The organism is Delftia sp. WSY_16 (assembly GCF_043104415.1).
Classification (GTDB): domain Bacteria; phylum Pseudomonadota; class Gammaproteobacteria; order Burkholderiales; family Burkholderiaceae_C; genus Comamonas; species Comamonas tsuruhatensis.
In genome coordinates, this window is record NZ_JBICKS010000002.1 from 1 (window position 1) to 56,863 (window position 56,863).

At 66.7% G+C, this 56,863-nt stretch carries 49 protein-coding genes and 1 riboswitch (1 of these 50 cut by a window edge); of the genes, 23 read left to right on the forward strand and 26 right to left on the reverse strand.

Annotated features, from left to right (window positions below):
* The 6 genes from ACF8O7_RS00195 to ACF8O7_RS00220 all read right to left on the reverse strand — a co-directional run.
* Positions 1-221, reverse strand: a 221-nt coding sequence (locus ACF8O7_RS00195) for a contractile injection system protein, VgrG/Pvc8 family (RefSeq protein WP_392441923.1), incomplete at its 3' end; no start/stop codon positions are given.
* A gap of 235 nt (positions 222-456) precedes the next feature.
* Positions 457-1,170: an ABC transporter ATP-binding protein gene (locus ACF8O7_RS00200; protein WP_280048324.1), complete on the reverse strand. Its 714-nt coding sequence runs from the start codon at positions 1,168-1,170 to the stop codon at positions 457-459.
* Positions 1,170-1,964, reverse strand: a complete 795-nt coding sequence (locus tag ACF8O7_RS00205) for an ABC transporter ATP-binding protein (protein WP_392441927.1) — start codon at positions 1,962-1,964, stop codon at positions 1,170-1,172. The genes ACF8O7_RS00200 and ACF8O7_RS00205 overlap by 1 nt, the downstream gene beginning before the upstream one ends.
* Positions 1,961-2,923, reverse strand: a complete 963-nt coding sequence (locus ACF8O7_RS00210; RefSeq protein WP_012206285.1) for a branched-chain amino acid ABC transporter permease — start codon at positions 2,921-2,923, stop codon at positions 1,961-1,963. The genes ACF8O7_RS00205 and ACF8O7_RS00210 overlap by 4 nt, the downstream gene beginning before the upstream one ends.
* A gap of 2 nt (positions 2,924-2,925) precedes the next feature.
* A complete protein-coding gene (locus ACF8O7_RS00215) occupies positions 2,926-3,846 on the reverse strand; it encodes a branched-chain amino acid ABC transporter permease (protein WP_016450647.1) in 921 nt (306 codons plus the stop codon).
* Positions 3,847-3,956: 110 nt separating this feature from the next.
* Positions 3,957-5,132 carry an ABC transporter substrate-binding protein gene (locus tag ACF8O7_RS00220; protein ID WP_392441930.1) on the reverse strand — a complete coding sequence of 392 codons (1,176 nt, stop codon included), beginning with the start codon at positions 5,130-5,132 and terminating at the stop codon, positions 3,957-3,959.
* 197 nt (positions 5,133-5,329) lie between these two features.
* Between ACF8O7_RS00220 and ACF8O7_RS00225 the strand changes: the two genes are divergently transcribed.
* Entirely contained in the window at positions 5,330-6,235 is a 906-nt protein-coding gene (locus ACF8O7_RS00225) for an alpha/beta hydrolase (protein WP_016453223.1), read from the forward strand.
* Complete coding sequence (locus ACF8O7_RS00230) at positions 6,232-6,720, forward strand: MarR family winged helix-turn-helix transcriptional regulator (protein ID WP_012206289.1); 489 nt, start codon at positions 6,232-6,234, stop codon at positions 6,718-6,720. The genes ACF8O7_RS00225 and ACF8O7_RS00230 overlap by 4 nt, the downstream gene beginning before the upstream one ends.
* Positions 6,721-6,742: 22 nt before the next feature.
* Here ACF8O7_RS00230 and ACF8O7_RS00235 read toward each other — a convergent pair whose 3' ends face one another.
* From ACF8O7_RS00235 to ACF8O7_RS00245, 3 genes are all read right to left on the reverse strand, one after another.
* The gene (locus ACF8O7_RS00235) at positions 6,743-8,368 is read right to left on the reverse strand and encodes a diguanylate cyclase (RefSeq protein WP_392441934.1); all 1,626 of its coding nucleotides are present in this window, start codon (positions 8,366-8,368) and stop codon (positions 6,743-6,745) included.
* A 250-nt stretch (positions 8,369-8,618) separates the two neighbouring features.
* Positions 8,619-9,515: an oxidoreductase gene (locus ACF8O7_RS00240; RefSeq protein WP_046986576.1), complete on the reverse strand. Its 897-nt coding sequence runs from the start codon at positions 9,513-9,515 to the stop codon at positions 8,619-8,621.
* A 161-nt stretch (positions 9,516-9,676) separates the two neighbouring features.
* A complete protein-coding gene (locus tag ACF8O7_RS00245) occupies positions 9,677-10,756 on the reverse strand; it encodes an SDR family oxidoreductase (protein WP_392441936.1) in 1,080 nt (359 codons plus the stop codon).
* A 72-nt stretch (positions 10,757-10,828) separates the two neighbouring features.
* Here ACF8O7_RS00245 and ACF8O7_RS00250 point away from each other — a divergent pair, with 72 nt between their 5' ends.
* The 3 genes from ACF8O7_RS00250 to ACF8O7_RS00260 all read left to right on the forward strand — a co-directional run bounded on the left by ACF8O7_RS00250 (position 10,829) and on the right by ACF8O7_RS00260 (position 13,795).
* On the forward strand, positions 10,829-11,218 hold the full coding sequence (locus ACF8O7_RS00250; protein ID WP_043790259.1) for a MerR family transcriptional regulator: 390 nt from the start codon (positions 10,829-10,831) through the stop codon (positions 11,216-11,218).
* A 202-nt stretch (positions 11,219-11,420) separates the two neighbouring features.
* On the forward strand, positions 11,421-12,104 hold the full coding sequence (locus ACF8O7_RS00255; protein WP_160854489.1) for an energy-coupling factor ABC transporter permease: 684 nt from the start codon (positions 11,421-11,423) through the stop codon (positions 12,102-12,104).
* Positions 12,105-12,628: 524 nt separating this feature from the next.
* On the forward strand, positions 12,629-13,795 hold the full coding sequence (locus ACF8O7_RS00260; protein WP_392441939.1) for a GGDEF domain-containing protein: 1,167 nt from the start codon (positions 12,629-12,631) through the stop codon (positions 13,793-13,795).
* A 96-nt stretch (positions 13,796-13,891) separates the two neighbouring features.
* Here the strand turns inward: ACF8O7_RS00260 and ACF8O7_RS00265 are convergent, their stop codons facing one another.
* Entirely contained in the window at positions 13,892-14,608 is a 717-nt protein-coding gene (locus ACF8O7_RS00265) for an aspartate/glutamate racemase family protein (RefSeq protein WP_034367640.1), read from the reverse strand.
* 72 nt (positions 14,609-14,680) lie between these two features.
* Here ACF8O7_RS00265 and ACF8O7_RS00270 point away from each other — a divergent pair, with 72 nt between their 5' ends.
* From ACF8O7_RS00270 to ACF8O7_RS00290, 5 genes are all read left to right on the forward strand, one after another.
* A complete protein-coding gene (locus ACF8O7_RS00270; RefSeq protein WP_034367637.1) occupies positions 14,681-15,496 on the forward strand; it encodes a helix-turn-helix domain-containing protein in 816 nt (271 codons plus the stop codon).
* Between the two features lie 369 nt (positions 15,497-15,865).
* Positions 15,866-17,098, forward strand: a complete 1,233-nt coding sequence (locus ACF8O7_RS00275) for an EAL domain-containing protein (RefSeq protein WP_392441942.1) — start codon at positions 15,866-15,868, stop codon at positions 17,096-17,098.
* Between the two features lie 327 nt (positions 17,099-17,425).
* Positions 17,426-18,535 carry an acyl-CoA dehydrogenase family protein gene (locus ACF8O7_RS00280; protein WP_392441944.1) on the forward strand — a complete coding sequence of 370 codons (1,110 nt, stop codon included), beginning with the start codon at positions 17,426-17,428 and terminating at the stop codon, positions 18,533-18,535.
* Positions 18,536-18,599: 64 nt separating this feature from the next.
* Positions 18,600-19,466, forward strand: a complete 867-nt coding sequence (locus tag ACF8O7_RS00285; protein ID WP_016450660.1) for a phosphate/phosphite/phosphonate ABC transporter substrate-binding protein — start codon at positions 18,600-18,602, stop codon at positions 19,464-19,466.
* Between the two features lie 8 nt (positions 19,467-19,474).
* Complete coding sequence (locus ACF8O7_RS00290) at positions 19,475-20,728, forward strand: ferritin-like domain-containing protein (protein ID WP_034367628.1); 1,254 nt, start codon at positions 19,475-19,477, stop codon at positions 20,726-20,728.
* Between the two features lie 54 nt (positions 20,729-20,782).
* Here the strand turns inward: ACF8O7_RS00290 and ACF8O7_RS00295 are convergent, their stop codons facing one another.
* A complete protein-coding gene (locus tag ACF8O7_RS00295; protein WP_392441947.1) occupies positions 20,783-23,641 on the reverse strand; it encodes a midcut-by-XrtH protein in 2,859 nt (952 codons plus the stop codon).
* A 300-nt stretch (positions 23,642-23,941) separates the two neighbouring features.
* Between ACF8O7_RS00295 and ACF8O7_RS00300 the strand changes: the two genes are divergently transcribed.
* The 3 genes from ACF8O7_RS00300 (at position 23,942) to ACF8O7_RS00310 (ending at position 27,560) form a co-directional block, all read left to right on the forward strand.
* Positions 23,942-24,292 (forward strand): hypothetical protein, encoded by a 351-nt coding sequence (locus ACF8O7_RS00300; RefSeq protein WP_126312084.1) that lies wholly within the window; start codon positions 23,942-23,944, stop codon positions 24,290-24,292.
* Positions 24,293-24,473: 181 nt separating this feature from the next.
* Entirely contained in the window at positions 24,474-25,667 is a 1,194-nt protein-coding gene (locus ACF8O7_RS00305; protein ID WP_034367625.1) for a helix-turn-helix domain-containing protein, read from the forward strand.
* A gap of 93 nt (positions 25,668-25,760) precedes the next feature.
* Positions 25,761-27,560: a methyl-accepting chemotaxis protein gene (locus ACF8O7_RS00310; protein WP_392441950.1), complete on the forward strand. Its 1,800-nt coding sequence runs from the start codon at positions 25,761-25,763 to the stop codon at positions 27,558-27,560.
* 7 nt (positions 27,561-27,567) lie between these two features.
* Here ACF8O7_RS00310 and ACF8O7_RS00315 read toward each other — a convergent pair whose 3' ends face one another.
* The 9 genes from ACF8O7_RS00315 to ACF8O7_RS00355 all read right to left on the reverse strand — a co-directional run bounded on the left by ACF8O7_RS00315 (position 27,568) and on the right by ACF8O7_RS00355 (position 37,357).
* Positions 27,568-28,365: an SDR family oxidoreductase gene (locus tag ACF8O7_RS00315; RefSeq protein WP_392441953.1), complete on the reverse strand. Its 798-nt coding sequence runs from the start codon at positions 28,363-28,365 to the stop codon at positions 27,568-27,570.
* A 1-nt stretch (position 28,366) separates the two neighbouring features.
* A complete protein-coding gene (locus tag ACF8O7_RS00320) occupies positions 28,367-29,389 on the reverse strand; it encodes an ABC transporter substrate-binding protein (RefSeq protein WP_047326898.1) in 1,023 nt (340 codons plus the stop codon).
* A gap of 38 nt (positions 29,390-29,427) precedes the next feature.
* Positions 29,428-30,189: an ABC transporter permease gene (locus ACF8O7_RS00325; RefSeq protein ID WP_016450562.1), complete on the reverse strand. Its 762-nt coding sequence runs from the start codon at positions 30,187-30,189 to the stop codon at positions 29,428-29,430.
* Complete coding sequence (locus ACF8O7_RS00330; protein WP_016450563.1) at positions 30,186-30,971, reverse strand: ABC transporter ATP-binding protein; 786 nt, start codon at positions 30,969-30,971, stop codon at positions 30,186-30,188. The genes ACF8O7_RS00325 and ACF8O7_RS00330 overlap by 4 nt, the downstream gene beginning before the upstream one ends.
* A 1-nt stretch (position 30,972) precedes the next feature.
* Positions 30,973-32,469, reverse strand: a complete 1,497-nt coding sequence (locus ACF8O7_RS00335) for an acyl-CoA reductase (protein WP_392441956.1) — start codon at positions 32,467-32,469, stop codon at positions 30,973-30,975.
* Entirely contained in the window at positions 32,466-33,584 is a 1,119-nt protein-coding gene (locus tag ACF8O7_RS00340; RefSeq protein ID WP_016453240.1) for a hypothetical protein, read from the reverse strand. The genes ACF8O7_RS00335 and ACF8O7_RS00340 overlap by 4 nt, the downstream gene beginning before the upstream one ends.
* Positions 33,585-33,651: 67 nt before the next feature.
* A riboswitch (TPP riboswitch) is annotated at positions 33,652-33,743 on the reverse strand.
* 60 nt (positions 33,744-33,803) lie between these two features.
* Positions 33,804-34,853 carry a DUF418 domain-containing protein gene (locus tag ACF8O7_RS00345; protein ID WP_279495022.1) on the reverse strand — a complete coding sequence of 350 codons (1,050 nt, stop codon included), beginning with the start codon at positions 34,851-34,853 and terminating at the stop codon, positions 33,804-33,806.
* A complete protein-coding gene (locus ACF8O7_RS00350) occupies positions 34,850-35,476 on the reverse strand; it encodes a TetR/AcrR family transcriptional regulator (protein ID WP_279495021.1) in 627 nt (208 codons plus the stop codon). The genes ACF8O7_RS00345 and ACF8O7_RS00350 overlap by 4 nt, the downstream gene beginning before the upstream one ends.
* A 51-nt stretch (positions 35,477-35,527) precedes the next feature.
* Complete coding sequence (locus ACF8O7_RS00355) at positions 35,528-37,357, reverse strand: CocE/NonD family hydrolase (RefSeq protein WP_074924050.1); 1,830 nt, start codon at positions 37,355-37,357, stop codon at positions 35,528-35,530.
* A gap of 216 nt (positions 37,358-37,573) precedes the next feature.
* Between ACF8O7_RS00355 and ACF8O7_RS00360 the strand changes: the two genes are divergently transcribed.
* Positions 37,574-38,074 carry a MarR family winged helix-turn-helix transcriptional regulator gene (locus ACF8O7_RS00360; protein WP_016450569.1) on the forward strand — a complete coding sequence of 167 codons (501 nt, stop codon included), beginning with the start codon at positions 37,574-37,576 and terminating at the stop codon, positions 38,072-38,074.
* A gap of 6 nt (positions 38,075-38,080) precedes the next feature.
* Here ACF8O7_RS00360 and ACF8O7_RS00365 read toward each other — a convergent pair whose 3' ends face one another.
* Positions 38,081-38,968 carry a 4-hydroxyphenyl-beta-ketoacyl-CoA hydrolase gene (locus ACF8O7_RS00365; protein ID WP_016450570.1) on the reverse strand — a complete coding sequence of 296 codons (888 nt, stop codon included), beginning with the start codon at positions 38,966-38,968 and terminating at the stop codon, positions 38,081-38,083.
* A 195-nt stretch (positions 38,969-39,163) separates the two neighbouring features.
* Here ACF8O7_RS00365 and ACF8O7_RS00370 point away from each other — a divergent pair, with 195 nt between their 5' ends.
* The 5 genes from ACF8O7_RS00370 to ACF8O7_RS00390 all read left to right on the forward strand — a co-directional run bounded on the left by ACF8O7_RS00370 (position 39,164) and on the right by ACF8O7_RS00390 (position 44,675).
* Positions 39,164-40,873, forward strand: a complete 1,710-nt coding sequence (locus ACF8O7_RS00370; protein WP_160854530.1) for a tannase/feruloyl esterase family alpha/beta hydrolase — start codon at positions 39,164-39,166, stop codon at positions 40,871-40,873.
* A 170-nt stretch (positions 40,874-41,043) separates the two neighbouring features.
* Entirely contained in the window at positions 41,044-42,192 is a 1,149-nt protein-coding gene (locus ACF8O7_RS00375; protein WP_016450572.1) for a porin, read from the forward strand.
* Positions 42,193-42,239: 47 nt separating this feature from the next.
* Positions 42,240-43,232 (forward strand): tripartite tricarboxylate transporter substrate-binding protein, encoded by a 993-nt coding sequence (locus ACF8O7_RS00380; RefSeq protein ID WP_074924056.1) that lies wholly within the window; start codon positions 42,240-42,242, stop codon positions 43,230-43,232.
* Between the two features lie 71 nt (positions 43,233-43,303).
* Positions 43,304-43,789 carry an Rrf2 family transcriptional regulator gene (locus ACF8O7_RS00385; protein WP_016453247.1) on the forward strand — a complete coding sequence of 162 codons (486 nt, stop codon included), beginning with the start codon at positions 43,304-43,306 and terminating at the stop codon, positions 43,787-43,789.
* Positions 43,776-44,675: an NAD(P)/FAD-dependent oxidoreductase gene (locus ACF8O7_RS00390; RefSeq protein ID WP_392441960.1), complete on the forward strand. Its 900-nt coding sequence runs from the start codon at positions 43,776-43,778 to the stop codon at positions 44,673-44,675. The genes ACF8O7_RS00385 and ACF8O7_RS00390 overlap by 14 nt, the downstream gene beginning before the upstream one ends.
* Positions 44,676-44,762: 87 nt before the next feature.
* Here the strand turns inward: ACF8O7_RS00390 and ACF8O7_RS00395 are convergent, their stop codons facing one another.
* From ACF8O7_RS00395 to ACF8O7_RS00405, 3 genes are all read right to left on the reverse strand, one after another.
* A complete protein-coding gene (locus ACF8O7_RS00395; protein ID WP_012206342.1) occupies positions 44,763-44,981 on the reverse strand; it encodes a hypothetical protein in 219 nt (72 codons plus the stop codon).
* Positions 44,982-45,042: 61 nt separating this feature from the next.
* Positions 45,043-45,855, reverse strand: a complete 813-nt coding sequence (blaOXA, locus tag ACF8O7_RS00400; RefSeq protein ID WP_392441963.1) for a class D beta-lactamase — start codon at positions 45,853-45,855, stop codon at positions 45,043-45,045.
* A gap of 143 nt (positions 45,856-45,998) precedes the next feature.
* Positions 45,999-47,690 carry a long-chain fatty acid--CoA ligase gene (locus ACF8O7_RS00405; RefSeq protein ID WP_016450578.1) on the reverse strand — a complete coding sequence of 564 codons (1,692 nt, stop codon included), beginning with the start codon at positions 47,688-47,690 and terminating at the stop codon, positions 45,999-46,001.
* Between the two features lie 227 nt (positions 47,691-47,917).
* Here ACF8O7_RS00405 and ACF8O7_RS00410 point away from each other — a divergent pair, with 227 nt between their 5' ends.
* Positions 47,918-48,457: a pyridoxamine 5'-phosphate oxidase family protein gene (locus tag ACF8O7_RS00410; RefSeq protein WP_074924061.1), complete on the forward strand. Its 540-nt coding sequence runs from the start codon at positions 47,918-47,920 to the stop codon at positions 48,455-48,457.
* A gap of 1 nt (position 48,458) precedes the next feature.
* Here the strand turns inward: ACF8O7_RS00410 and ACF8O7_RS00415 are convergent, their stop codons facing one another.
* Positions 48,459-48,962 carry a hypothetical protein gene (locus ACF8O7_RS00415; protein ID WP_016450580.1) on the reverse strand — a complete coding sequence of 168 codons (504 nt, stop codon included), beginning with the start codon at positions 48,960-48,962 and terminating at the stop codon, positions 48,459-48,461.
* Between the two features lie 2 nt (positions 48,963-48,964).
* Entirely contained in the window at positions 48,965-49,867 is a 903-nt protein-coding gene (locus ACF8O7_RS00420; RefSeq protein ID WP_338500415.1) for a LysR family transcriptional regulator, read from the reverse strand.
* 257 nt (positions 49,868-50,124) lie between these two features.
* Between ACF8O7_RS00420 and ACF8O7_RS00425 the strand changes: the two genes are divergently transcribed.
* The 3 genes from ACF8O7_RS00425 to ACF8O7_RS00435 form a co-directional block, all read left to right on the forward strand.
* Positions 50,125-55,164 carry a DUF6765 family protein gene (locus ACF8O7_RS00425; RefSeq protein WP_392441967.1) on the forward strand — a complete coding sequence of 1,680 codons (5,040 nt, stop codon included), beginning with the start codon at positions 50,125-50,127 and terminating at the stop codon, positions 55,162-55,164.
* Positions 55,149-56,195 carry a right-handed parallel beta-helix repeat-containing protein gene (locus ACF8O7_RS00430; protein ID WP_392441970.1) on the forward strand — a complete coding sequence of 349 codons (1,047 nt, stop codon included), beginning with the start codon at positions 55,149-55,151 and terminating at the stop codon, positions 56,193-56,195. The genes ACF8O7_RS00425 and ACF8O7_RS00430 overlap by 16 nt, the downstream gene beginning before the upstream one ends.
* 76 nt (positions 56,196-56,271) lie before the next feature.
* Positions 56,272-56,863 carry the 5' portion of a hypothetical protein gene (locus ACF8O7_RS00435; protein ID WP_392441973.1) on the forward strand. The gene runs 242 nt beyond the window's last position, so only the first 592 of its 834 coding nucleotides appear in the window; its start codon is at positions 56,272-56,274; the stop codon falls past the right edge of the window.

Sequence of the window (56,863 nt, forward strand, 5' to 3'; positions counted from 1 at the left end):
AAGCGGGTGACGATGCCGTCGATGAAGCGCCTGCCGCCGCCCTGGGTTTCTATTTCGATGGTGGCATTGCGGCCCAGCAGGGCCTTGGGGTCGATGCTTTCGTTTTCGCTGAGCATTTCCACATCGAGGCTGAAGAGCTGGCTGATGTTTTCCTGGCCGCGCAATTCACGGAAATGCAGTTCATCGCCCAATGGCGTATGGATGGTGACTCGGCGTGTCATTGTATGAACCGCCCTGGGGGCGGCCTCCCGTCTCTTGGTGAGCGGGGATCATAGACAAGCCGATGGCTATAGGGCAATCAAATGCAGGGTCAGATACATCCTGTAAATGTAAGCAATTTCCCATCTTGGATACAGGCATGTATTTGAATGGCATGCCACCCATTGATCTTCAATGCCATTCAACCCTCCATCGCGTCTTGAATTTCGCCTTGAACTGCGAATGCATTGCGCGTGCTCACACTCCCAAATACCGTTCCCACAGCGCTCTGTCCCCATCCAGCGCGGCCGAGTCTCCGCTCCATACGACCTTGCCGCGCTCCAGGATGAGGTGGCGGTCGGCCAGGCCCAGCAGGCGCTCCACGTATTTGTCGATGACCAGGATGGTCTGGCCAGCGGCGCGCAGCTGGGCCAGACAGGACCAGATCTCTTCGCGGATGCGGGGGGCCAGGCCCTCGGTGGCTTCGTCCAGGATGAGCAGGCGCGGGTTGGTGACCAGGGCGCGGCCTATGGCCAGCATTTGCTGTTCACCGCCCGACAGTTGGTTGCCCATGTTGGAGGCGCGCTCGCCCAGGCGGGGGAACAGGGCGAACACGCGCTCGGGCGTCCAGGGCTCGGCCGCGCCGGGACGGCCCGAATTGCGATGGGCCACAAAGGCCGTCAGGTGCTCGCGCACCGTGAGGTTGGGAAAACACTGGCGGCCTTCGGGCACGATGGCCACGCCGGCGCGGGCGATGCGGTCGGTGGCCCAGCCGGCGATGTCCTGCCCGGCAAACACCATGCAGCCAGCGCGCAGGGGCAGCTGGCCCAGCAGCGTGCGAAGCAGCGTGGTCTTGCCCATGCCGTTGCGGCCCAGCAGGGTGACGACCTGGCCTGCCTCGATGCGCAGGTCCACGCCGAACAGCACCTGGCTGGGTCCGTAGCCGCTTTGCACGGCCTGCATTTCGAGCATCACGCGCCCTCCTTCACTTCTTCGTCTCCCAGGTAGGCCTGGCGCACATCGGCGTTGCCACGTATCTCGTCGGGCGTGCCGGTGGCGATGATGCGGCCGTAGACCAGCACGGAGATGCGGTCGGCTAGGCGGAACACGGCCTGCATGTCGTGCTCCACCAGCAGCATGGCGGCGCGGCCGCGCAGGGATTCGATCAGCTCGGTCAGGCGCAGTGTTTCATCAGGCCCCATGCCGGCCATGGGTTCGTCCAGCAGCAGCACGCCGGGCCGCGCGGCAAGGGCCAGCGCGAACTCCAGCTTGCGCTGCTCGCCATGCGGCAGCGTGCCTGCGGGGCGCTGCAGCAGGCTGGCGTCGATGGCGCATTCGCGCGCCAGCTCGCGGGCCTGCTCGTAGAGCGCAGCCTCGGCCGCGCGCGGGCGCCAGAAGCGGAAACTGCTGCCGGCATGCGCCTGCACGGCCAGCACCAGGTTGTCCAGCACGCTGGACTGCTTGAAGATGTTGGTGATCTGGAACGACCGCGACAGCCCCGCCGCCACGCGCTGGTGGGCGTTGAGCGCGCTCACATCGCGCCCCGCCAGTACCAGCGTGCCCGCATCGGCCTCCAGCGTGCCGGACAGCAGATGGATGAGCGTGGACTTGCCCGCGCCATTGGGGCCGATCAGCGCATGGATCTCGCCAGGCGCCAGCGACAACGAGACATGGTCGGTGGCCAGCAGCGCGCCAAAGCGGCGCACCAGGCCCTTGGCTTCCAGGGCCGGAGTGGGAATGGAGATAGGGGTGGCCGCGCCGCTCATGCCTGCCTCCCGCGTGCGGGCCACAGGCCCATCAGGCCGCGCGGCGCACCGAACACCACGCACAGCAGCAGCAGGCCCAGCGGCAGGTGCCAGTACTCGGTCCACATGCGAAGCACTTCCTCCAGCGTCAGCATGACGACGGCGCCGGCCACGCCGCCCCAGCGCAGGCCCACGCCCCCCACCAGCACCATGATCAGCAGGTTGGCCGACTGGGTCCAGTGCATGAGGCTGGGGGAGATGAACAGGTTGTGGTTGGCCAGCAGCGCGCCTGCCAGCCCGGCCACGGCGCCGCTGAGCACAAAGGCTGCCAGCTTGATGCGGTAGACCGGGTAGCCCAGCGACTCCATGCGCGACTCGTTCTCGCGCACGCCCTGCAGCGCCTTGCCGAAGCGCGAATCCACCAGCCGCCCGAACACGGCCATCAGCACCGCGAACAGCGCCAGCACCACGTAGTAGAAGGACACATCGTGGCCCAGGTCCAGCCCGGGCAGAACGGAATGGCCGGGCAGGTTCAGCCCGTCCTCGCCGCCGTACTGGCGCAGCGAGATGAAGATATAGAACAGCATCTGCGCAAAGGCCAGCGTGATCATGATGAAGTACACGCCGCGCGTGCGCAGCGACACGGCGCCCGTGGCGGCGGCCAGCAGCCCGGCCAGCAGCGCGGCGGCCGGCCAGGCCACCAGGGCCGAGGTCACGCCGTTCATCGCCAGGATGCCCACCGCATAGGCCCCCGCACCGAAGAAGGCCGCATGCCCCAGCGCCACCATGCCGCCATAGCCCAGGATGAGGTTCAGGCTGGTGGCGGCCAGCGCGTAGATCAGCACCCGGCGCACGAAGGAGATGTAGAAGTCCAGCCCCAGCGCCGGAGCCACCAGCGGGAACACCGCCAGCGCCAGCAGCGCGAGTACGGTCCAGAAGAACCGGGCCTGGAACCTGCCTTGCAATGTGCTGTGTTCCATGCTCAGCCTCGCGCAGGGAAAAGGCCGGAAGGACGGTACACCAGCACCACCGCCATCAGCACGTAGATGGAAATCGCCGCCAGCGTGGGCCCCACGCTGGACGCCACGGCCGGGGAGAACACCTGGCGCAGCAGCATGGGCAGGAAGGCCCGCCCCGCCGTATCCACCATGCCCACCAGCAAGGCGCCCACCAGGGCCCCGCGTATGGAGCCTATGCCGCCGATGACGATGCACACCAGCACCAGGATCAGGATGTCCTCGCCCATGCCCACCTGCACCGAAGTGATGGGCCCCAGCAGCGCCCCCGCCACCGCCGCCAGCATGGCGCCCAGCGTGAACACGCCCAGGAACAGCAGCGGCACGCGCACGCCCATCAGCGTGGCCATCTGGCGGTTGGAGGCGCCTGCCCGCACCAGCACGCCGGCGCGCGTGCGCGTCACGAACCAATACAGGCCCAACGCGGCGGCCAGGCCGAAGACGATGATCATCAGCCGGTAGGCCGGGTACATGAGATCGGGCAGCAGCTGCACGGGCCCGGACAGCGCAGCCGGCATGTTGAGCATCACCGGCGCCGGGCCCCAGACCATCTTGACCAGGTCATTGGCGATGAGGATGACCGCATAGCTGCCCAGCACCTGGGCCAGGTGGTCGCGCACGGCAAGGCGCCGTATCAGCACCAGCTCCAGCACCATGCCCGCCACGCCCGTGGCCACGGCCGCCACCAGCACCGCCGCCGTGAACGAGCCCGTGCGCTGCAGGGTCTCTGCCGCCACATAGGCGCCCGCCATGTACAGCGAGCCATGGGCCAGGTTCATGATGTCCATGATGCCGAACACCAGGGTCAGCCCGGCCGCGATCAGAAACAGCATCAGCCCGAACTGCAGGCCATTGAGCAATTGCTCCAAGAGCAGCGTCCACGTCATCCACACGCCCCCTGCCGCGGGCGCATCGGCCCGCGCGCGGTCAACAAATCATCCGGCTTTGAAAATCAAGATCAAGGCACGCCGCGCCCGACGGGGGCGCGGCGGCGGGGTCACATCTTGCAGTCGTTGACGTAGACGTCCTGGTACTTGTCGAACACCTTGCCCACCAGCTTGTTGGTGATGCGGCCGCTGCCATCCTTCTCGATCACGCGCTGGTAGTAGGCCTGGATGGGGTAGTGGTTCTTGCCGTACGTGAAGGGGCCGCGCACCGAGGCGTAGTCGGCCTTCTCCAGCGCCTTGACGATGGCCTGGCGGTCCGAGGCCTTGCCGCCGGCCTGCTTGACGGCCGCATCCATGGCCATGATCACGTCATACGCCTGGGCCGCGTAGACCGAGGGGTTGCGGCCCTTGTACTCCTTGCGGAAGGCCTCGACGAAGGCCTTGTTCTGCGGCACGTCCAGGTCATGCGCCCACTGCGCGGTGTTGACCATGCCCAGCATGGGCTCGCCCACGGCCTGGATCACGTCCTCGTCGGCCGAGAAGCCCGGGCCGATCAGCTTGACGCTTTGCGACAGCCCCGTGGACACGAACTGCTTGACGAAGTTGATGCCCATGCCGCCCGGCAGGAAGATGTAGACCGCATCGGGCTTGGCCGCGCGGATCTGGGCCAGCTCGGCCGCGTAGTCGATCTGGCCCAGCTTGGTGTAGACCTCTTCGCCGGGCGCGGTCTTGTAGCCGCGCTTGAAGCCGACCAGCGCATCCTTGCCGGCCGGATAGTCGGGCGCCATGATGAACATCTTCTTGAAGCCACGGTCGGCCGCCAGCTTGCCGGCTGCCTCGTGGAAGGCATCGTTCTGGTAGGACGTGCCGAACCAGAACGCATTGCACTGCGCGCCCGCGAACTGGCTGGGGCCGGGATTGTTGGACAGGTAGGGCACCTTGGCGCCGAACAGCGCCGGGCCCACGGCCAGGGCCACGTTGGAGCCGATGGGGCCGGTGAAGAAATCCACCTTGTCGCGCTGTATGTAGCGCGTGACCAGCTGGCGCGCCTGGTCGGGGTTGCCGCCCATGTCGGTCTGCAGGAACTCGGCCGGCTGGCCGCCCAGCTTGCCGCCCAGCTGCTTGATGGCGAGGTTGAAGCCGTCACGCGCCTCGGCGCCCAGCGCGGCAAACGGCCCGGAAATATCGTTGGCGATAGCGACCTTGATGGTGTCCGCCTGCGCGAGCGCGGGAACAAAGGCAGGGGCCAGGGCCGCTGCGGCCAGGAAGGGGGTGAGGAAACGCATGCTGCTGTGCTCCTTGCGCGGGCCGCGCGGATGACAATCGGTGGTGAGGCAGTCTTCCGTCACGCTGGACGGGAAACTCTGTAAGGGCTGGAACGGTTGGCGCGGGTCTTAGTTTAGGTTTAAAGTATTTTGCAGAACAAGTCTGGGACTTGTACCAATACCTGCCATACAAACCATTTCGCGCCATCTCCGTTCCAATGCCCGCACTCTACCGTCACTACGACCGCGCCGGACTCGATGTCCAGTACAACGCCCGCGCGACGGTACCCGACATCACCCCCATCATCAAGGCCTATGCCGACGACAGCCGGGCTGCGCGCCAGAGCCTGCCCTGCGCGCTGAACGTGGCCTATGGCGAGCATGCCGACGAGCTGCTGGACATTTTCCCGGCAGCAACCGGGGCGGCAGGCGCCCCTGTTCTCTTCTTCATCCATGGCGGGTACTGGCGGCTGCTGTCCAAGGACGACTCCAGCAGCATGGCGCCCACCTTCACGCGCGCCGGCGCCGTGGTGGTGGCCCTGAACTATTCGCTGGCGCCCGCCGTCACGCTGGACCGCATCGTGGACCAGACACGCCGCGCCCTGGCCTGGGTGCATGCGCACATCGCCCGCTACGGCGGCGACCCGGGCCGCATCCATGTCTGCGGCAGCTCGGCCGGCGGCCACCTGGCGGGCATGCTGCTGGCCGGCGGCTGGCATGCGGACTACGGCGTGCCCGAGGACGTGGTGCGCGGCGCCGCACCGCTGTCGGGCCTGTTCGACCTGCGCCCGCTGGTGCACACCCACATCAACGAATGGATGCGCCTGAGCGAGCAGGACGCCATTCGCAACAGCCCCGCCCTCCTGCCGCACGGCGCGGCCTGCCCGCTCATCGTCAGCTACGGCGAGAGCGAGACCGATGAATTCAAGCGCCAGAGCGACGACTACCTGGCCGCCTGGAACCAGCGCTGTGGCCCCGGTCCATCGTCAGGCCAGTACGTGGCCATGCCCGGCACCAACCATTTCGACATCGTGCTCACCCTGAACGACCCGGCCAGCCCGCTGACGCGCGCCATCCTCGCGCAGATGGGCTTGAGCGCCCCCACACCGCAGAACCAGCCATGACCCACGCTCCCGACCTGGAGTCGCGCGCCGCGCCCGACGACCACCATGCGCTGCGCCTGTGGCTGCGCATGCTCACCTGCTGCAACCTCATCGAAGGCGAGATCCGCAACCGCCTGCGCAGCGAATTCGACACCACCCTGCCCCGCTTCGACCTCATGGCCCAGCTGCAGCGCGCGCCCGAGGGTATGAAGATGGGCGAGCTGTCGCGCCACATGATGGTGACCAACGGCAACATCACCGGCATCACCGACCAGTTGGAGAAGGAGGGCCTGGTGGTGCGCACCAAGGTGGAGTCCGACCGGCGCAGCTCCGTGCTGCACCTCACCCCGCTGGGCCGCAAGACCTTTGCGCGCATGGCCAAGGCGCATGAGTCCTGGGTCATGGGCATGTTCGGCGACATGCCGCAGGCCAGCCGCAACGACCTGTACCAGGCGCTGGGCGACCTCAAGCAGCAGGTGGTGGCCCACCGCTCGCCCACGGACTGAGCGCGCGCAGACCCACCCCCATTCAGCCCTGCACGCAGTTGCGCCCTGCGGCCTTGGCGCGGTACAGCGCACGGTCGGCCGCTTCCACCAGCGCCACGGCGGCACCTTGGGTGGAGCCGTGGGTAGTGCCTTGTGTAGCGCTTTGTGTAGCGCCTTGAGTCGCGCCAGCCTCACCGCACTGCGCCGTCGCCACGCCGATGCTGGCCGTCACATGGCCGAAGCGGCTGCTGCGGTGCTCCAGGCCCAGGCCCTCGATGCGCGCACGCAGCCGCTCGGCCACCTGCAGCCCGCCGGCCTGGTCCGTATTGGGAAGCACCACGGCCAGCTCCTCCCCGCCGTAGCGCGCTGCCATGTCGCCGGGCCGCTGCACGGCCTGGGCCAGGGCGCGACACACTGTCTGCAGGCAGGCATCGCCCGCCACATGGCCGTAGGCGTCGTTGTAGCCCTTGAAATGGTCCAGATCGATCAGCAGCAGCGACAGCGGCGTGCCCTCGCGCACGGCGCGCCGTGCCTCGCGCTCCAGCACCTCGTCGAAGCGGCGCCGGTTGGCCAGGCCCGTGAGCTGGTCCTGGGTGGCCAGCACCTCCAGCCGGCGGTTGGCCTGCAGCAATTCCTCGCGCGCGCTGACCAGGGAGCATTCGGCACGCGAGCGCAGCCGCATCGCCGCCGTCAGCCGCCAGCCGATCAGCGCAATCGCCAGAAACAGCCCCAGCACCACGGCCAGCGTCAGCTGCGCCTGGCGCTGCCAGGAACTGAGCGCCTCGTCGCGGCCCAGGGCCACCGTGGTCACCAGCGGATAGCGCTCGCTGCGCAGGAAGGCATAGATTCTTTCCGTGCCATCCAGGCCCGAGCGGAACGACGCCGTGCCCGACATCGCCCCCGCATAGTGGCGCAGGAAATTGGGCGACTGCGAGAAGTCCCGGCCCAGGTCCTGCTCACGGAAGGGGTGGCGCACCAGCAGTTGCCCGCCCGGCGTGCTCAGTGAAATGGCGCCCTGCTCGCCGATGTCGATCTTGCCGAACAGCCGCAGGAAATTTTCCACACCCAGCGTCACCACGACCACGCCGGCAAACTGGCCATCGCTGTCGGTATAGCGCCGGCTGATGGTGATCACCCATTCGCTTGTGGAGCGGCTGCGGATCGGCGGCCCGATGTAGATGCCTGACGACGGGTCGTCGCGGTGGTGCGTGAAGAAGTCGCGGTCGGCGCTTTGCGTTCCTGGGGGAAACGTCCCCTTGGACGACATCAGCCAGCGCCCCTGCGCGTCCACGACCAGCAGCTCGTTGAGCTGGTTCAGCAGCTGCTCCTGGCGGTTGACCAGATGCAGCACGCGCTCCAGGTGCGCGGCACCGGCGCCATCCAGCTCCAGCCTTTCGGCAATGCCCAGCAGCAGCATGGAGCTTTGGGTGATCACGCCTTCGGAATAGGTATTCAGCGTCTGCGCCAGATTGCGGTTGACGGTATCCACCTCGGCCAGCGTGCGCTGGCGTGCAGCCACCAACTGCCACACCGTGGCCGCCGATACCGACACGAACACCACGGCCAGCAGCCAGCCCACCAGGCGGGTATCGCGTTTGACGGGCCGACCGCTGCGGCTGCGGCAGGCCCTTGTCCACCAATCCCTCTTCGTCACATGCACCTGCGCCATCTCGGCGGTCTCGCCGCCGTCCGATCTTGGGGTTTTCTGCGTCCGGGTTCAACGCCAGTGCAGCTTCCTTCCGCAAGCGATTCCCGTCCTCGACCCAGGTCGAGCCGGAAAAACCCGCGAACCCGGTATTGTCCCCGGCTTCGGAAAAATCGGCCGGCAGGGTTGGGATTGGGGGGTGCTGCCAACAGTTTCAGGCTGAATGCGGATGGCAGGCCTGTGATCACAGGCCTTATCGTCAAGGCATGGGTGATCAGCCGGGGCCGTCGCTCGCGGCAGCAAGAAGCGGCACCAAGACATCACCGATCGGGGTCGGAACCCCGCGCGCCCGGCCGCGGCGCGCGATAACGCCGTTGCGGATATCCCATTCGAGCGGGCGGCCTGCTTCGCGATCCGCCAGTATGGACGTGCCCAGGTCGGCAGGGGATGCCTGGAACTTGTCGAGGATCGCCTGCGGAACCTCATCGCCCAGTTCAGCACCTTCGGCGCGTGCCACGGCCAGGCACTCCTGCAGATAGTCCAGTGTGAGCTTGGAGATGTCGTGCCGGCCGTACATGCCTGAGCGGCGATGCGTGAGCGCCATGAGCCCGGCCGCCGCGTTCTGCAGCAGCTTTTGCCAGGCCAGAGATCTGAAATTCGAAACCAGGTCTACCAGGCACCGGGAGCCTTGCAGTGCCTGCGCAACCACGAGGGAGGCCGCTTCGTCAGGCAGGCTGATCCGAGCATCGCTGCGCAGGAGCACCGACCCATCGGATTGCGCCTGCGCAGGGAACCACACGACTGCAGGAACGACTCGCCCCTGAGGGCACAGCGCAGTGACACTCTCCAACTGCTCGACCCCGTTTTGCAGGACACACACGACGGTTTGCGGGCCGCTCAGCGCCGCAAGCCATTGCGCAGTGGCAGCGGTCTGAGTCGCTTTGACCGCGAGAAAAACGAGGTCCACCGGGCGTGCAATCTGTGCTGGATCCGTTCTCACCGGCCCGGGAACAACGATGCGAACACCGCTACCTTGCAGCACCAGGCTGTCGCGCGGCGTACGGCCGCAAAGCATGGGCGTGCGGCCGACTTCGTGCAACGCAGCAGCGACGGTGGTCCCGATCGCACCGGGCCCCAGGACAGCGATTCTTGTATGGACTTGTTGATTCACTGAAGCGGATTCCTCGAAACGGGTGCTCGGCGCCGGCCTCGACACCTGAAAAGGACAATTATGGAGTGCCACGGGCGCAGTGGAGGGCTGCTCTTGGCTGTGCCTGCATAGGTGCAATGCATCTTGATAGTTTCTCAGTATTCATCCCGGCAAAATACACGTCAGTGGACTTTTTCATTGGGCATGCAATATGAGTTGACGAACATTGCAGTATTCCGTAACGATTGACGAATATCCGGCTTTGATATTCCGTGCCTTTTGGCGAATTGCTCGACCGCCGCTGTGTCAAAACGCGTAGTCTGGATGAAGTCCAGGGCTTCGGCATCCGTATTCAAAAACCGCGCGACCGGGGGAATGCTCAAAAGCCATTTCAGCAATCGGAGCGAAATATGATGCTTTGGGGACTTTATTCCAAGAGGTTGTGCCACCTCTGCCAGGAGTTCTCGCAAGTTGGGACTTTGGTCGTCAAGCGCCAGAAGCTCCTGACCGGCCATGGAAGGATCAAAAGCGCAAGCCGAAACCAGCTCGACCAGATAATCCACAGTGACCAATGGCAACCAGTGCTCTGCGCTACCGGGCACTGCAGCCAGTTTTCCCTGTGCCAGATTGCGTATCAGATCCACCAGAGGCTGGCTGCAAGGTATATGTCCCGTGCGGCTATGACCACAAACCGTTGCGGGGTGCACGACGGTCATTTTCCCTCCCTTGGCAGCCATGAACTCCAGGGTCGCGAAATGCGCCTCCAGTTTGCTCCCCTCATAAGCGCCGACACGCCGATAGACGGCAGGCCAATGAGTCCTTTCCGGATGGCCGGGATCAATTCCGATGCGCTGCAGATGTTCATTGTTCTTCAGCATATAGCCGCCGATCATCACCAGCCGGCTATCTTGCTGCGCTGCCAACAACGCCACGCGCTTTGCACCTTCCACATTCACTGCACGCGAATGCTCCATTGAAAGGCCCCACGCGAAGTGGGCGCCCAGGTGGAACACAACTTCGGCCCGCCGCAAAGCCTCTCGATCGGAAAGACTCAAGCCGATGCTCTCCTGCTCCAGATCGCCAGCCACGGCAAAGACACGGTTTGCGACACCTCCCAGATTGTCGACCTGCTCCCGCAGTTGCGCCAGGCGCTCCGGGCGACGCATCAGCACCCGAATCGTGTGACCTTTTGCGCTCAGGCATGACACCAGATGCTGGCCGATGAAGCCGGTCCCTCCCGTAACAAAGCACTCCACGCTCATTTTTCTGCTCCTTGGCACGATGAAAAATCGAGTGTAGACTGTCGACCCAACTCTATAGTCAAGCGTTTTTTCATGAATATCGGCGAACTCGAGGTCCGCAGCGGCGCCAGCCGCCATACCCTGCGCTACTACGAGAAGATCGGCCTTATCGCACCATTGCGGCGAAACAACAATTACCGTGTTTACACACCACAAACCCTGCAGGATCTTGGATTTATCCAGCGCGCACAAAGCATGGGATTTTCTCTTGCGGAAATAGGCGAAATTCTGGACGCGCAGAGAAACAAGTCAATCGATTGTGCCGAGGGTGCCAAGTTGATTGAAAAGAAAATGCTGGAAATCAGAAAGAAAATCACTGAGCTCAAAAGCATTTATCGGTATTTGGACGAGGAGCGTGCAAATCTCGAGGCCAGTGCTGCCCAGCAACTTGAGCTTCAGCGACTCAACAACGCCTTGAAGTGAGCTGTCGGCATCCAGACAACAGCGGCAATCGCTGCATGGCTGCTCCCGGCATCACCCGAGTACATCCGCGCAGCCTGGACAGAAAACGCATCTGCCGCGCCAAGGCATGGCGCAGCCATTCATCCACGGCTATGCTCAATACCTTTGCCGTTGCGCAGCCGGCGCCCGCCCTGCAACGGACCTTGACTGTTCAGGACCTCCCATGCACATCGAACCCGGCGTCGTCAGCCCCGAAAAAATCGCCCTCAGTTATGTCACCGCCGCAGCGGCCTTCGGCCTGACCGCCGCCCTGGCACGGCAAAGCCTGCGCGACAACGGCGGCTGGCTCGCGCTGCTGGCCCGCAGTGTCATCACCACCGCGCTGGTGTTCAGCTTCTTCGAGGTGTTTCCGCACGAGCCGGTCGGCGTGTCCGAGGTCCATCTGATCCTGGGCTCGACCTTGCTGCTGATGTTCGGCGCGGGAGCTGCGGCCATCGGCCTGGCGTTCGGCCTGCTGGTGCAGGGCCTGTTCTTTGCCCCCTTCGACCTGCCGCAGTACGGCATGAACGTCACCACCTTGCTGGTGCCGCTGTATGCGGTGAACCAACTGGCGGGCCGGCTGATTCCCGCCGGCACGGCCTATGTGGACATCAGCTACAGGCAGGCCCTGGCCCTGTCCACCACCTACCAGGGCGGCATTGTCCTGTGGGTCGCGTTCTGGGCCATCTACGGCCACGGTGCCAGCCTGGCAACCTTGACCGAGGTGGCAAGCTTCGGTGCTGCCTACATGTGCGTCGTGCTGGTGGAACCCCTGGTGGACCTGGCGGTGCTGTGGCTGGCCAAGCGCCTGGCGACCTTCACCCAAGGGCCGCTTTTCAATACCCGCCTGCACGCCGTTGCCGTCTGACAGGGCCGGCTCCCCCGGTCACGGTTGACGCCCCATAGGGCATCTTGCCCCGGTGCTCCCGCCTTGCCGCCCCCGGGCCACCATGGCAAAGCGGGGAGCGGCAGGTGCATGGACGGCCCCGCGCGCAGCCGTGGCCGCTTCCTCTTGGTCCAGCATGACCAGGTCCCTCTTCATCAGCCTGCCGGCAAGCGAGCTCGGCAAATCCACCGCCTTCCACAAGGCCCCGGGCTTCCAACAGAGCCCGCAGCCCAGCAGTGAGGACGGCTTCGCCATGGTCTGGAGCGGCGGGATGCCTGCGCAGTGCAAGGACCCTGCGTTCGCCTCCGCGACGTGGCCTTGGCAACGCGGCCGACGCCGGAATCGCTGCAGCCGGGTGATCGGGCAAGCCTGAAAACCCGCTTCCTGCGACAATCCGCCCCGCTCGCTTTGCTCCACTGCATCGCGACGGCACGGACCGTCGCCGCATTGCTCCTTGTCTGGCGGCTCTCACAAGGAGCGCGCCTGCGCCGATACCTCCATCGCCCATGGTTCTCGACCCCTTCACCCTGCTCGTTCTCACCACGGCCATGGCGGCCGCTTCGGCGCTGTATCTGGCTGCGGAATGGAGCAGCGTGCGCGAACGCTCGCTGCTGCTGTGGAGCGCGGGGTTCGCCATCATCGTCGTGGGCTGCGTGCTGGCCCTGCTGCGTTCCAGCGGCCATGTGCTGCTGGGCATCTGGTTTCCCAACGGCCTGCTGATCGCCGCCCACTGGCTGTTCCTGGCCGGGGTCGCCGGATTCATGCGCGTGCGGCTGTCGCACTTCTGGTGGCTGCTGGCCGTCGTCTGGCTGGCCATGCTGTTTCTGCCAGACGGGCCCTGGTGGTCCAAGGCGATGCTGGGCATCCAGTCGCTGCTGATCGCCATCACCACCTTGCGCGCCGGCCTGCTGCTGCGCCCGCATGGCGGCGCGCTGGGCATGGGCGCGGCGCAGTTGAGTTTCGTGCTGCTGGCGCACGGCCTGTTCTACCTCGCCAAGGCTGGATCGACCGTGGCGCTGGACGCCTTCGTCAACCTGGGCAGTTTCCGCGGCACGGTGATCCTGATCTCGCTGGTGGAGGGCGTGATGGCGATCATGCTGCTGGCCATGTCCATGACCGGGACGGAGCGCCATCGCCGCGAGGAGCGCATCGCGCAGATTGCCGCCCGCGATCCGCTGACCTCCCTGGACAACCGCCGCGCGCTCTATCTGCGCGCACCGGCGCTGCTGGCACAAGCCTCGCCGGCCCGCCCCGGCGCCCTGCTGCTGATCGACATCGACCACTTCAAGCAGGTCAACGACCTGCACGGCCACGATGCCGGCGACCGCCTGCTGGTGACGCTGAGCGACCTCATCCGCAGCGTGCTGCCTCGCGGCGCACTGGCCGCGCGGCTGGGCGGGGATGAGTTCGTGATCCTGCTGCACAACGTCTGCGGCACGGCCGCGCAGGCGCTGGGCCAGGACTTGCGCGAGGCGTTCGTGCAGCAGGCGCGCGCGATGTTCGCGACGCCGCAGCCCGTGTCCCTGAGCATCGGTGCGGCCTTGTTCGACCAGCCCGGAACAGAGCTGTCCCACTGGCTCAAGCAGGCCGACGAGGCCCTCTATGCATCGAAGCGCAAGGGACGGGACCGGATGGAACTCGCCCCGCTTGCGCCAGGGCGGCCCCACGGATGATCTGCTTGCCGCAGGTGGGCCGCTTGCGTGCGCTTGCAGGTCACATCTGCCACTGATAGGGGTCCGGGCCGGTTCAGTCCGGGTCGTTTTGGCGCCTCAAGGCGTCAATGCAAAGTCCACCGCAGCCTCGGCATGCAAGGCCGTGGTGTCCAGCACGGGCACGGGGCAATGCGCCTGCTGCACCAGCAGGCTGATTTCCGTGCAGCCCAGCACCATGGCCTGGGCGCCCTGCCCGGCCAGCTGCGCCATGATGCGCTGATAGGTGCGCCGCGACTCTTCCCGTATCCGGCCTGCGCACAGTTCCTCGTAGATGATGCGGTGCACTTCGGCGCGGTCCGCCTCCTGCGGCACCATCACCTCCAGCCCCTGCTGCTGCAGGCGCTCGCGCATGAAGGGCTGCTCCATGGTGAAGCGGGTGCCCAGCAGCCCCAGCCTGCGGTAGCCTGCCGCCCGGGCCGCATCGGCCACCGGGTCGGCAATGTGCAGAAAAGGGATGCGCACCGCTGCCGCAATGCGGTCTGCCAGCTTGTGCATGGTGTTGGTGCACAGCAGCACCCCATCCGCCCCGCCATCCTGCAGCCGCCGCGCGGCATCTTCCAGCAAGGCGGCTGCGTCATCCCAGCGGCCTTCATGCTGGGCCAGCTCGATAGGGCCAAAATCCACGCTGTACATGAGCAGTTTTGCAGAGCGCAGCGGACCCAGCCGGTCGCGCACGCCCTGGTTGATGAGCCGGTAGTACTCGGCACTGGACTCCCAGCTCATGCCCCCGATGAGACCGATGATGCGGTGAATTTCCGTGTGGTTTGCGTTCATGCCTTCAGTGTGGGCAGCGCCCGTTTCCCGTCTATCAAGAAATTTCAGTTCAAGACACAAGGCACCAGGGTGATGAAAGTTCAGGAACTACCGGGATTCGAGGTGCAGCTGCTGGGCCGCGCGGCCTACAGCAGCCATGACCCGACCCGCCTTCATTCGCTGGGCATTGCGCTGGAGCGCCAGCAAGGCGTGCATGCCATTGGCAGCGACCGCCGCGTGGACTTCGACACATGGCCCGGCACGGTGGCACGCACGCCACCGGGGGTGGATGTGTTTTCCGAATCGGCCACGGGCGGCGAGTACCTGGTGGTTCGCTGTACCCCTGCGCAATGGGAGCAATGGCTGGACGACGCAGTGCCTGACACCGAAGCCCGGCGCGTTGTACACCCTGGCCAGCGCGCCGCCTTGCAGATTGCGCACCAGCTGCGGCAACTGCTGCTTTGCCCCGAGACGGACACCCTGGCAATAGAGCAGGCAGCCCTGCACTTCATGGCCCGGCAATGCGTCGATGCGAGGGATGTGCCCCATGCGCCCATCCCGCGCATCGATGCATTGCGCCCGGTGTATCGGCCGGTTCTGGAGCGCATGGCGGCCGAGTTTGCACAGCCGTTGAGCATTGCCCAGCTGGCCCGGATGACCCGTCGCACCCCGCTGCGTTTTCTGCGTGAGTTTTCCCAGCTGCTTGGCATGACTCCGCATGCCTATCTTGTGGAGACCCGCATACAGGCGGCCCGCTCCATGATGCGGGCGGATGCCGATTCGCTGGCCTGTATCGCCCACGATTGCGGCTTCAGCCATCAATCGCACATGGGAGCCGCGTTTCGCAAACATCTGGGGCTGACGCCCAGCCAGTACCTGGCCCGCATTCGCCATACGGCCAGGCAGTGACCGATGGAGCACCTGGACCCGTCACGCCCGGGGCATGCGGCATGACCGGTGTTCCAGGCGGTGCAATGAACTTGCAAGTTCCCGCGTTGGCTTTTCATTCCCATTGTCAATCCGAACAGACGGACTCGACCTGCGCACTTCAACCGCGCATACTTAGGGCCATTGCTCTCCCCCTGTTCTGATTTGCGATGGCGCGGCACCCCAAACCTTGCCGTGTTCCTGCCAATGGAGCGGACTACCGATAATTCATTCCCGTTATCAACGGCATATCGTGCCGCTCGGCCATGCCGGGCAGAACTGAGGACCGCCAATCCGCCAGCAGCGTGCCCATTCAATGTGCGTACACATCTGATAGAGCAGATCAATGAAATGACCCCTCGAAAATCCACATTCGCACCTTTGAGCAGAATTTTTGCTTTCGCCATTGAACTGGATGGAGTGGACCGTGTACTGTCCGTGGTCCGGCGGCATCTGGGCATGGATGTGGCCTTTGTGGCCCGATTCCGCGAAGCGGATCGGGTGCTGGAGCATGTGGACGAGAGCACTGGCGGTGTGATTTTCCGGCAGCAGAATATTCCATTGAACGAGGGCTATTGCCAGAAGGTGGTCAATGGCGAATTGCCGCAGTTGATTCCAGACACGTCCCGTTTACCCGCTGCACAGGGAATACCGGAGACGCACACCATTCCCATCGGCTCGCACCTGAGCGTACCGATCCGCCTGGATGACAACCGTCTGTACGGCACCTTGTGCTGCTTCAGCCACCAGCCCAATCCCGCGCTGGGTGAGCACGATATGTCGCTATTGCGGGCATTCTCCGATTTATTGGGACTGCATTTCAGTGCAACTTCTGCGGTCCAGCATGCAAGGGACAAAGCGGCCAACGAAATCCGCCTTGCCATGCAGGGAAATGCGCTGCGCCCTGTATTTCAGCCCGTATACACCATCGCGACAGGCAAGCTGCACGGTTTTGAGTGCTTGTCGCGCTTTGACCTGGAGCCATTTCGCCCGCCAGACCAATGGTTCAAGGCAGCGCACGAAGTCGGCCTGGGGCTGGAGCTGGAGCGCCATGCAATCGACACGGCGCTTGGCGCGCTCGGTCGCCTGCCAACCGATTGGCTGCTCGCAGTCAACTGCTCGCCGCAGCTGATCCAGTCGGGGCAGCTGCCCCGGCTTCTGGGTTCGGACCAGGATCTGTCGCGCGTGACGCTGGAAATCACGGAGCATGCCGCCGTGGATGACTACAGGGCTTTGGCCGATGCACTGGCTCCGCTGCGGCGCCGGGGCGCGACCTTGGCAGTCGACGATGCCGGTGCCGGCTACTCCAGCATGCGGCACATCCTGCATCTTCAACCGGACATGATCAAGCTGGACATGAGCATCACGCACGACGTCGATACCGACCGCAGCCGCCGTGCGCTCGCCAAGGGGCTCACGAGTTTCGCGCACGAAATAGGAAGCGTGGTGGTCGCCGAAGGTGTGGAGACTGCAGAGGAATTCAATGCGCTGGCAAGCCTTGGCGTGGATCTGGCCCAGGGCTACTTCTTTGCCAAGCCGATGGGGTCAGCACAGGCGCTGGCCATGGGGCTTGCCAGGGCCTAGGGCCCAGGCGTTCAAGCTTTCGAGCCTGCGTGAATGCGTGCCTGCCTGCATGCGTGCGTGAATGTGCTGTGGCGACGCAGCGTTCTCCCGCCACCTTGACCGGGATCAAGCACACACCAGCCATGGTGCCCGAGCAAGGCGTCCGTTGCGCGAAGCCGTAGTGCACCCGGCGCATAATCGCCTGCATTCTTTCCCCAGCCCATCCGCCATTGCAGGTCTGCATGCGGCAGGCGCGTCCAGCGGCCATCGCGGCGCCCCAGCATTTCCCCAGACTTCCAGCAACAGCCTCCCGGCAGGCGGTCATGGGCATGCCTACGGTGAACCCAGATGGAAGTTTTGAAGCAACTCGAACCCCTCATGCGCGACATCATCGCGCCCCAGGCCGCGCAGATCGACGAGCAGGCACGCTACCCGCGCGCCGCGCTGGATGCACTGGCGGCAGCCGGCCTGCTGGGCCTGATCAGCGCCAGCGAGGTGGGCGGCCTGGGCAAGGGCCTGGCCGAAGCGGTGCAGGTCGTCGAGCGCATTGCCCAGGACTGCCCCTGCACGGCCATGGTGCTGACCATGCACTACTGCGGCGTGGCGCTGATCGAACCCTTTGCCGACGACCCTGTGCGCCGCCAGATCGCGGCCGGCCGCCACCTCACCACGCTGGCCGTGTCCGAAGCCGGCTCGCGCAGCCATATCTGGGCGCCGACGGGCACGGCGACCGCCGCTGAAGATGTCATCCACCTGAACGCGCTCAAGAGCATGATCACGTCGGCCGGCGAGGCCGATTCCTATGTCTGGATCTCGCGCGCCACGCAGGGCGAGGGCAATACGCTGTGGCTGGTGGACAGCCGGCTGCCGGGCCTGTCCATTCCCGGACGCTTCAACGGCATGGGGCTGCGCGGCAATGCATCCTCGCCCATCGAGGCACGCAACGTGGGCGTTCCACGCGCCCGCATGCTGGGCGCCGACGGCGAGGGCGAGGCCGTGAAGGGCCGCTATCTGATGCCCTTCTTTCCCACGCTGATCGCCACCACGTCCATCGGCCTGATGCAGGGCGCGCTGCGCCGCGCCGTGGCCCATGTGGCGGGCACGCGCTTTGCGGAAAGCGGCAGCTCGCTGGCCGACCTGCCCACCATCCGCGCCTACCTGGCCCGTGCCCAGCTGCGCCTGGAGCAGGCCCGCCTGCTGCGCGACGAGACCGTGGCCGCCGTGCAGGCGGCCCGGGCCGATGCGCGCACCCGCCTGCTGCAGAGCAAGGCCGCAGCCGCCGAGGCCGCACTGGAAGTGACCGACATTGCCATGCGCGTGTGCGGCGGCGCCGCCTTCCGCAAGGAGCTGGGCATAGAGCGCCTGTTCCGCGATGCGCGCGCCGCCTCGGTCATGGCGCCCACCACCGATGTGATCTACGACATGCTGGGCAAAGGCATGTGCGACGCCGCCGCCTGAGCCTGAACGGCAGAACCCGTCGATCGCTTCACCCCTCCTCCCCCATCCAGCAAAGGACTTCCGCATGACGACAACCGCCCCCGTGATCAAGCTCGGCGCCGTGGCCTACGCCCCCAAGGTGATCACCATCTGGGAAGGCTTCAAGGCGTATTTCATCGAGCGCGGCTACTACTTCGACTACGTTCTCTATTCCAACTACGAGTCGCTGACCGAGGCGTTGATGGCAGGCGATGTGCACCTGGCCTGGAACTCGCCGCTGGCCTTTGTGCGCGCCGACCGCATGGCCCGCGCGCGCGGCCTGCGCGTGGAGTCCATCGCCATGCGCGATACCGACCTGGACCTGCATTCGCTGCTGGTCGTGCCCGCAGACAGCCCCATCCAGAGCGTGCAGGACCTGCGCGGCAAGACCGTGGGCTTCGGTGCCGTGGATTCGCCCCAGGCCACGCTGATCCCGCTGGACCATCTGCGCCAGCAAGGGCTGGTGGCCGGGCGCGACTACACGGCACGCCGCTTTGACGTGCTGGGCGGCAAGCACGGCGACCACATCGGCGGCGAGCGCCTGGCCGCCGCCGCCATGGTGGCCGGCGAGATACAGGCTTCATGGATGGTGGGCAAGAACTACCTGGCCTTTGCGCGCGAAGGCACGCTGCCGGCCGGCGGCACGCGCGTGCTGGCCACCTCGGGCGCCTTCGACCACTGCAACATGACGGCCGGCCCGCACATCGATGCCGGGCGTGCCGCCGCCTTCCGCGACATCCTGCTGGCCATGTCCTGGGACGACGCGGCAGTGCGCCCGCTGCTGGAGCTGGAAGGCCTGAAGGTCTGGCACCCGGGCCGCGGCACGGGCTACGGCCTGCTGGAGCGCGCGGTGACGGACGAGGCCTTCTACGACGCCGAAGGCCGCATCACCGTGCAGGACTACCGTTACTGATACGCGCCATGGCCATGCCTGATTCCGACAGCGGCGCCCTGCCCGCCTCCACCCTGCCTGTCATCGACCTGCAGGGCCTGGGCTTCGATGCCGGCGCCCATCTGCTGGTCAAGCACGCGCTGGCCGCCCTGCCCGTGGGCGGGCAACTGCGCGTGACCGGCAGCGCGCCGGGCTGGCAGGCCCAGCTGTCGGGCTGGTGCAGCGACCAGGGCCATGGCCTGCGCTGGGAGGATGGCGTGGATGCAGCACAGGCCATGGCCATCGTGGCGCGCGGCGGCGCCCAGGCCGGGCGCTGGCGCGGCGCGGCGCAGACGGGCCGCAGCGATGCGCGCTCGGGCGACGGTGCCGTGGCCGCGCAGGCCCAGCCTTTCTGGGGCCTGGCCGCGCGTGGCGCGCAGGTGGAAGCCGGCGCGCCGGCCTTCCATTTCCGGCTCAGCGACAAGCTGCAGGTCTGGACCGACAGCGCCTCCGACCTCTACGCCCAGGCCGTGGCCGCGCAGTGGAATGCCGACACCGACATCGACTGGAACGACGCACCCGAGCTGCCCGCGCCGGTGGAGGACGCCATCGTCCAGCTCATGACCTACATGGTCGAGAACGAGAATGCGGCCCTGCTGGTGCCTGCGCGCTTCCTCGGCCAGCTGCACCCGCACTACCGCGAACTGCAGGCTGCGCTGGCCATCCAGGTGGCCGACGAGGCGCGGCACATCGATGTCTTCACGCGCCGCATCCGCCGCCACGGCCGCGAGCCCGCGCTGTCCACGGCGGGTGGCCAGGCCTCGCTCAAGAGCCTGCTGGACGAGACGGATTTTTCCGTGGCGGGTTTCCTGCTGTCGGTGCTGGGCGAAGGCACTTTCGTGCACCTGCTGCAGTTCCTGCAGACCGAGGCGCCCGACCCCCTCACACGCCAGATCTGCCGCCTGGCCGCGCGCGACGAGGCGCGCCATGTGGCCCTGGGCATGTCCCACCTGCTGTACCGCCTGCAGCACGAGCCCGGCTTCCAGCACCAGCTGGCCCAGGCCGTGGAGCAGCGCTTCGACAACCTGGCCGGCACCTCGGGGCTGAACGAGGAAGTCTTCGACGCCCTGATCCTCATCGCGGCCGGCACCCTCACTCCCGAGGCCCTGGCCCGTGGCGCCGCCCGCGTGCAGCAGCTCATGCGCGACATGGCAGACGGCCGGTTTTCCAAGCTGCTGCGGCTGGGGTTCGAGCGCGGGCATGCGGAGCGGCTGGCTTCGCTGCATACGCGCAATTTCATGTAGGCACGAGAAACGGACTCGGTGCGCGGTGCCCGGTGGCCATAGGACCGGCGCCGGTCAATCCACGATCAATTTGCTGTTGTTCAGCAGCTGCGTGATGATCTGCTGATCCGTGGCGGCACCGGAATACAGCGTCTGCAGATTCACGCCTTCCAGGATGATCTGCTGGGTCTCGGCCGATGCCGAATAGCTTGCACCCGCCGCATGGGAGTCCGCACCGAAGCCGCCCGTGTGGCTGACATGGACCCAGGTATCACCTCCCGTGATCTCGAAGTGCAGGTAGTCGGCCAGGTTGCCTGCGGCATTGCCGGGGCCTGCGGATTCACCCTGCAGCAGGTCGCGCAGGTCCAGTACATCACCGCCTGCGCCGTTGGCTCCCGCGGCCGCCGTGGCGAGGTTCTGGATTCGGTCCAAGGCCGGTGTTCCCGCCGCCCCCTGGTCTCCCAGCGACCAGGCAAAGACATCCACGAAGTTCTCGCCCGCATCACCGCCGCTCATCAGATCGTTGCCGGGGCCACCGGCCAGCAGGTCCGTGCCCGACCCCGCATTGAGGGTGTCGTCGCCGCTGCCGCCCATCAGCACATCGGAGCCTGCGCCCGCCGACAGGTTGTCGTCGCCAGCGCCTCCGAAAACGATGTTGTTTCCGTTGGCGGCGCTGATGGTGTTGGCGCCGTTGCCACCAGCGATGTATTCGCTGGCCGAGCTGCCCGTATAGCTGCCGCTATGGGTCGTGGTGACATCCACGGTCGTATATGAGGCCTTGAGCGTGACCACGGTGGATGTCGATGCCGTGAAGCCGCCGCTCACCTCCGTCGCCGTGACCTGGACCGTGAGATTGGTGGCGTTCGTGGTGTAGCTGCCAGGCAGATTCAGGATGAGATTGGGCAGGTCGGCTTCGGTGAACTGCCAGACACCACCACCCAGGTTCGTGCCCGCATTGAAGGACAGATTGGTGGGCAGTCCACTGATCCTGATCGACAGGGTTTCCGAGCCATCCGTATCCACCAGCTTCGTGGTTATCGGAAACCTGACGCTGGTCCCGCCTGTGCCTTGTGCGATGGCCAGCAGGGACTTCAGAACAACGACCGAAGAAGCGCTAGCCGCTCCAACCGACAGATTGACCGTGCCGATACTGGTACCGCCGCGCCCATCGCTGACGTCGTAGAGAAAGCTGGCCGGTCCTTCGTAGCCTGCCGCGGGCGTGAACAGCACCCTGCCCGCCTGCGATGCAAGGCTGCCATTGATCGGCGAATGAGCCAGGGTGATGGTCAGGCTGTCGCCGTCGGCATCCGTGTCATTGGCCAGCAACGTGGCAAAGCTGATGCTCCGCGGGATGTCCGTGGCAACCATCCATTGATCTGCCACGGCAACCGGTGCATCGTTCACGGGAGTGACCGTGATGGAAACGGTGACGATGTTTCCCATGGCCAGCCCATCGCTGGCACGGTAGGCAAAGCTGTCGGAAACCGTCTCGCTGCCGTTGTGGATATAGGTGAAGGTGCCATTGCCGCTCAGCGTCAGGGACCCATTCGCCGGACCCGTCACCAGCACCGCGACGAGCGGATTGCCGTCAGGGTCCGTGTCGTTGGCCAGCACGCTGGTTGCACCGCTGGCAAGGACCGTGGCCACAGCGCCCTCGGCCACCACTATCGCATCGGAGACAGACACTGGCGGTTGATTGCCGGAGGGCGCAGCAGCAACCGTCACCGACACGCTGGCCGTGGCAAAGCCGCCCCTGCCGTCGCCAATGGTGTAGGTGAAGCTGTCGCTGCCGGTGAAGTTGGCGTTCGGCGTGTAGACCGGATTGCCCGTGACGGCATCCACGACCACGGAACCGTGGGTGCCCTGGGTGATGCCGGAAACGGTCAGGCTGTCCCCATCCGCATCGCTGTCGTTCCCGCGCACGGCGATGGCGACGGATGTATCGGCATCGGTGGTGGCCGTATCGTTGCCGGCCACGGGCACCCGGTTCACGAAAACACTCAGCGTGCTGGACGCGCCGGTCTGCACGGTGTAGCCGATGCCCAGCGGATGGCCGCCGCTGTAGTTCGCATCCGCCTGGAAAGTGAAGCTGCCGTCTGCCTGCAGCGCGAAGGTCCCGCGCCCCGCCACGTTCCGGGAGCTGCCGGCCGCCACGGTCTGGCCTTCATAGGTGAAGCTGGCGACCACGAGCGCCCCATCGGCATCGGAATCGTTGGACAGCACATTGCCCGTGCGCTGCCCGGCCGTGTCCACCTGCACGCTGTCGGGCGCAAGCACGCTGGCGTGGCTGCCGTGCGCGGCGGCCGCCGCGTTGGCGCACAGCTGCGCCACGTCCACCCAGCAGGAGCCGCCCGCCTCCAGCGTGGCGCCGACCGCGCAGGCGCTGCCGGGACGCGCGGCCGTCGTGGGAATCGTGCCCGGCACGCCCAGCGGAAAGCAGGTGTTCCACACAGGGTCCGTGATGCCGGTGACTTTCAGCCGCACCGACGTCTGGTTGCGATAGACCACGGGCAGGAATCCCTGCGGTGCGCCATCGGCACCCAGCGCTGTCGTCTGCACGGGAACGGTGAGCGTCTCGCCTGCGGCCTGGTTGAAGGCTTCCTGCAATTCCTGTATCTGGGCCTGCACCCGGTCGCCCCAGGCCGCCGTGGCCGCTGTCGCCACGACAGCACCGCCCAGGGCCCAGGCGCGCAGGCTGGCCGGGGAAATCCGCCCTGTGCGCACCCCCCATGCAAGGCAGGCCCCCATGGCCAGCGCCAGCAGCGCAAGAGCGCCAGGGTGGTCCACAGGAATCGCCGCCGGCGCCACGGCCGCCAGCGGTGCCGCAGTGATGCTCTGGGCCTGGGCTGCCGGCACGGCACAGGCCACGGCCAAGGCGCCCAACGCCTGTGCGAGCCACGTGCCACGGGCAAGGAATTGGAAAAGTTGCAGCATGGGTCTGGCCTGGAAGAAAAGATCCGAAGATCCGAACAGGCGGGGAGCGGTCCCCGCCACTGCCTTCAGGCAGGCCACAAATGACTGCGCTGCTGACAATTTCTTACTTTAGACGACGACCTGCGCAGCGCATATCCCTGAAAGCAGGTAATTGGCCAGCGGGCACCGGCTCTGGCAAGGGCCGCTCGAAGGCCGCACGACCCCTCCAATGCGCCCAGCTCGTCCGACCGCCCGCCCTTGCCTGGCAGGTACCGGCCCAGACCCACCCCGCCCACATGCGGGCCGCATATCACTCGACTTGTGACAACCCTAGAAAACCCAGGGATTTTCTCGCGGGCCTTTGTGATTTTTCCCATCAGAAAAACCGAGCCGCATCAGCGAATTAAGTCAATGGAGCCGGAGAAAGTTTCGCAAAAAGACAAACGCCTGCGCAATCTGACAAGAGAAAGCTTTTCCAAATGTAAACAATTGTTTATTCAGCCTGTAAGATTCCTCCAGTCAATCAGTGTTTCCCATGGGACAGGCCTGCGCCATCCCACAGATGCATTCATCATGAAAATGCATCAATCGAGCAGGATCATTGATTTTTTCATGCAAGAATTCTTACTCAATCCATCTTTTGACGCACAACATCCACGGCCACCCAGATGAGAGCGCATCCAGATTGTGGAGAATAATATCCGACCATCACCAGCGTACTGATCAGGGAAACAATAAAATCAGCCGGGCCGAGCAATTGCTGCAGGCCTGCAAATGGCCGGAGCCGCCGATATATCCATCATTGGTACTCAGGCATATTCAGGAAGCGCAGGCGATTTTCGAATTGCACCGCATGCCTGACCGCGCGGTGTCGTCGCGCATCGCAGCGGCCTTCATCCATTGCCAGCTGGGTGAGGAGCGCAATGCCATTTCACTGGCCACGGCGGCCATGGCCAATCCCGCGCTGCTGCCGCCCGAGGCCCTGGTGCGCGCCACCTATGTGCTGGCGCTGGCGCATGGCCGGCTGGGCGAGCTCGATACCGCCCTGCAATTGATCGAAGGCAAGGACCATGATTTTGCGCAAATGGCGCCCGGAGACAGCCCCTGGCTGCCCGCCCTGATCACCTGGGCCAGGGCGCAAATCCTATGGAAGGTCTTTCTTTATAAAAACCACCAGGACCTGTGGTGCGGGCCGCCGCCCGATTCAGGCCTGGTCCAGCTGGGTGCCGCTGCGCCCGACAGCGTTGCCTTGCAGGACCTGCTGGGGAATGTGGGCCGCCAGCTGCCAGCGGGCCTGGCCTGGCCGTACAGCGAGCTGCTGCGGCTGTCGCTCAAGGGGCTGGAGTCGGGCCGGCGCGAGGCTGCCGCCGTGGTCCGCGCCATTGAGCGCATCGGCATCCACTACCAGGCCAAGAACCCGCCCATTGCAGGCTGGGCCTGGCTCAGCAGTGCGCTGGTGCATTGCAGCAAGCGCCAGTACGGACAGGCGCTGCAGGCCGCCGTACTGGCCAAGTCCACGGCGCAGACCTACCAGTTGGAGGGCCTGCACCGCAATGCGCTGGTCTATGAGTACCACATACAGGAAACGCAGGGCGATTTCGCGGGCGCACTGTCCACGCTGAAGGCGCTGAACATCATGCGACTCAAGAGCATGGCCATCAGTCCTTATCTGGAGAAATCACGATTCACGGCCATGGACGAGGCGCGGTTGCATGACCTGGAACCTGCCTATGTGAAACGCGCCCTTCAATACATAGAAGACAACCTGGACAAGAAACTGCTGGTGCAGTCCATTGCCGACCATTGCCGCGTCAGCCGCCGCACGCTGGAAGTTTCATTTCGCCATAGCCGATCATGCAGCATTGGTGAATATATAAGACAAAGCCGTATCCACCTGGCTGCGGAATCCTTGCTGACCACGGATCAAAGCATAGGACAGATTTCCTCCCGGCTTGGATATTCCTCCCTCTCCACATTTTCCAGGGATTTTTCCGGCCATTATGGGATACCGCCATCGGCCTGGGTTCGGCACCACCGGCTGACGTGATTTGAAAAATCCTGGAATGCATATGACGGGCGTGTATTCAGGCCCTACCGATCACCCGAAGCAACATGCAAAGTAGGACGCAAAGGAAGACGCATGAAATATCTGAAGAATATGAAAACGGGCTCCATGCTGGGTCTGGGTTTCTCGGTTCTCATCCTCATCGCGCTGTCGATTGCGCTGCTGGGCCGAGCGCGGCTGATCCAGGCCTCGGACGATGTCTCCTACCTGGCCGACACGCGCATCACCAGCCTGCTCAGGCTGGTGGAGGTCAAGAGCTCGGTGGAGTTCATCTTCCGCGGCGTGCGCAGTCTGGCGCTGATCGAAGACCCTGCGGAAAAGGCCCTGGCCAAGGCCACGCTGGACACGCAGCGCCAGAAGATAGGCCAGCTCATGGAGCAGTTCCGCGAGGGACTGACCACGCCGCAGGGCATCGCCCTGTACGACCGCATGAGGAATGCGCGCACCGCCTACCTGCCGCTGCTGGACCAGTTCATGGCCGCGGCCATGCGGCATGACCTGCCCACTGTCTCGGCCATGCTGGGCAGCAGCGGAGAGTTCCGCAGGCAGCAGGACGCGTTCTTTGCCGCCATCAACGACATGCTGGCCCACCAGCAGGTGCGTGCCACGGAAACGGCCCAGGCCACCGAAGGCAAATCGCTGGCCGCCGGCCGGCAGATGCTGTCGCTGGCCCTGGCCTCGCTGTTGCTGGGTGCGCTGGTGGCCTGGGCCATCACCCGCCGCATCAAGGGCCTGCTCGGTGGCGAGCCGGCCTACGCGGCCCAGGTCACGCAGGAAGTGGCCAAGGGCAACCTGGCGGTGAACGTACAGCTGCGCCGGGGCGATACCACCAGCCTGCTGGCCAGCCTGGAGGCCATGCGCGCCAGCCTGGCCGGCATCGTCAGCCAGGTGCGCCACAGCAGCGAATCGATTGCCACGGGCGCCAGCCAGATCGCCTCGGGCAACGCCGACCTAAGCGCTCGCACGGAGGAGCAGGCCGCCAACCTGGAGGAGACGGCCGCCTCCATGGAGCAGATGACCGCCACCATTCAGCAGAACGTGGACACGGTGCGCAGTGCCTCGGGCCTGGCCCAGTCGGCCAGCGCCACGGCCGTGCACGGCGGCGAGGTGGTGCATGGCGTGGTCAGCACCATGGAGGACATCACGCACAGCTCGCGCAAGATCGGGGAAATCATCGGCGTGATCGACGCCATTGCGTTCCAGACCAACATCCTCGCGCTCAATGCCGCCGTGGAGGCCGCGCGTGCCGGGGAACAGGGCAAGGGCTTTGCGGTGGTCGCCTCGGAGGTGCGCTCCCTGGCCCAGCGCTGCGCCAATGCGGCCAAGGAGATCAAGGGCCTGATCAGCGAGAGCGTGGGCAAGGTCGCCGCCGGCTCCCGCCAGGTGGCCGAAGCCGGCAGCACCATGAACGACATCGTCACCCAGACGCACCGCGTGGCCGAACTGATCTCCGACATCGGTGCCGCCACGCAGGAGCAGTCCCAGGGCGTGACCCAGGTCAGCGACGCCGTGCAGCAGCTCGACCAGGTGACGCAGCAAAACGCCTCCCTGGTGGAAGAGTCTGCCGCTGCCGCCGACAGCCTGAACAAGCAGGCGGCGCAGTTGGTGCAGCTGGTCAGCGTGTTCCGCCTGGATGAAAGGGAGGCCTGGGCACAGGCCGTGTCCGCGCCGGTGGCAGCGGTCGGGCTGGCGCGCGCACAGACCGCCAAGCCGTCTCCAGCGCTGGCCCCCGCCGCGCCCCGTACCAAGCCCCTGCGTGCGGCAGCGGCCTCCAGCGCGCCTGTGGCGCTGCCTGCCAAGGCGGCAACACCCCGCCGCGCCACGGCGGCCGGAATGGCCGGGATGACCGAGGCCGATGAGTGGGAGCAGTTCTAGAACAGGCTCAGCGCATCACCAGGCCGCCATCGACGAACAGTACTTGCCCCGTCATGAAGCCGCTCAGTTCCGATGCCAGGAACAGCACCGGCCCCGCCACGTCTTCGGGGCTTGCCAGGCGGCGCAGCGGCGTGGCGGCCATCAGCGATTCGCGGAAGGACTCGCGCGTGTCCTGGGTGCCCTGCGTGGGATAGACCAGGCCCGGCGCGACGCAGTTGACGCGTATGCCCACGGGCCCCAGTTCGCTGGCCAGGTTGCGGCTGAAGGCCACCAGCGAGGCCTTGGCCGTGGTGTAGTCGTGGTAGGGCACGACGGGGTGCTCCACCAGGTTGCTGGCGATGTTGACGATGCTGCCCCGCGCACGCTGGCGCATCTGCGGCAGCACGGCGCGGCAGACATTGAAGGCCGCGCCCACGGCACCGTCGTACTGGGCCTGGTAGTCGCTCCATTGCAGGTCGTCGAAGCGGCGGCGGCGCTCGGGGTCGAAGGCGTAGGGTTTGAAGGCGTTGTTGACCACGATGTCGATGGCGCCCGCCTCGCGCGCAATGGCCTCGGCCATGGCCTGGACGGCGGGCTGCGAGCCCACATCGGCCTTGATGGCCCAGGCATCGCCTCCGGCCTGCTTGCCCGCAGCCTGGCATGCCGCCACGGTCTGCGCGGCGGCAGCGTCGTTGGACAGGTGGTTGACCGCCACGAGGGCGCCCTCGCGCGCGAAGGCGAGGGCAATGGCCGCGCCTATGCCGCGGCCGGCGCCGGTGACCAACACCACCTTGCCTTGCAGGCCCAGGGAAGACGGCTGTGCCATCTCAGGCCCCGGGCAGCAGGCTGGTGTCCACCACGTCGGACACCTTGATCTGCCTTTGCACCATGCCCAGCGCGCGGTAGGCGTCGGCGCCCTTTTGCAGGGCGGCCAGGTCGAAGCTGCCCAGCGGCTTGCCGGCCTGCAGCGGCTGCGAAGACGCATTGCGCAGGCGGATCACGTCCAGGTTGATATCGCGCTGCGTGCCGTCGATGGCGTGCTTGCCGGCCAGCGTGGCGGCTTCCTCGGGGTTGGCCATCATCCAGGCGGCGCTGTCGCGGTAGCCCTTGAGGAAGGCGCGCAGCAAGTCCTTCTTGTCGCGCAGCGTGTCCTCGCGCACCACGAACATGTCGCTGGAGATGTTCAGGTGGTCGCGCACCTGCATCACATCGACCTCGCCAATGCCTTTGCGCAGGCCCACGGCCAGGCCGGTGTCGGTGGCGGCCGTGGCATCGACCTGGCCCTGCATCAGCGGCGCGAAGTTGAGCAGGCCGGTGACGACGATGGTCACGTCCGACTCCTTGAGGCCGGCCTGGTGCAGCATCACCAGCAGGTTCTGGCGCGTGCCGCTGGACAGGCTGTAGACGCCGATCTTCTTGCCCTTGAGGTCCGCCGGCTTGCGGATGCCGGCCGACTTGAGCGAGACCACGTTGAACACGTTCTGCGGGTAGATGTCGTAGATGGCGACCAGCTTCTCGCCCTTGTCCAGCGCCATGAAGAAGGAGCCGGGATCGGTGAAGGCCACATCGGCCTGGCCGCTGAGCATGTTGCGGATGGCGTCGCCGCCGCCCGCGCCGGGCAGGTAGGCCAGCTCCACGCCCTGGGCCTTGAAGAAGCCCTTGTCGGGCTCGGCCAGGATGTTGGTGATCTCGCTGATGGGCTTGCTCCAGCCTGCCAGGCGGATCTTGCCCTGGGCGGGCGCGGCGGCTGCCGAGGTGCCGGCCAGAGTCAGGCCTGCCAAGCCTGCCAGGCCAGCGGTGGCGCCCAGCAGGCTGCGGCGGGTGAGGAAGGGGGATTGCGGTGTGTGCATGGCGCTTGGGGAAAAGGTTTCGGAAGTGTTCAGGATGGTCAGGCGGCGCGCGAGCGCAGCAGCCGGCGCTCCAGCACCAGGCAGGCCTGGTACAGCAGCAGGCCCATGGCGGCGATCAGCACCAGGGCGGCGAACATGAGGGTGGTGTCCATCATTCCCTGGGCGGCAATGACCACGGCGCCCAGGCCCCGGCTGGCGCCCATGAATTCGGCCACCACGGCGCCGACCAGGGCCAGCACCACGGCCACGCGCAGGCCCGCAAGAATGGCGGGCAGGCCCGTGGGCAGCTTCAGGCGCAGCAGCGTCTGCAGCCGCGTGGCGCCCAGCATGCGAAACAGCTGCAGCCGCTGGGCATCGACCTGGCGCAGGCCGGTCAGGGTGTTTTCCATCAGCGGGAAAAAGCAGATCAGCGCCGTGATCAGCACCGTGGGCAGCATGCCGAAGCCGAACCACAGCACGAACAGCGGCGCCAGCGCCAGCTTGGGCACGACCTGGCTGACTACCACGTAGGGCTTGAGCACACGCTCCAGCAGCTCGGATTCAGCCAGGGCCATGCCCGCCAGCAGGCCGATCGCGCTGCCGGCCGCCAGCCCCAGCAGCAGGGCCTGGAGCGTCGCCCAGATGTGCGGCCAGAAATAGCCCGTGGCCAGCCCCGTCCACAGCGATGCCGCAATGGCCGAGGGCGCCGGCAGCACCAGGGCGGACAGGCCCCATTGCCGCACCAGCAGCTCCCACAGGCCCAGCAGGACCAGCGCCAGCGCGGCGGCCAGCAGGCGGGCATGGAACAAGGACACCGTCATGCCGCCGTCCTGTCCAGGGCTGCGCGCACGCGGGCGCAGTGTTCGTTGAACGCCGGCCCGTGGCGCATGGCCTGGGTGCGCGGCGCGGGCAGATCGACTGCCATATCGGCCACGATGCGCCCGCCGTGCATGAGGGCGATGCGGTCGCCCAGGTAGACGGCCTCGTTGATGTCATGGGTGACGAAGAGCACCGTGGTGCCGCGCTCGCGGCAGGTGCGCAGCAGGTCGTCCTGCAGCTCGGCGCGCGTGATGGCGTCCAGCGCGGCAAAGGGCTCGTCCAGCAGCAGCAGCGGCGGATCGAGCACCAGCGCCCGTGCCAGCGCCACGCGGCTTTGCTGCCCGCCCGATAGATGGCGCGGATGGCGCTGCGCATGGCTGGCCAGGCCCAGCTGCTGCAGCAGCGCCAGGGCGCGTTGTTCGTCCTGCGGCGCGGGGCGCCTTTGCAGCGACACGGGCAGCAGCACATTGCCCAGCGCCGTATGCCACTCCAGCAGCGTGGGCGCCTGGAACATGAAGCCCAGCTGCGGGCCGGGCTCGGCCAGCTCGGCGCCACGCAGCAGGATGCGGCCCGACTGCGGCCTGAGCAACCCCGCCGCCAGCTTCAGCAAGGTGGTCTTGCCGCAGCCGCTGCGGCCCAGCAGGCAGTGGACCTCACCGGCCTGCACGCGCCAGTCCACGCCGTCCACCACGGGCGGGCGGCCCGGGTAGGTGAAGACCACTTGCTCGACATCGAGAAACGCCATGGTTGCAGCCCCGTCCGTCCCCTCTTGCAGGTTCGCCATGTCAGTCCGCATACGGCGCAAACGGCTGCGCCGCCGCCTCGGCAGATTGCTCTATCTCGGTCATGCGCACCAGGTCCAGCAGGTTGAAGCGGCCGTCATGGTGCCAGCCGGCCTCGGGCATGCTCATGGAGCCGATGGCACTGATGCGCGTGACGCCGGCCGCGCCCAGCAGGCCGGCCAGGCGGTACAGCTGCTCGGGCGAGGCGGCAATGCCGGCCGTCTGCAGGTAGTCGCGCTGCGCGGCCACCACGGGCACGGCGTCATCCAGGCGGTCCACGCCCACCACGGCAATCGTGCGGTACAGGGCCGTGGGCGCCAGCGGCTGCAGGCTGTCGCTGTACGCCACGCTCCAGGGTGCGTCCACCGGACCCAGCAGTTGCTGTTCGTCACCCGACCATTCCACGGCCTGCTGCCAGCGGGCCACGGCGGCGCCCTCCTCCAGCTCCAACGGCCGGCGCGCAAAGCGCCGCTGCAGGTTGGCCAGCTCGGCCGCCAGGTAGTCGGCAAAGGCACGCGGCGGCACGGGGGCACCGCGCTCCACGTAGAAGACATGGGGCGAGTAGCAACCCTGCTGGTCGTAGCGCATCACGTCCCAGGCCGCCAGCCGCGCCACGGCGGGCGCCTTGAGCGTGTCCAGCGCCTGGGCGCCCACCATGCCGAAGCCCAGCTTGTGGCCATGCGGCAGAAAGCGCGTGGTCACGGGCAGGCGCTGGCGCAGCGCCTGCAGCGTCTGGTTGCCGCCGTAGGCGAGCACGGTGTCGGCCTCGGCATGGAGCGCGGCGGCTCCACCGCCATCCACGCCATCGGCGCCATCCGCCCCATCCACACCACCCGCGCCGCTCCACCACACCACGGCCAGGCAATCGGCCAGCGGCGGGTGCACCTCGGCCAGCAGCCGTGCGAACCAGCCCGCGAACAGCGGCTCGGCGCTGGCCAGCTTGCCAATGGCGGGCGCCTTGACCAGCAGGCCGCAGACCAGGCTCCACAGGGACAGCGCAGGCACATTGCCGGCCCAGCTGTGCATCAGCAGATCCGGCCCGAAGGCGCGCACCGCGCCGCCCTTGGGCGCGGGCTGGAAGCCGTCGAGCACGGCCGGGTTGGCAAAGTCCTCCGCCACGAAGCGCCGCAGCTGCGCGGCGCGGAAGGTCTTGAAGAAGCCCGTCAGCCCCAGGCGCACCATGTCGGCGTCATAGCCGCTGACCACGGGCAGCCAGGCCTCGGCCTGGCGCCGATAGGGATCGCTGCGGTCCAGCAGGCGGGCGATGGCGCGGTCGATGGCGTCGATGATCTCGGCCACGGGCATGGCCCTGAGGTGGCGGTCTGCGGCTCGGCGCACATGGGCTGCCAGCGCATGCATCTGCGGGCCGGTCAGCAGGGGCACGGAGACTTCCAGCCGCACGCCGCCGCGTTCGAAGGGCAGCACATGCCACTGCACCTCGTCCTCGCGCAAACCAGGCAGTTCGGGCAGGTAGCCGGCCGTGATCCGCTCGATGTTCATGCAGCAGCGGCCTTCACGAATTCATCGACCGCCAGCGAGCAGCCCTTGGCCGCTGCGCCCTCGGCACGCCCCAGCAACAGGAAACCGCTGTTCTCGCCATGGCCGGCCCACAGGCCCACGTCCTCGGTGAGGATGGTGGTGACCGCGTTGTAGTTGGCCAGGTCGCAGTGCACGAGAATGCCGCGCTCGCCGGGCGCCACGCTGCGGCCGGTGACGGGCTCGACCAGGCGCGAGCGTATCCAGTGCGGCCCCGACTTGACCGAGGGCAGCGTGGCATTGCCGTCGTCATAGAACTGCGTGCTCAACTCGGTCATGCCGTACATGTTGATGCAGTGGCTGCGCGGCACGCCCAGCAGCCGGGACAGGTCGGCGTAGAAGTCCTCCAGCGGCAGCTCGCGCGACTGGCCCTTGTAGCCGCCCGTGTCCAGGATGCGGCTGCCCGGCGGCAGGCAAAAGCTGCGGCCCTGCTCGCGCAGCGCGTCCATCACATGCACCAGGCTGAAGCTGGCGCCCAGCAGCGCATAGGGGCGGCCGCTGCGCTCGGATTCCTCCAGCACGGCGCACAGGCCGGGCATGTCCAGGCCGTCGGGGGTGAGGAAGTAGCGGCTGTCGGGAGTGCCGAATTCCGTCTTGGCCAGCGCCAGGTAGTGGGCCAGCGAAGAGTTGGGCATGGCCTGCTCGTCGGGAAAGAGGATGCCCATGGGCAGGCGCTCGTGCCCGGCCATGAAGCGCTGCGCGAAGTTGCGCGTCATCGACGCATCGTAGACATCGAGCGCTGGATGGAAGTGGCGCCCGCGCGCGGACAGTCCCTTGGCCTGGCCCGTGGTGCCGCTGGTCATGAACACGCGCTCCGCGGGCGAGGCCGGCTCGCTGCGCAGCTCCATGGCCTTGAACGCATCGATGGGCACGGCGGGAATGTCGCTCCAGGTCTTCACATTGCGCAGCGTGGCGCCGCGCCGCTGGCAGAAGCTGCGAAACGGCGCATTCGATTCGTATTGGTAGGCGAACAGCCGCAGGGCCAGTGCATCGAACTGCTCGTCGGTGCAGCCGTCCATGGCGATGAATGCAAGCAGGTCTGCGACCAGAGAAGCCGCCTGGGGCCGGGCCTTGTCCATGGAATTCCTTCGAGAGCTGGGACGTGATGCTCCGAAGGCTCCCCCGGCCGTGGCGCATGGGCGGCCACGCAGGGGTGCAGGCTCTTCTTCCGCCGGAATGACCCGGTTCAAGTTCTCGGGTGTGGATCTCAGCACTGGCGTGCACCCCGGAGCGGAGGGCTATCTTACAGCAGGGTCGCCAACGCCGCAGGCCCGGGGCCATCGCCCTGCAAGACTGCGTCAGCCCAGTGCCGTCAGCCGCCGCATCACCCATTCCACGGGCCCCTGCGCCACCTTCTTGCTCCAGGCCCAGGCGGCCAGGCTGGCGATGATCACGTACAGCGCGGCGGCCACGGCCACTTCGCGCAGGCTGCGTGAGCCGTCCAGCGCGCCCATGGCCTCCAGCAGGCCCATGCCGATGAGGATGTGTGCCAGGTACAGGGTCAGCGTCATGCGCCCGGCCGGCAGCAGGCCGCGCCACGGTCCACCGGGCCAGCGGTCGGCCAGCCGCAGGCAGGCGCCTATGGCAATGCTGGCGCAGCCCAGGCCCATCAGCAGATAGGCAGGGCCGGGCGGCATGGGGCCGGTGCCCAGCCAGGGCGCCCAAGCGCTGCGGGCCGCAAGCGCCGAGACGGCGCAGGCCAATCCCACCATCACGCCACCCGCAGCCACCAAGGTCCATTGCACGCGCGGCTCGGCCAGCGGCAGGCTGGCCAGCAGCATGCCGCACAGGAAGAACGCAAACCACGGCAGCACCGGATGGAAGCCGTTGAACAGCAGGTTGCGCGCAAAGCCGGCCGGCTCCCACAGGCCCTGGTAGGACAGGCTGGCCCAGTCCCAGCCCTGGCTGTAGTCCAGCTGCAGCAAGGCCCAGGCGGACAGCATGGCCACGGCCGCCATGCCGGCCAGCAGCGTCCTTGCGCCGGCCTGCAGCCAGGCGATGGCCAGCACGAAGTAGACCGCGTAGTAGTGAATGATGTCGGCCGGAAAGATCACCAGGTTCATGCCACCGGCCACCAGCAGGAACAGCGCGCGGCGCAGCGTCCAGAGGCGCGCCGTGGCCGGCTCCAGCGAGCGCGTGGCCAGCACCAGGCCCAGGCCTGCCAGCACCACGAAGGTGGCCGAGGCCTTGCCCTCCAGGAAATGGAAGAACGACAGCAGCCAGCCAGGCTCCTGCAGCGCGGGATGCATGGCCTGCTTGAAGTTGACGAACACCATGCCTGCCAGCGCCAGGTAGCGCGCCAGGTCCAGCCCCGCCAGGCGGGCGCCCCTGCCGGTGGCGTGCCTCATGTCGCGTCCCCCCGTGCCTCGCCTCCAAGAAGGCAGGCCAGCAAGGCGGGATGCAGCACATCGACCCCTTCATCCGCCCCCGCGTCTTCTTGCGGCGTCACCGCCAGCGCAAAGCGCAGCGCATCGCTTTCCACGGCATCCAGCAGCAGTTGCGCGGCCAGGCGCACGGGCACGGCGGGCCGCAAGAGGCCCTGCTGCGCCCCGCGCTCCATGAAGCCTGCCAGGCCGTCGAGCATGCGCCTGCGGTTGGCCTCGAAGGCCGGCGCCAGGCCCGGCGAACGCGCGATCTCGGACAGGCACTCGGCGCTGAGCACGGCCCATTCCCGCTGACGGCACAGCGCCTGGTAGGCGGCCAGGAATTGCGCCACCACCGGCAGCGAAGGGGCTGCGGCCCGCTCCAGCGCCTGAAGCAAGGGCAGCAGCTCGGTCTGCTCCTGCGTGGCGACCTCGGCAATCAAGGCCTCCTTGCTGTCGAAGTGGTTGTACAGGTTGCCCAGACTCACCGAGGCGGCCTGCGCAATGTCGCGCATGCTGGTGCAGTGAAAGCCGCGCTCCACGAAGCACTGCAGGGCAGCCTGCACGATGAGGGCCCTGCGCTCGCTGATGTCTTCCTTCTTTTTCATGCCCCGAATGATGAACGAACGTTCATTCATAGTCAACACCGGGGCACGAAGTCACAGCGGCGGCATGGGGCCCACGCCCGGCGGAACAGCCTCCTCGTTGGGCCTGCAGGGCTGGCGCAGCATGCGCCGGCAGTCCGGCAGTTGCCGCTCATGGGCATAGGCGATATGGCCCAGCACGATCTTCGACGGCCGGCTGCGGTCCAGCCAGACGGTGTTGGTCGAAGGCGTGGACAGATGGTCGAAGGCCCAGTACCCGGTCTGCGAAGGCGTGTCCAGGGTCACGCGCAGGCTGGAGCCCGCGCGGAACACATGGGCGAATTTCTGGATTTCCACGCGCATCAGCGTGGGCTCGCCGGGGCGCAGCGGGCGCACGGCGGCCTCGGTGAAATCGCCCCAGGGCCGCAAGGCGGTGGAGCGCTGGCCGTCCAGCGCGCGCATGGAGGCACGCAGCCAGCCGCGCTGCACGAACATCTCCTGGCCGTCGGGACGCACCTCCGAGACGGTGACCTGCACATCGGTGTCGCCGGCCGTGGCGCTGAGCCACAGGTCCAGCGAGGCCTCGCCATAAAAGCTCAGCGCGCGCGGCAGCGGGGCCGTGGTAAAGCGCAGCAGGCCCTGCCCGGCGGGGCTGGCCATCCATTGGCCCGCGCCGGACTCGGTGTCCGCGTCGGGATGGTTGGCATCGGCGCCCGGCAGCGGGTAGCGGTAGCTGGCCGATTGGCGCTCGGCCTGCGGGGGCGCATCGCCCAGCCCGCCGCCCGGCTGCAGCCACAGCGTCATGGGCGTGACGCGCACGGGCAGCCGGTCAAAGCTGGCCACGGCCGAGGGGCGCAGCTGCCCATAGTCGCCCCCACCGTTCATCCACTGCATTTCCTGCGCCAGCAGCACGCGCGGCGTGTGCTCGAAGCCGTTGCTCTCGCCCTTGAGAAAGCGCGCGTAAAAACGCTTCATGGTCTCGCGAATAAAGGGGGCGCTGTCGGTGTGGTGGTCGCCGTTGGAGCTGATCAGCCACATCTTGTCCGGGGCGATGCTGTCCTCGTAGTAGCCCATGCGGGTGCCCACCTGCTCGTCCTGCCAGGACTGGGTGCCCAGCGTGGGAATGTCGATGCGGTGCGTGGTGTACATGGCGCTCTTGCGCGCGTAGCGGGCGCCGAAGAAGCGGTCCTCGTCCAGCCAGCGCGCCATGTCCAGGTCGGGGCGCTGGATCTTGCGGATGTTGTCCTCCACCACCTGGGCGCATCCGGTATCGCCGTCCAGAGCCTTGGCGTCCTCGGCGGCCTTGCGCCATATCGCGGGGAACTGCCCCCACCAATTGGCGGGAAAGCCGATGTTCTGGATGCCGCCCGGATAGGCCACGTCGCGGTAGGGATCGGCCACGTTCTTGCCCGGCGCGATCGCCTTGAGGCTGGGCGGACGCTGGGCCGCCACCCACAGCTGGTCGTAGCCCGAGTACGAATAGCCCACCATGCCCACCTTGCCCGTGGACCACGCCTGGCGCGCAGCCCACTCCACCGCGTGCGCCCCGGCCGCGCCCACGGAGGCGTCGGCCCACTGGTTCTCGCCCGTGGAGCAGCCCGTGCCGGGCACGTTCAGGCCCATCACGGCATAGCCTTCCTTGGTCCATTCCTGGGTGGTCTGGTCGGTGACCGAGCCCGATCCGTAGCCGTCGTACTCCATCAGCACGGGAAACGGCCCCGGCCCCTTGGGAAAGACCACCGAATAGCGCATCTTGTTGCCGTCAGGCAGCTGGATGTAGCCCCAGATGCGCGGCCCGGGGTTGGTGCTGCCCGACGAGCCCCCGCCGCAGGCCGCAAGGCCCAGGGCAAGGGTGGCGATGCCGGCCGCGCCGAGCCACGCGCGGGAATGGCGAAAAGTCATCATGGATGGTCCTCCTGGTTGCTGATGCAGTCATGCCCGCAAGGGGGCAGGCCGCAATGTAGGACCGTCCGGGCGCATGGCGCACGCGCAGGCTGAAGGGGGGCTGAAGCACGCCTGAAGACAGGCTGAAGGCGAACGCGGCCAATCGCCACGGCCTTAGGCCCCGGACCACGGCAGCCGCGCGCCACACTATGATTCGATTTTCAGTTCCTTGACCCCATGCCCCGCGCCCGCACATCCAAGCCCGCTCCGTCCGAAGAGAACACGGCCCCGTCCGGCACCACAGCGCCGGGGCCGTCCATCGACGCCTCTTTCCTGCACACCCTGGTCGGCTACAACGCCCGGCGTGCCTCGATGTCCATCATCGAGGTGTTCGTGGAGCGCATGGCCACCCACGATCTCAAGATGGTGGAGTTCTCCGTGCTCTCCCTGGTGTCCCACAACCCCGGCATCACCTCGCGCCAGCTGTGCGCGGCGCTGGACGTGATGCCGCCCAACCTGGTGGGCCTGATCGCCGCGCTGGAGCGGCGCAAGCTCATCGAGCGCCGCCCCCATCCCACAGACCGCCGCGCCGTGGGCGTGCACCTGACGCCGGCCGGCGCCGAACTCACGGCCCAGGCAGAAAGAACGGCGGCCCAGCTGGAGATGGATGCCACCTACCGCCTGACCGATGCCGAGCGCAAAACGCTGATCCAGCTGCTGCAGAAGATCTACAACTGAGCGCGCTCAGTCCGCCTTCTGCGCGGCGGGCCGGTCCAAGCCCAGCAGCCGCACCGCATTGCCCTTGAGGATGCCGGGCATCACCTCGGGCTTGAAGCCGGCTTCCTGGAAATCCTTCATCCAGCGCTCGGGCGTGATCAGGGGATAGTCGCTGCCGAACAGCACGCGGTCCCTGAGCAGGGTGTTGGCGTACTGCACCAGCTGCCGGGGAAAGTACTTGGGGCTCCAGCCCGACAGATCGATCCAGACATTGGGCTTGTGCAGGGCCACGGACAGGGCCTCGTCCTGCCAGGGAAAGCTGGGGTGGGCCATCACGATCTGCATGTCGGGAAAGTCGATGGCCACGTCGTCCAGGTGCATGGGATTGCTGTAGGCCAGGCGCAGGCCGCCGCCGCAGCGCATGCCGCTGCCAATGCCGCTGTGGCCCGTGTGGAAGATGGCCGGCAGTTGGTGCTCGGCCACCACCTCGTAGATCGGCCAGGCCATGCGGTCGTAGGGATGGAAGCCCTGCACCGTGGGGTGGAACTTGAAGCCCCTGACGCCCTCTTCCTCGATCAGCCGCCGCGCCTCGCGCGCACCCATGCGGCCCTTGTGCGGATCGATGCTGGCGAAGGCCACCATCATGTCGCTGTTGGCCCGCGCAGCCTCGGCGATCTCCTCGTTGGGAATGCGGCGCCGGCCCAGCTGCGATTCGCTGTCCACCGTGAACATCACCAGGCCCAGGTTGCGCTCGCGGTAATAGGCAACGGTCTCGGCGATGGTCGGGCGCCGGCCGTTGCCGAAGTACTTGTCGGCGGCGCGGTCGTACTCCTCGCCGTAGTTGTCGAACGGGTTCCAGCAGCTCACCTCGGCATGCGTGTGGATGTCGATGGCAATGAGTTTTTCGTGGTCCATGTCTGTCTCCTGTGCGGCCTGCTGCCTGCCCCGCAATCAAGGGGAAGTCCCAATAAGAAATTCGCAAAGGCCGCTTGAATTGGTTATTAAATATAACCAAAATCGCGGCCATCAGAAAGCGATGCAGATGCAGGCAACGGCTGCCACGCAACGGATTCGCGCTGAGGCTTCACACCACCTTCCGAGGAGACAGACATGGACAGAAAGATCCACAAGACCCGTTCCCGCGCCTTGCCGGCCGCGCTGGCCGCCGCCCTGCCCGCCCTGCTGCTGTCGGCCTGCGGCGGCTCGAGCGACGGCATCGCGCAGCTGGCCGAGGCCCGCCCCGCCACGCTGCTGTCGTGCACGGACCTGGCCGCGAAAATATCCTTCCCCAACACCCGCATCACCGCCGCCGAGACCGTGGCCGCCGGCACGCTGGCGGTGGCGGGCAAGCCCATTGCCGAGCACTGCCGCGTGACCGGCCGCATGCACGAGCGCGTCAGCACCGTGGATGGCCAGAACTACGCCGTGGGCTTCGAGATGCGCCTGCCGCGCGACTGGAACGGGCGCTTCTTCTACCAGGCCAACGGCGGGCTGGACGGCGTCGTGAGCACGGCCGTGGGCGCGCTGGGCGGCGGGCCGCTGGGCAATGCGTTGCAGATGGGCTTTGCCGTGCTCAGCTCCGATGCGGGGCATGCAGGCAGCCTGGGTCCCTTCTTCGGCCTGGACCCGCAGGCGCGGCTGGACTATGGCTACCAGGCCGTGGGCAAGCTCACGCCCATGGCGCGCAGCGCGCTGCAGACGGCCTATGGCAAGGGGCCTGACCGCTCCTACCTGGGCGGCTGCTCCAACGGCGGGCGCCACGCCATGGTGGCGGCCTCGCGCTATGCCGACCAGTACGACGGCATCATCGCCGGCAACCCCGGCACGCGCCTGCCGCTGGCGGCCATTGCCAACATTGCCGGCGCCCAGGGCTATGCGAAGCTGGCGACCACGCCCTCGGACCTGGGCACGGGCTTCACCCAGGCCGAGCGCCGCCTGGTCAGCCAGGCCGTGCTGGCCCGGTGCGATGCGCTGGACGGGGCCACCGACGGCATGGTGCAGGCCGGCGCAGCCTGCCAGGCGAGCTTCGACCTGTCGCGCGACGTGCCCACCTGCGGCGGCGCGCGCGACGGCAGCTGCCTCAGCGCCGAGCAAAAGAGCACCATTGCCGGCCTGTTCAAGGGCGCCACCACCAGCGGCGGCAGCCGCATCTACAGCAGCTTCCCATATGACGCGGGCCTGGATACGGCCGGCTGGGCCGGCTGGAAATTCTCCAACCCCATCAGCCGCGACTCCGGTGCCGTGGCCTTCATCTGGCAGACGCCGCCGGAAAGCGCCGCCAGCTTCAACGACGCGCAGTTCGCCCTCAACGGCAGCGTGGACAGCATGCTGGCCAAGGTGCAGGCGACCAACGGCACCTTCACGGAAAGCGGCCTGTCGCTGATGATGCCGCCCGACTACGGCAAGCTGCCCGTGCTGCGCAACCGGGGCGCCAAGCTCATGGTCTACCACGGCACGGCCGACCCCATCTTCTCCAGCGATGACACCGTGCAGTGGTACGACACGCTGCGCCGCAACCATGGCGACGCCGCCGACTTCGCCCGCCTGTACCTGGTGCCCGGCATGAACCACTGCAGCGGCGGCCCGGCCACCGATCAGTTCGACATGCTCAGCTCCCTCGTGGCCTGGGTGGAGAAAGGCCAGGCGCCGGACCGCGTGATCGCCAGTGCGCGCGGCGCGGGCAACGCGGGCGGCGCCAACGCCGACCTGCCCGCCAACTGGTCGCCCACGCGCACCCGGCCGCTGTGCCCCCATCCGCTGGCCGCCCGCTACAACGGCAGCGGCGACATGGAAAGCGCTGCCAGCTTCAGTTGCCGCTGACCATGCACTGAAGGCGGGCGGCGCCTGAACGGCCCGCCCCCTCCGCCCCCATCCACCCCTTGTCCGCAGTCCCGCCCCCGGCGGGGCCGGGCCCCGCTGCGCCCGAGAAAAGGCGCGCGGACACCCACGCCAAGACGGCAACGATTTTTCAAACCAGAGGAGACATCACCATGAAAACCACCCCATCCCCGCGGACCCTGGCGGCCACCGCCGTGCTGGCCCTGGCCGGCTCCGGCGCCAGCTTCGGCGCCTTCGCGCAAGGCACCTCCAGCGTCACGCTCTACGGCATCGTCGATGTGGGCGTGGAGCACCTGAACAATGTGGCGGCGGGCGGCGGTCTCAGCCGCATGCCATCGACCACCAGCATGGTGCCCTCGCGCTGGGGCCTGCGCGGCAGCGAGGACCTGGGCGGCGGCCTCAAGGCCATCTACACGCTGGAGTCGGGCTTTGCGCCCGACCAGGGCACCTTCAACCAGGGCGGGCGCGGCTTTGGCCGCCAAAGCTGGGTGGGCCTGGGCGGCAACTGGGGCAGCCTGACCATGGGCCGCCAGAACTCCATGCTGTTCTGGTCGCTGCTGGACTCGGACATCATCGGCCCGGCCGTCTTCGCCATGGGCTCGCTGGATGCCTACATTCCCAACTCGCGCGCCGACAACATGCTGGCCTGGCGCGGCAACTTCGGCGGGCTGGCACTGGGCGCGGGCTACAGCTTCGGGCGTGACACCGTCAATGCCGGCCCCAGCCCGGCAGGCACCAACTGCCCGGGCGAGAGCGGATCGGACACGCAGGCCTGCCGCCAATGGTCGCTGTACGCCAAGTACGACACACCGGCCTGGGGCGTGGCGCTGGGCTACGAGCAGCAAAACGGCCGCACGCCGGCCTCGTCCACCGACCCGGTGTTCGGCGGCATGAACTCCAGCGCCAAGCATGACGAGCGCCTGCACCTGGGCGGCTACTTCAAGCTGGCCGGCGTGAAGATCGGCGGCGGCCTGCTGCGCCGCGACAACGACGGCGACGCCGTCAAGCCACGCAGCAACCTGTGGTACGTGGGCGCCTCCTACCCGGTCACCGAGGCCCTGGTGCTCGAAACCCAGTGGCTCACGCTGCGCTACCGCGGCGTGTCGGGCTACGACTCCGACCTGCTGGTGGCACGCGCCATCTACAACCTGTCCAAGCGCACGGCCGTCTACACGCAGCTCGGCCACATCCGCAACGACCGCCTGGCGACCGTCTCGGTCAGCGGCGGCGCGCCGGGCAGCAACACCGCGCCGGGACGCTCGCAGACCGGCATCAACGTGGGCATCCGCCACATGTTCTGAGCCGCTTCCATCCGCCTGCCTTTCCCATATTCACCAGGAGACATCCCATGCAGATGCATCGCCGTCATTTCGTCCAGGCCCTGGGCAGCGCCGCCGCCCTGGGCTCGCTGTCACCGCTGCAAGCCCTGGCCCAGGCACTGGACCAGGTCAAGATCATGTACGGCTTTCCGGCCGGCAGCTCGGGCGACAGCGTGGCCCGCCGCGTGGCCGAGCGGCTGGGCAGCACGCCCTACAGCAAGGGCCCGGGCTTTGTGGAGAACAAGCCCGGCGCCGGAGGCCGCATCGCGGTGGAGGCCTTGAAGAACTCCCCGCCCAACGGTTCCGTGCTGGCACTGGCCCCCGTATCGGCCTTCTCGGTCTATCCCCACATCTACCCCAAGCTGACCTACAGGCCCGAAGACGCAACGCCCGTATCGATTGGCGCCGTGATCTACCACGGCCTGGCCGTGGGCCCCGCCGTGCCGGCCGAGGTCAAGACGCTCAAGGACTTCCTGGCCTGGGCCAAGGCCAACCCCGACCGCGCCAGCTTCGGCTCGCCGGGCGCGGGCTCCATGCCGCACCTGCTGGGCGCGCTGCTGGGCCTGCGCTCGGGCGTGGAGCTCAAGCACGCGCCCTATCGCGGCACCGTGCCGAGCATCACGGACCTGGTGGGCGGCCAGATCGCGGCCACCATGAACCCCAGCGGGGACTACCTGCAGTACCTGAAGGCGGGCCGCCTGCGCGTGCTGGCCACCTCGGGCAGGCAGCGCTCGCCCTTCCTGCCCGAGGTGCCCACCTTCACCGAGCTGGGCTTTCCCGATGTCACGGTGGAGGAATGGTTCGGGTTCTACGCGCCCGCCAAGACACCGGCCGCCACCATTGCCAACGCCAACGCGGCCATCACGGCCGCGCTCAAGGACAAGGCCGTGATCGACGGGCTGGCGGCCCTGGGCCTGCTGGCGCGCGGCAGCACGCAGCAGGAGATGGCCGCCGACCAGCAGGCCGAGTTCGAGCGCTGGAGTTCGCTGGTCAAGCAGATCGGGTTCACGGGCGAGTCCTGATGGCGCACCCGGACGGCAGGTCCATATCCCTTCGCGAAACAAGGCCACACTCATGCAACAAATAATGTTGCATGAAACAGAACAGCCAATTCTCGGACGTCCTGCATGTGCTGCTGCACATGGCTGAGGGCGATGGACCTGCCACCTCCGACATGCTCGCCGCCGCGCTGCAGACCAACCCGGTCGTGCTGCGCCGGCTGATGTCGGGCCTGCGCGATGCAGGCCTTGTCACCTCCGCCAAAGGCCATGGCGGGGGCTGGGTGCTGTCTTGCGAGCTGGACCGCACCACGCTGCGCGACGTGCATGAAGCCTTGGGCGCCCCTGATCTGGTGTCGCTGGGCTTCAGGGAAGACCGGCCCGAATGCCTGGTCGCCCAGGCCGTGAACGAAGCGCTGAGCAACGCGGTGCAGCAAGCCGAGGCCGCCCTGCTCGCGCGCCTGGGCTCGGTGACGCTGGCTGCCCTGTCCCAGGACTTCCATGCCCGCCTGGCGCGCCACCGCGCAGCGGGCGGCCAGGGCTGGTACCAACTGCAGGAGCACCAGCATGAAACACATTGATTTCGCCGTCATCGGCGGCAGCTATGCCGGCCTGTCCGCCGCCCTGCAACTGGCGCGTGCGCGCCGCCAGGTGCTGGTGGTCGATGCCGGGCTGCGGCGCAACCGCTTCGTGGACCAGGCCGGCGAAACATCGCACGGCTTTCTCACCCAGGATGGCGTCGCCCCCGCCCAGATCGCCGCCCAGGCCCGGCAGCAGCTGATGGCCTACCCCACCGTGCAGTGGCTGGACGGCACGGCCGAGGACGCCCGCGTGGCGCCCGATGGCCGGCTGGAGTTCCGTGCAGCGGGCACCGCCATCAGCGCCGCCCGCCTCGTCCTGGCGCCGGGCGTGCATGACAGCCTGCCGCCCGTGCCGGGACTGGCCGAGCGCTGGGGCCGCAGCGTCTTCCATTGCCCGTACTGCCACGGCTACGAGATGAATGCGGGGCGCATCGGCATCATTGCCAGCTCGGCCCTGGCCCATCACCACGCCGTCATGCTGCCCGACTGGGGCCAGACCACCCTGCTGCTCAACGGCGCCTACGCGCCAAGCGCCGATGAGCTGGCCGCCTTCGCACGCCGCGGCACGCAGGTGGAGGCCACCCCCATCGCCCGCCTGGAAGGCCGGGCCGACGTGCTGCTGCAGGACGGCCGCCGCCTGGTCATGGATGGCCTGTTCACCCAGCCGCGCACCCGCATCGCCAGCCCCGTGGCCGAACAGCTGGGCTGCGCCCTGGAAGAAGGCCCCATGGGTCCCTTCATCAAGGTCGCGGAAGGCCAGGCCACCAGCGTCCCCAACGTGTTCGCCTGTGGCGACGCGGCTCGCGCCGCCGGCAACGTGGCCATGGCGGTGAGCGATGGCGCCATGGCCGGCATTGGCGCGCACCGGTCGATGATGGGATGGTGAACTGCGGCGCCTGCCCTAGAGCGTGCTATGCACTTTGATGTGCCCGCGAAAGCCGGGAAAGGGGTCCGGGACGAGGCGTAGCACGCTTTATCCGAAGACCGCGCCGCCCGCATCCAGCGAGGGCGGCCGCAGAAGATCGGCATTGACGCCCATGGCCTCGCTGGCCCGCTCCACGGCCTGCCAAAGAGGGGCGGGCATCTGCAGTATTTCCTCGGGGGAATTCGCGCGGGCAATCCAGTCGCTGATCTCAACGTGCTGCTCGGGGGTGAGCAGGTCCAGGTTCAGCATTTCGTCAATGGTCTTCATCGGGTGTCGGTCTGTCGCTCGTGTGCGGAAGGTGTACGGAAAAGGAACGGCCCGTGCATTGTCAGCGGTCCACGGCAGGCAGTCGCTGCAGCAGGGCATCGCGGGCGCGCAGGCCGGCATTGGGCTTTTGCGCCTGCTCGTCCTGGATCAGCGTGGCGAACACCAGCCTGCGCTGGTCCTTGGTGGCCCAGCCCACGTACCAGCCATAGGCCCGGCTGGCGTCGTAGCGGTTGTCGCTGCCCGGCGAGCCCGTGCCCGTCTTGCCATGCACGGTCCAGCCGCCCACGGCCACTGGATGCCGGGTGATGCGCGCGGTCATGTCGATGGCTTGACTGTTCACGGGCAGTTCCCGGCGCACGATCCTGCGCATGAAGGCCACCTGCTCGGCCGCCGAGATGCGCAGCGAAGACACCACCCACACGCCGTTGTGGCCCGGGTCGGCCACTGGCACGGCAGAGACATCCTCGTTGCCATAGCGGAAGGCCTTCACGTAGGCGTCAAAGCGCTGCTGGCCCAGACGCATCACCACCTGCTGCGAGTACCAGAACACCGAGTCTTTCATCCACGCCTGGGGCGTGATATCGCGCCGCCAGGCATCGCCGCCCCAGTCCGGATACTCCGGTTGGTACGGCCACGCGGGCCGGGATTCGTCCTGCAGGATGCCGGCGTCATAGCCCATCAGGCTGATGGCGATCTTGAAGGTGGACGCCGGCGTGACCCGCTCGGCGCAGGCCGGGCCGCTGTGCACCAGGGACTGGCCCGTGTCGGCGTCGGCGACGATGGTGCACAGTTCGTGCGCGACAACGGGGACGGGAACGGAAACCCAAAAAAAAGCTGCCACGGCCGTGGCAGCGGTTCCAGGAAATCTATGCATGTGCTGTGCGCTGCGGTGTTCGTATCTAGCGCGCGATCATAGATGCGCGCGCAGCCTTTGCAGAGCCCCTGCAGCAAACAGCCCCACGACGCCCTGGGCAAGCGCGTGTGGGACTTGCCCATGGATGGGAACTGCCCGCGGGGCTACGCCTGCGCCTCCTGCAACTGCCGCCACATCACCTTGCCGCTGCCGCTCTTGGGCAGGGCCTTGACGAACTCCACCACCTTGGGCGCCTTGTAGACGGCCATGTTCTCGCGGCACCACTGGATGATGTCCTCGGCCGTGGTGTCTTCCTTGCCGGCACGCAGCACGACGACGGCCTTGACCGACTCGCCCCGGTAGGCGTCGCGCGTGGAGATCACGCAGGCTTCCTGGATGGCGGGGTGGCGGAACATCAGCGACTCGACCTCGGCCGGCCAGACCTTGAAGCCGCTGGCGTTGATCATGCGCTTGAGGCGGTCGGTGATGAAGTAGTAGCCGTCCTCATCCACGTGGCCCAGGTCGCCGGTGCGAAAGAACCGCTTGCCGTCGATCTCCATGAAGACCTGGGCCGTGGCGTCGGGGCGCTTCCAGTAGCCGTCGAAGACCTCGGGCCCGTGGACCACGATCTCGCCCTGCTCGCCCTGGGGCACTTCGGCACCGGTGTCAGGATCGATGACGCGCGCCTCCGTGCTCATGAAGGGAATGCCCAGGCACTGCTGCTTGGGGTGCTCGGACGGGTTGCTGTGCGTGGGCGCAGCGGTCTCGGTCAGGCCGTAGCCCTCGCAAAAGCGCAGGCCGTATTGCTCCAGCAGGCGCTGGGCCACGGCCTGGGGCATGGCCGCGCCGCCGCCGCCGATGTACTTGAGGCTGGTGAGGTCGAACTGTGCGAAGTTGGGGCTGCCCAGCAGGTCGATGACCATGGTGGGGATGTTGGTCCAGCTGGTGACCTGGTAGCGCGAGATCAGCCGCCCGGCCAGCTCGCGGTCCCAGCGCGGCATGACCACCACGGTGGCACCCATGAAGATGGCCGTGTGCAGCACCGACACCATGCCCGTGATGTGGAACATGGGCACCACCGCCAGCACGACCGCCTCGCTGGTGCCGCTGCCCCAGTAGCTGCCGGCCACCGCGTTGTGGTTGATGGAGCGGTGCGGGTGCATGCAGCCCTTGGGGTGGCCCGTGGTGCCGCTGGTGTAGGGCAGCACGGCCATGTCGTCGCGGCCCACCACATGGGGCGGCGCAGCGTCGGTGCAGGCCAGGGCCTGCTGCCAAGTGTGGACGCTGCCGCCCTCCAGCACAGCCGGCTCGCGCCGGGTGAGCAGCCAGTCGTGCCACTGCGCAGGCGGCGCATCGTCGCCCTGCACACCGGCATCGAAGGCATCGGTGAACTGGGTGACGATCAGGTGATCGAGCCGCTGGCCCGGCGCCAGCGCGTTGCTGGCCTTGGCCAGCTCGGGGGCCAGGTCGGCCGTGGTGATGGCGACCTTGGCGTCGGCGTCGGTGATGTAGTGCTTGAGCTCCTCGGCCATGTTCATGGGATTGACCGGCACCACCACGGCATTGGCGCGGAAGATGGCGTAGTGCGCCAGGATGAGCTGAGGCGTGTTCTGCATCAGCAGGATCACGCGGTCGCCGCGCTGCACGCCCAGGCTGTGCAGGTAGGCCGCCATGCGTTCCGTGCCCTCGCACAGCTCGCGGTAGCTGATGGAGCTGCCGAAGTAGCGGATGGCCGGCTTGTCGGGATAGCGGCGCGCGTTGACGGCCAGGTTCTCCCATACGCTGGTGGCGGGCACGGTGATGGAATGGGGCAGACGGCTGGGCCAGAAGGCGTGGTGCGCGGGCAGGGTCGACATGGACGGATGGGCGTTGAATGGTCGGTGAGTGGATCGGACGGCGGCAATCCGCCTTGCCAGCGAGGCTAGGCGCACACCCGGTTCCCGGCATTGGGGAAGGCCCCAGGGAATCGTCGCCAAAGTGACGCTTGAGCGCCCATGGCATACCGATGCCACCGCAACTCGCCTTGTGCTTTCGCAAGCCGGCCACGGGCACGCCACAAGTACGCCACGGGTACGATGGCGCCATGCCCTCCACGCCCGCCATGCCCCACCTGTCCCGCCTGCAGCTGTCGCTGCGCGATCTGCTGGCCCGCCGCCGCAGCGCGGCCCTGGCCACCCAGCCCGCCGACTCCCCTGCCCCCGGGGCTGGCGATGCACTGCCCGCTCCCCGTCTGTCCATGGTGCCCTGGGCCTGGAATGCGCAGTTTGGCTGCTTTGTGCTGCACGTCAGCGCGCTGGCAGCGCACACGCGGGCCATGGAGCTGCACCCGGCCGTCAGCCTGCTGGTGTGCGCGGCCGAAGTGGACGGCGAGGGCGTGCATGCACTGGAGCGCGTGGCCATTGAAGGCGTGGCCAGCACACCTCCGCCCGGCAGCGTGCTGGCCGATGGTGCGCGCGACAGCTATGTGCTGCGCTTCCCCGAAGCCGCGTTCATGACCGATCTGGGCGACTTCCGCATTGTCTGCATCACGCCATCCATCGCCCGGCACGTGGCGGGCTTTGGCGCGGCGCGCGATGTGTCGGCCCATGACCTGATCGAAGCACTGAGCATCCAGCCCAGCTGACTCACGTGCCCCGCACGTGGGCCGCGATCAGGGCGCCCGCCGCATCGCCCTGCCCCGCCACGCAAGCGCGCACATGGTCCTCCCACATCTGGCCCTGCTGCTCCACCTGGGCATGGACAAAGCGCTGCAGCATGCGCCGGGGATCGTCGCAGCGCTCGTAGGCATAGGGATCGCCGCGCGTGCACAGCGCCTTGAACTGCAGCCAGGCCGCCTGCCGCGTGACGGGCATGCCCTGCAGGCGCTGCCACTGGTGCAGCAGCTCATGGGCAAAGATGCCTGCGATCTGCGGATGCGACAGGCGCAGCGGCTGGCGCGGATCGGACTGCATGAAAAAGGCACGCGGCATGAAGATGCGCCCGCCATTCATGGACAGCGCCCTGCGCGTGTCGCCCAGGCGGCGCAGATAAAGGCGCATGCGCGGCAGCAGCGCATCCAGCGAGGCACCGAAGTGCGTGCGCACAAAGGCCTGTTCCTGCGCATCGAGCGGCCGGCTCCAGAACACCATGCTCAGTCCCCCGGCCCCTGCCGATAGCGCCGTGCCATGAAATCCACGAAGGCACGCACGGCCGGGCGCAGATGCCGCGTGCGCGGATACAGCGCGTGGTAGCTGTACTGCCCCAGATGAAAACAGGGCAGCACCCGCACCAGCTGGCCGCGCTCGATGGCCGAGCGCACGGTATGCCAGGTCAGCGCCGCAATGCCCCGCCCCGCGCGTGCGGCCTCGAAGATGGTGGCCACCGAATCGGTGCGCAATGCCGCTAGCGGCTGGACCTCGGTGACAGCGCCCTGCCCGGACAACACGCTCCAGCGCAGCTGGGCCGGACCCGCAGCAAAGGCCAGGGCGCGGTGCGCGGCCAGTTGCTCTGGCGCCTGCACCACCCCGTGGCGCATCAGATAGGCGGGCGAAGCCACCAGCACCAGAGGCGAATGCGTGAGCAGCCGCGCCTGCAGTCCACTGTCCGGCAATTGCCGGCTGATGCGCACGGCTGCATCCACGCCCTCGGCCACCAAGTCCACCAGCCGGTCGGTGCACAGCAGTTGCAGCTCCAGATCCGGGAATTGCTGCTCGAACTCGGGCAGCCAGTCGCCCAGCTCGATGGCGCCCACGGCCAGCGGCAGCGTGATGCGCAGCACGCCCGCCACGCGTGCGCGGCGCACGGCCAGCGCGGCCTCGGCCGCATCGAGCTGCTCCAGCAACTGCACGCAGCTGAGGTAGTAGCTGCGCCCCGCCTCGGTCAGGCTCAGCCCGCGCGAATTGCGCTGCAGCAGCTGCGTGCCCAGCTCCGACTCCAGCCATTTGACATGGCGCGAGGCGGTCGAATGCGTCATGCCCAGCCTGTCCTGCGCCGCCGTGAAGCCCTGCGCATCCACTACGCCGCAAAACACCCGCATGGCCTGCCATCTGTCCATTGCCCGTGCACTCCTTTGGCGGGGATTGTGGGGCATGCGGGCGGCCGCATTCCGTTGCGCCACAGCCCCACGCCGGCCCCTTTTCCGACCCATTCCTCCCCTCGGGCCGCAGAAACAGACTATTCCTAGAGACAAGCACGCCGCAGCTGCCTAGATTGACCGACAACCCGGACACAGGCTTGCCTCCACCAGCTCCCCGCCAGACGCATGGCCGCCTCCTGCCCGAGATTCCTAAAAATCCCGAGGGAGAAACTCACATGCACCCATGGCACACCCTGCTGCGCAGCGCCTTGCTATGCATTGCCGCACTGCTGGCCCAGGCCTCCCCCGCAGCCGCCGCCCCCAACCTGGGCGGCGGCTCCAGCAAATGCGACCCCACCGTGCAAAGCTGCGCCCCCGGCACGGGCGGCGGCATCGACCTCGGCGGCGGCGGTGGCGGTGGCGGCTCGGGCGGCGGCACCTGCACCCCCACGCCCGGCGGCAGCCCCTGCGGCGGCGCAGGCCCCGCCACCCAGGGCAACTCCAGCAGCACCAACCAGGGCGCAGGCAACCCAATCCACCTCATCAACGGCAACAAATACCAGCGCGAAGTGGACATGCCCGCCTTGCCCGGCCTGCTCGGCCTGGAAGTCGTGCGCCACTACAACAGCAGCTACAGCCGGGCCTACGTGCCGCCAGGCCTGCTCGGCCGCGGCTGGCTGCTCAGTTACGAGGCCCGCCTGTACGACCACCCCACCAACCTGCAGATCGTGCAGGCCGACGGCACCCGCATCATCTTCAGCAAGCTGCGCAAGCATCCCAGCCTGTGCGCCAGCGAGCAGCCGGGCAACGGCATCGTGCGCATCGAAGGCCCGGATACAAAGGGCACCAAGGAAACCAAGCCCGGTCAGGAAAGGCACTACACCTGGCAATGGATGGACGGGCGCGAGCTGCGCTTCAACCACCGGGGGCGCCTGACCCGCATCAGCCTGCCCTCGGGCGAACAGGTCCGCCTGGACTACAACGCCAAGGGCAACCGCCTGCTCAAGGTCACCGACCCGCAGGGGCGCAGCCTGCGCCTGCACTACGCCCAATCTTCGGGCGAGGGCAGCTTCACCGGCGTGCAGGCCATCGACACCCCGCTGGGCCGCATCGACTACCGCCACGGCAGCGCACCGTTGCCCGGCAGCACCCAGCCCCAGGCCAAGCTGAACGCCAGCCTCGTGCAAGTCAGCCTCCCGTCGGCCGATGGCCAAGCCCCGGTCCAGCGCCACTACCACTATGAGGACCCGCGCCACCCCACCTTGCTCACCGGCATCAGCGTCCAGGGCCAGGGCAGCGACGGCAAGCCCATGGACGAGCGCATCGCCAGCTACGCCTACGGCGACACCGGCCGCGCCATCTTGAGCGTGCGCGGCCGGCCGGACAGCCAGCAGGAAAAAGTCACCCTGGACCTCAGCCAGCCCTGGAAGAACACCCTCACCAACAGCCTTGGGCAAACAACCACCTACCACTACGACACCATCGGCGGGCAATGGCGATTGCTTGAAGTGCGCGGCCCGGGCTGCGCCAGCTGCGGCCCCGGCGACATGCGCTACCGGTACGACGCGCAAGGGCGCCTGACCGACGCCACGCGGCTCGATCCCGCAGGCCGCCCGCTGGAAGGCACGCGCACCGAGCTGGACCCCTTCGGCCGCCCGCTGGCCGTGTACCGCATCGCCTACACACAAGGCCAAGCCCGGGCCCCGCAGCTGCAGGTGCGCTACGGCTACGGCAAGGACCCCTGGAAGCAATACGCGCCTGAACTCATCGCCCGGCCCAGCGTCGTGCCCGGGCGCGAACACCAGATCCGCATCCGCTACAACAGCAGCCGCCAGCCGCTGCAGATCACCGAGAGGGGCTTCAGCCCATTGGATGCCCAGGGCCAGCCCGCAGGCAATGCGGACGGCGCCACGCCCATCGAGCGCAGCACGCGCTACCGCTACACCGAGATCAACGGCCGCAGCGTGCTGGTGGACATCGACGGGCCGCTGCCCACCTCGCTGGCAGGCTATGACGACGGAAGCCCGGCGCAGAACGATCTCACGCGGCTGCGCTGGGACCGCAGCGGCAGCCACGTCACGCGCGTGCTGCAGCCCGATGGCACCGCCGTTGCGCTGGAGCATGACCAGGCCGGGCGCATCACGACCCGCACCGAAGACGATGGCGTGCGGCGCCTTCAGCGCCAGATACGCTACAGCGCCTTGTCCGCCAACGCCCTGCAGACAGAAGAAATCACCACCAGCGGCTGGCTGCTGGACGCCGACGGCCAGCCCCGAGCCAGCAGCCGGCTGAGCCTGAATCCATACCGCATCCGCCACGACGCCCTGGGCCGCCCCAGCCAGGCCATCGACACGGCAGGCCGCAGCACCACCTGGACCTACCAGGGCAGCACCCAGGCTAGGCTCGATGGCCTGGGCAACCGGGGCCAGATCGAACGCGACAGCGAAGGCCGCATCACGCGGCTGGGCCTGTACCGCGAAGGCCAGGACCTCCCCGAACGTGCGGCCTACTACGGCTGGAATGCGCAGGGGCGCCTGAGCCACCGCCTGCTGCCCGATGGGCGCCTGGACAGCTACACCTACGGCGACGCGGGCGAGTTGCTCCAGCACACCGATGGCGACGACACCCGCACGCGCTGGCTGAACAACGGCAGTCTCCATGCCAGCCTGTCGCAAACGCCCGATGGGGCGGTACGGCTGGCATTGCAAGGCCCGGCCAGCGCGGCGATGGAGCAGATCACCAGCAAATCCCGGAGCACCCAACCCGCCGAACGCCGCCAAGCCCTGCGCGACGACTTCGGCCGTACCGTCTGGCTTCAGCTTGCCGATCATGGCCGCCAAAGCGCACGCTACAACGAAGCCGATCAATTGCGGGTGCACACCCGCGCCGACGGCAGCAGCACCCACTACCAGTACGCTCCCAGCGGGCGTCTGCTGTCCAAGACCTACGAGCCGGCGCCCGGTGCAGATCGTCGCTCTTCCTCGCAAACCCGGCTGCACTACCAGGGCCGGCTGCTGCAGACCATCGACAGCAACTGGCAGCGCGAGTCCATCGAATACGACGCCCTGGGCCGCCCCTTGGCACGCACCATTGCGCTGGCCACGCCCGACGGCCAGGCCGAACATACCTACCGCACCGCCACGCGCTATGGCCCGGACGGCCGGGTCCACAGCCGCACCCTGGCCGATGGCCGCGTGCTCGTCACCCGGCGCGGCCCCGCCAGCGAAGGCGCCAGCGTGCAAGGGCTGCAACTGCAAAGCGCCTGGGTGGCCGGCCTGCTGCAGGCCAGTGACCACTGGCTGGGCGCCGGCGCCACAGGCTTGCTCGAACGCCTGCTGCCCGCGCAGACGGTGGTCGGCGACATCCAAACGGACGCCTTCAACGGCCTGCAGCACTACACGGCAGGCAACGGCCTGGCCACCTCGCGCCAATACGACATTGCCGGGCGCCTCACGCAGCAGACCACCGGGCAAGGCACATCACAAGGCACATCACAAGGCACATCGCAAGGCAGCGCACCCATCCTCAGCCAGCGCTACCGCTACGGCGTGGGCCCGCGCATCCGCGCCATCGAGCAGGAGTGGCCACCAGCGGGCCTGCACAAGACCGACTACCGCTACCAGGGCTTCGGCAGGCTGGTGCAGGACAACGCACCGTCAGCACCAGCGCCCGTGCAGCGCGACAGCCAGGGCCGCACCGTCCAGGACGCATTGCACCGCTACACCTACACCGAGGCAGGACAGCTCCAGGGCATCAGCGACCACCAGGACCGGCCCATCGCCAGCTACCGCTACAACAGCCTGGGCCAGCGCGTGGGCAAGACCGTGCACCAGGGCGATGGGCAAACGCACAGCCACTACCTGTGGCAGGACAACCGGCTCGTCGCGGAAATGGATGGCGAAGGCCGCATCACCAGCCAGTACCTGTACCTGAACGAGGGGACTCGCACCCTGCCCATCGCCAAGCTGGAATCCGCGCACAACCGGGACAACGCCAGCGGCAAGGCGCGCATGCTGCACATCCACAACGACCACCGGGGCAGTCCGCAGGCCATGACGGACGCAGGCCAGCGCGTGGTCTGGCGTGCCCGCCAGACGCCCTGGGGAGCGCCGGCCATGCATCAGGCCGGCCACACAAGCCTGCCCCGGCAGCAGGCCGTGCTCAACCTGCGCCTGCCGGGCCAGTACTTCGACGAGGAAAGCGGACTGCACGACAACTGGCACCGCAGCTACGACCCGGCCAGCGGCCGCTACCTGCAGCCGGACCCGCTGGGCTACCCGGACGGACCCGATGCCTACCTGTATGCCGGCGGCGACCCGCTCAACCGCATCGATCCCACCGGCCTGTACCAGGAGGACATGCACTACTACATGGTCTTCTTCCTGGCCCTGGCCGCCGGCCTGGACTACGAACCTGCGCGCATCACGGCGCTGGCTTCGCAGTACGTGGATGACAACCCCATCACCAAGCCGCTGGACGATGCCAACACCCTCACCACGGTGGGCTCGATCTTCAAGAACCACCGGCAACTGCTGTGGTACCACTTCACGCTGTCCGACGACAAGGGCACCACGCTGCCCCAGTACGCCAACGACAACGTCAACAGCGTGGTGGGCAACCTGAGCCCGCAACTGAACAACCTGCTCAACGCCAGCCGCCTGGGCAACCCGGCCCAGCCTTGCGCCGAATACCAGTTCCTGGGCGAATTCCTGCACTCCTACCTGGACACCTTCAGCCACCGGGACAAGGACAACCGGCCGTTCGATGCCATCAGCGCGAAGCTGGGCATAGGGCATGGGTTTGCGGGGTCCGAGCCGGATTACACCTATGACGAGGACATGCCAATACTGGGGAATATGCCTGATCCAGATATGCCTTATTGGGACAAGCGGGAGTATCGATCGCTGCAAGGAGAGAAGGCGGTTTATGAGTTTCTGACGCGGTATGGGAGCAAGCCGTCGGTCAGTTTTAAAGAGATAGAAAAAATGCTGGAGAGATTCAATGCAATTCGCGAAAGTGGTGGCAACTCACCAGCTAAAATTGGCATGCTTCAAGAGACGATTAATAAATATATCCAAGATGGAAAAATAAAACCTGAAAAAGACAAAAGCGTTTCTACTGATGCCAAGATAAATTTCTCTGAAAAGTACCTAGATCAATATAACGAAGAAACCGCCAAGAAGAACAGGGAGAAATATCTTGGCGGACTCGCTGGTCAAGAGAAAAATTATCCTGGAGTATGTTTGCCAAGAAGTCCTATATGCAAGTCCGTTTAACCATGGTCTCTTTTTTATTGGTACTGCAACCTCATGCATATGCAGTAGACACTTTGGACACTCACGAATCAGGTAATGGAACGAAAATCCAAAATGCAAAAAATATCAGAGAAACACCCTTGCCTTCAGGCTGCAAAGCAGTGAGATACACAGGTGGATATATATCAATCAAGGAGGCATTTGAAGGCTCGGGTCGCCATTGCGTAGTGCATAATTTTACTCAAAGAAAAGTTAGAGATTTAATAGATTGGAGTATTCGAGGATCTCCCACCGATGAAATTGGCAGAGGAAGTGTTTTAACTTTTTACAAAAACACAAATGCCGACTTGGATTTGCAAGGCCATGAAATTTCAGGAGCACCTTTTGAGAATACTCGTGGAGTTGGTCTCCTTGGGAAAAATCTAGCATTCCTACGTGTGCATCATGGAAAAATAGAAACCCCTGGACCAAGGGGTTTGGGTGTGGATATGGCACCCAATATTTCTGCGTGGAAAAGAATAAAAGAATTGACTGAGGATTTTCCAGTCACGCAAACAACCGACTGGAATATCAAAATCAAGGAGTTCAACGAAATCCCCTGGAACTACACCCCACCCACCTTCTACACAGCAGAAAACCTCCAAATCAAAGCCGGCGGCCGCGCCATCATCATGGCGGGCTCCGACAACGTGGTGCGCAACAACACCATCGAGGTCGATGGCCGCACCGCCGTCTATCTGTACGGCCCGCGCTCGCTGGTGGAGGGCAATACCTTCATCGTGCACATGGACCCGCGCGACAAGGCCCCGCTGCCCGCCATCCTCAAGCTGCGCGATGCCGATGGTTCCATCATCCGCAACAACCGCTTCATCGTGAAGCGCAGCGGGCTGTTCAGGAAGAAGGAAGAGGAACCCCAGGCCGGCATCAACCTGCTGGAGTCCAAAGGCGTTGTGATCGAAGGCAATGTGTTTGAAGAGATCACATTGCCGGTGCGCAAGGATGCAGCCAGTACCACAACGGAGAGTGGAAACATTTCAAAAGGCAGCCCCTGATGGAATGGAGGTATTCGACGGCCATATGCGGCAACCCACTCAACCGGATCGATACCACGGGCTGTACCAGGAGGACATGCACTACTACAGGTCTTCTTCCTGGCCCTGGCCGCCGACCTGGACTACGAGCCGGGGCGCGCATCACGGTGCTGGCTTCGCAGTATGTGGAGACAACCTGTCCGACGACAGAGGAACCACGCTGCCCCAGTACGCCAACGACAACGTCAACAGCGTGGTGGGCAACCTGAGCCCGCAACTGAACAACCTGCTCAACGCCAGCCGGCTGGGCAACCCGGCCCAGCCCTGTGCCGAATACCAGTTCCTGGGCGAATTCCTGCACTCCTACCTGGACACCTTCAGCCACCGGGACAAGGACAACCGGCCGTTCGATGCCATCAGCGTGAAGCTGGGCATAGGGCATGGGTTTGCGGGGTCCGAGCCGGATTACACCTATGACGAGGACATGCCAATACTGGGGAATATGCCTGACCCAGAGGTGCCTTATTGGGACAAGCGGGAGTATCGATCGCTGCAAGGGGAGAAAGCGGTTTATGAGTTTTTGACGGCGTATGGAACTAGGCCTGCGCTGGGGTTTGAGGAGATCAGGAATGTGCTCGAGAGATTCAATGCAATCAGGGAAGAGGGTGCGGATTTTCCTGGAAAGGCTA

Coding starts and splice junctions, on each gene's coding strand:
- ACF8O7_RS00320 (WP_047326898.1), bottom strand. CDS start 29,389: ATGCACACACCGCAATCCCCCTTCCTCACCCGCCGCAGCCTGCTGGGC.
- ACF8O7_RS00425 (WP_392441967.1), top strand. CDS start 50,125: ATGCACCCATGGCACACCCTGCTGCGCAGCGCCTTGCTATGCATTGCC.
- ACF8O7_RS00325 (WP_016450562.1), bottom strand. CDS start 30,189: ATGACGGTGTCCTTGTTCCATGCCCGCCTGCTGGCCGCCGCGCTGGCG.
- ACF8O7_RS00215 (WP_016450647.1), bottom strand. CDS start 3,846: ATGACGTGGACGCTGCTCTTGGAGCAATTGCTCAATGGCCTGCAGTTC.
- ACF8O7_RS00290 (WP_034367628.1), top strand. CDS start 19,475: ATGGCCATGCCTGATTCCGACAGCGGCGCCCTGCCCGCCTCCACCCTG.
- ACF8O7_RS00310 (WP_392441950.1), top strand. CDS start 25,761: ATGAAATATCTGAAGAATATGAAAACGGGCTCCATGCTGGGTCTGGGT.
- ACF8O7_RS00430 (WP_392441970.1), top strand. CDS start 55,149: ATGCAAGTCCGTTTAACCATGGTCTCTTTTTTATTGGTACTGCAACCT.
- ACF8O7_RS00205 (WP_392441927.1), bottom strand. CDS start 1,964: ATGAGCGGCGCGGCCACCCCTATCTCCATTCCCACTCCGGCCCTGGAA.
- ACF8O7_RS00245 (WP_392441936.1), bottom strand. CDS start 10,756: ATGAGCGTGGAGTGCTTTGTTACGGGAGGGACCGGCTTCATCGGCCAG.
- ACF8O7_RS00265 (WP_034367640.1), bottom strand. CDS start 14,608: ATGAACGCAAACCACACGGAAATTCACCGCATCATCGGTCTCATCGGG.
- ACF8O7_RS00335 (WP_392441956.1), bottom strand. CDS start 32,469: ATGAACATCGAGCGGATCACGGCCGGCTACCTGCCCGAACTGCCTGGT.
- ACF8O7_RS00345 (WP_279495022.1), bottom strand. CDS start 34,853: ATGAGGCACGCCACCGGCAGGGGCGCCCGCCTGGCGGGGCTGGACCTG.
- ACF8O7_RS00315 (WP_392441953.1), bottom strand. CDS start 28,365: ATGGCACAGCCGTCTTCCCTGGGCCTGCAAGGCAAGGTGGTGTTGGTC.
- ACF8O7_RS00200 (WP_280048324.1), bottom strand. CDS start 1,170: ATGCTCGAAATGCAGGCCGTGCAAAGCGGCTACGGACCCAGCCAGGTG.
- ACF8O7_RS00260 (WP_392441939.1), top strand. CDS start 12,629: ATGGTTCTCGACCCCTTCACCCTGCTCGTTCTCACCACGGCCATGGCG.
- ACF8O7_RS00305 (WP_034367625.1), top strand. CDS start 24,474: ATGCCTGACCGCGCGGTGTCGTCGCGCATCGCAGCGGCCTTCATCCAT.
- ACF8O7_RS00270 (WP_034367637.1), top strand. CDS start 14,681: ATGAAAGTTCAGGAACTACCGGGATTCGAGGTGCAGCTGCTGGGCCGC.
- ACF8O7_RS00410 (WP_074924061.1), top strand. CDS start 47,918: ATGCCCTCCACGCCCGCCATGCCCCACCTGTCCCGCCTGCAGCTGTCG.
- ACF8O7_RS00395 (WP_012206342.1), bottom strand. CDS start 44,981: ATGAAGACCATTGACGAAATGCTGAACCTGGACCTGCTCACCCCCGAG.
- ACF8O7_RS00365 (WP_016450570.1), bottom strand. CDS start 38,968: ATGGACCACGAAAAACTCATTGCCATCGACATCCACACGCATGCCGAG.
- ACF8O7_RS00230 (WP_012206289.1), top strand. CDS start 6,232: ATGACCCACGCTCCCGACCTGGAGTCGCGCGCCGCGCCCGACGACCAC.
- blaOXA (WP_392441963.1), bottom strand. CDS start 45,855: ATGCATAGATTTCCTGGAACCGCTGCCACGGCCGTGGCAGCTTTTTTT.
- ACF8O7_RS00375 (WP_016450572.1), top strand. CDS start 41,044: ATGAAAACCACCCCATCCCCGCGGACCCTGGCGGCCACCGCCGTGCTG.
- ACF8O7_RS00255 (WP_160854489.1), top strand. CDS start 11,421: ATGCACATCGAACCCGGCGTCGTCAGCCCCGAAAAAATCGCCCTCAGT.
- ACF8O7_RS00390 (WP_392441960.1), top strand. CDS start 43,776: ATGAAACACATTGATTTCGCCGTCATCGGCGGCAGCTATGCCGGCCTG.
- ACF8O7_RS00385 (WP_016453247.1), top strand. CDS start 43,304: ATGAAACAGAACAGCCAATTCTCGGACGTCCTGCATGTGCTGCTGCAC.
- ACF8O7_RS00330 (WP_016450563.1), bottom strand. CDS start 30,971: ATGGCGAACCTGCAAGAGGGGACGGACGGGGCTGCAACCATGGCGTTT.
- ACF8O7_RS00285 (WP_016450660.1), top strand. CDS start 18,600: ATGACGACAACCGCCCCCGTGATCAAGCTCGGCGCCGTGGCCTACGCC.
- ACF8O7_RS00405 (WP_016450578.1), bottom strand. CDS start 47,690: ATGTCGACCCTGCCCGCGCACCACGCCTTCTGGCCCAGCCGTCTGCCC.
- ACF8O7_RS00280 (WP_392441944.1), top strand. CDS start 17,426: ATGGAAGTTTTGAAGCAACTCGAACCCCTCATGCGCGACATCATCGCG.
- ACF8O7_RS00210 (WP_012206285.1), bottom strand. CDS start 2,923: ATGGAACACAGCACATTGCAAGGCAGGTTCCAGGCCCGGTTCTTCTGG.
- ACF8O7_RS00225 (WP_016453223.1), top strand. CDS start 5,330: ATGCCCGCACTCTACCGTCACTACGACCGCGCCGGACTCGATGTCCAG.
- ACF8O7_RS00355 (WP_074924050.1), bottom strand. CDS start 37,357: ATGATGACTTTTCGCCATTCCCGCGCGTGGCTCGGCGCGGCCGGCATC.
- ACF8O7_RS00380 (WP_074924056.1), top strand. CDS start 42,240: ATGCAGATGCATCGCCGTCATTTCGTCCAGGCCCTGGGCAGCGCCGCC.
- ACF8O7_RS00420 (WP_338500415.1), bottom strand. CDS start 49,867: ATGGACAGATGGCAGGCCATGCGGGTGTTTTGCGGCGTAGTGGATGCG.
- ACF8O7_RS00275 (WP_392441942.1), top strand. CDS start 15,866: ATGACCCCTCGAAAATCCACATTCGCACCTTTGAGCAGAATTTTTGCT.
- ACF8O7_RS00360 (WP_016450569.1), top strand. CDS start 37,574: ATGCCCCGCGCCCGCACATCCAAGCCCGCTCCGTCCGAAGAGAACACG.
- ACF8O7_RS00350 (WP_279495021.1), bottom strand. CDS start 35,476: ATGAAAAAGAAGGAAGACATCAGCGAGCGCAGGGCCCTCATCGTGCAG.
- ACF8O7_RS00340 (WP_016453240.1), bottom strand. CDS start 33,584: ATGGACAAGGCCCGGCCCCAGGCGGCTTCTCTGGTCGCAGACCTGCTT.
- ACF8O7_RS00250 (WP_043790259.1), top strand. CDS start 10,829: ATGAATATCGGCGAACTCGAGGTCCGCAGCGGCGCCAGCCGCCATACC.
- ACF8O7_RS00220 (WP_392441930.1), bottom strand. CDS start 5,132: ATGCGTTTCCTCACCCCCTTCCTGGCCGCAGCGGCCCTGGCCCCTGCC.
- ACF8O7_RS00235 (WP_392441934.1), bottom strand. CDS start 8,368: ATGGCGCAGGTGCATGTGACGAAGAGGGATTGGTGGACAAGGGCCTGC.
- ACF8O7_RS00295 (WP_392441947.1), bottom strand. CDS start 23,641: ATGCTGCAACTTTTCCAATTCCTTGCCCGTGGCACGTGGCTCGCACAG.
- ACF8O7_RS00415 (WP_016450580.1), bottom strand. CDS start 48,962: ATGGTGTTCTGGAGCCGGCCGCTCGATGCGCAGGAACAGGCCTTTGTG.
- ACF8O7_RS00370 (WP_160854530.1), top strand. CDS start 39,164: ATGGACAGAAAGATCCACAAGACCCGTTCCCGCGCCTTGCCGGCCGCG.